The organism is uncultured Campylobacter sp., assembly GCF_947255105.1.
GTDB lineage: Bacteria > Campylobacterota > Campylobacteria > Campylobacterales > Campylobacteraceae > Campylobacter_B.
Map to the genome: position 1 here is coordinate 1 of NZ_CAMYFP010000010.1, position 54,777 is coordinate 54,777.

The window sequence follows — 54,777 nt, forward strand, 5'->3', positions numbered from 1 at the left end:
GTATAAGAGACAGGGGAGAGCGCTTGAATGGCATTCAAGAGGTCGGCGGTTCGATCCCGCTTGGCTCCACCATCAAAAATTCTCATAAATCCAAATTTAAACCGCAAATAGCCTTAAATAAGATATAGATAAGATGATTTAGGATATAATCAGCGCTTAATATTAACAAAAGGTTACTAAATGGCTAAAAATGAATATTTAAAAGATGATGAGATTGATTTATTAGAGCTTGTTAAAATTCTTTTTCTCATAAAAACATCATATTTTAGCAATACTTTTGCAATCTTAGGTAGAGCTGATGAACTATTTGAGAGATAAACTTAACATAAAAAATTTCATAAAGCCAAATAATTTTGAAGCAAGTAAAATAGAGCCAGAAAATATCCAAAAAATATATATTTTATCCAATATAGTAACTTATGAAAACCCTGTAAAGCCTAAAAAAGCTTTAATTTTACTTATATCTTGTTTTGTTGGGTTTTTGCTTAGTATTTTTGGTGTACTTATTTGGGATGTTGCAAAAAATAGAAATTAATACTGAAGTCTAAATTTTGAGTGATTTAAAAAGATTTGTAAAATCAAGCGGAATATATTTTCTAGGAAGCATATTAAGCAAACTTATAGCATTTTTTATGCTTCCAATTTATACAAGATATTTAAGTGCGGCTGAATTTGGAGAGTATGACTTAAGCTTGGCTTATATTGCCTTTTTTACCTATTTATTTTACCCAGACATTTGGGTTGGTGTGATGAAATATATCTTATATAAAAAAGATATAGCAAACATAAAAAAAGAAGATAAAAATTTAAAAATCATTTCAACAGGCTTTTTTTTATTTTTTATCTGCACTATCTTTTATCTATTATTTTTCTTCATATTTCTCTTTTATAAAAATATAAATTTCCCAAATTTATTAATTTTTTTAGGGTTTTTAATCTCCTTGCAATCTATGTATGCATATATATTAAGGGCATTGGATAAAAATTTTTATTTTGTTGTTTCTGGAATAGTTGAAACAATTATTTATTCTATTATAACTTTTGTTTTACTTTATTTTTTTGAATTTAAATATGAAGCTTTGTTGATCGGAATAATTGTTGGAAAAATTATTGCCATTGGTTTAATGGAAAAATATAATCCTATTGCGAAATATATACGATTTAATAACTTTGATTTTTTGTTTTTCAAAACACTTTTTAAATTTTCTTTTCCTTTAATCTTTAATTCTTTAGCTTGGTGGTTTGCAGCAATTTATGGAAGGATATTGATTGCAAGCGAGTTAAGCTTGGATGAAAATGGATATTATGCCATAGCTTTGAAATTTTCATTAGTTTTGGGTCTGATTACTTTCTGTTTTAAAATGGCTTGGCAAGAGATTAGTTTTTCTAAAAATTTGGATAAAAAAGGTAATTCTATTTTTTATTCTAATGCCTGCTATCAATATTTAAAATTTATGATTATTGGTGTTATTTTAATACTTCCTATAATAAAGTTGTTATTCCCATTTTTTATCAATTCTAAATTTATCGAGTCACTAAACTATATTCCAGGTGCATTATTTGGTGCAATAATATGTGGTTTTAATGATTTTTTAACTAGCATAATAAACACAATCAATAAAAATAAATATCTATCCATATGCACAATAATCGGAGCTATCATAAATATAATTTTATTAAATATTTTTATATCTAAATTTGGCGTTATGGCAGTTATTTATTCGTATATAATTTGTTATACGGTAATTTGTTTTTTAATCATAGCTGTTATTAATCGCTCTTTTAAAATAGAGTTAAATTTTTTAAAAATTGCCGCTTTAGTTTGCTGCTTTTATGTGCAAAATAGCATCTTCATTAATATGAATCTTAGTGTTAATATATTATCATTTTTGATATTTTTATTTTTAACTTTATTTTTATATAGATGCGAGCTTAAAATTGTCATGCAAAAATATATAAATTTTCTAAAAAGGAAGAAAAATGAACTTTGAAGATGTCAAACAAAAGTTTGAGAAGGTGCTTAACAAAAGTGCTAATGATATAAAATTTATCGGCGGCATGACTAATAAAAACTATCTTGTTGTTTGCGACAATGATAAATTTGTTTTTAGGCTTCCTAGAAAAAATGCAAATAGCATAATAAATAGAGTAAATGAAAAAAACAATCAAATTTTAAGTTTTGAGAGTGGGTTCAATGTCCAAACAGTTTATTTTAATGAAAAAACAGGAATAAAAATAACTAAATTTTTAGAAGAAGCAAAAACTTTAAATCCACAAACCGCAAGAGAGTATATAAAAGAAATTGGTAAAGATATTAAAAACATCCATAGCTCAAACATGCCATTTACAAATCATTTTGATGCATTTAAAGAGATGGATAAATATCTATCTTTGCTTTCTAGTGAGTATAAAAATCATAAATTTTTAAAAGATGGACTTATTTTATTTGAAAAGTTAAAAAATAGATTAATTGAAATAAATATGGATCTATACAATAAAAGCTTTATTTATACTCCAACTCATGGAGATATAGTTCCTGAAAATATTTTAGCTATAAAAAATCCTGACAATAGTATAAAAAAACTCTATTTTATAGACTGGGAATACTCAGGTTTAAATGATCCTATTTGGGATGTTGCTTTTATATCAGTTGAGAGTAATTTTAACAAACAAGAAGATGAAAAGCTTATAAAAAGCTATGGCTTAAAAAATGATGAAGTTATTAAGATTGATATTTTTAAAAGCATTCAAGATATTTTGTGGTCTGTATGGGGACTTGCAAAAATGAGTGCAGGAGAAGATTTAACATCGTATATTGATAATAGGTTTAAACAAGCCTTTGATAGGAAGATATTTTGAGTGGATTTTTATTAGGTCTTTTTAGTGGTATATTTTGGAGTATAGATACAGTACTCTTATCTTATTCAACTTTAATTATATTACTTACAGCTTTTATACATGATGGTTTTGGATTTTTATTATTATCCATAAAATCATCTTTTTCAAAAACTTCAAATTTTAAAAACATAATTAAAAGTGATAGTTTTAAGATAGTGATTTTTGCTGGTCTTATTGGTGGACCTATTGGAATGGGTTCATATATTATTTCTATATCTTTGATAGGACCAGCTTTAGCTACTTGCATTAGTATAACTTATCCAGTAATTGCAGCGCTATTAGCAAGGTTTTTGCTAAAAGAAAAGTTAAATTTAATAGGCAAGATTGGTCTTTTTATAGCTATTATTTCTACAATTTTACTCTATTCTTTAAATATTAAATTTAATATTAGTATATTAGGATTTGTTTTTGCACTCATAACAGCTCTTTCTTGGGGAAGTGAATGTGTTATTATAAAAAAAGCTTTTATTAAAGATAGCTCGCTTAATGAATTTTCTGCACTTTGCATAAGGCAAGGTATTAGTTTTACTACATATTGTCTTATAGCCTTTATCTATTTTTTATATACAGATTTTAGCACTAACTTTGAAGTTAAAGATTTTAATATAGTTTTTTTAGCTTCTATTTTTGGAACTATCTCATACCTGTTTTATTATGCCGCAATAAAAAGAATAGGTGTGCTTAAAGCTATGGGATTAAATATATCATACTCTGCTTGGACTGTTTTAATAATGTTTTTTATAAATGGTGAGTTTATGCTAACAACTTTTATACTTGCTTTATTTATAATAACAGGAAGTATGCTTACAAATATAAACAATAAAGGATAACTAGTGAGTAATGCAATAATAATGGCAGCTGGTCTTGGATCAAGATTAAAAGAGTATACAAAAACTACACATAAATCTCTTTTTTTAGTTGATAATGTACCAAACTTAGAAAGAACTATAAGATATTTAAATGAAATAGACATAGATGAAATACATATAGTTATAGGTTATTTAAGCGAGCAGTTTTTATATTTAAAAGACAGATATAAAAATATAAATTTAATCTTTAATCCAGATTTTGCAACTAAAAATAATGCTTATTCTTTTAAGTTAGCAATGGATTATTTTTCAGATAGTTTTATTATAGATGCTGATGTTGTATTGTTAAAAAATATATTTAGTTTAGAAACTAGATCTACATACTACACAACATTAAGAAGAAAAACACAAAAAGCTGAATGGATTGTTTGTGCAGATGAAAAAGATAGAGTTTTTGATATAAAAATATGTACAGATGAAAAGCCAAGCTTACTTGGGATTAGTTATTTTACAAATAAAGACTCAAAGATAATAAAAAATGAAATATATAATTTAGATGATAATTATTTTTTAGATTCTAAGCTATATTATGATAATGTTATTGCTAAATTAATAGATAAAATATCTATATACTCTAAGTTTATAGATCCAAGCTATGTATGCGAACTAGATGATATAAAAGATATAGATGAATTAAAGGAAAAGCTAAATGGAAAATTTAGTAGAAATTAGCCTTGATGAGGCAAAAGAAAAAATGCTTGAAATGATGTGTTATATAGATAAAGTTTGTAGAGAAAATAATATAAAGTATTCTTTAGCTTATGGCACATTAATAGGAGCTATTAGACATAAAGGATTTATCCCATGGGATGATGACATGGATATAATGCTAACAAGAGACAACTACGATAAACTTATAGAAATAATTAAAAAAGATGATAAGTATGATTTGTTGGATCTGAAAAATGGTGGCTATTTCAATTTTTCAGATATCTGCTATAAGAATACTATTGGGATTCCATTTAAAAAATATGCAAGAATGAATGCTTACGCAGATTTAGGTCTTTATATTGATATTTTTCCTCTGGATAATTTACCAGATGTTGGATACAAAAAACATATGGAAAAGATACTTTTTTATATGCGGTTGTTACAAACAAATAGTTTTAAAAGATATTTTGCTTCAGCATCATTAATAAAGGCTATTATAAAATCAATCGTTTTTTTACCATTTTGCATAATTAGTAAAATTTATACAAAAAAAAGAGTTATCGAAAAAATTGATTATTTACAGAAAAAATTTAACAATATTAAAACTGATTATATCGGTATAGCATCTTTTGGTTACTTTGAACGCTATAAAAAGAGCTGGTTTGATGAGTATATTGATGGTAAATTTGAAGATTACAGATTTATGTTAGTAAAAGAGTATGATAAGGTTATTCGAGTTTGTTATGATGACTATATGACCATCCCAGATGAAAAAGATAGAAAAATTCATCTAACTTATTATAAATGGTATAAAAAAGTTTAATCTATTATTTTTGGAGTTCATATGAATATTTTAATTATTTTTGGTACCCGTCCAGAAGCCATAAAAATGGCACCATTGGTAAAAGAGTTTAAAAAAGATAATAAATTTGATACAAAAATTTGTGTCACAGCCCAACATAGAGAGATGTTAGATCAAGTTTTAGAAATTTTTGATTTAAAGCCGGATTATGATCTAAATATAATGAAGCAAAATCAAGACTTATATGATATAACATCCAATATTTTGCTTCAAATAAAAAAAGTTTTTGATGATTTTAAACCAGACTTTGTCTTTGTTCATGGCGATACTACAACGACATTTGCCTCTAGTTTGGCTGCATTTTATAAGCAGATTAAGATTTGCCATGTTGAAGCAGGACTTAGGACATATGATATCTACAATCCTTTTCCAGAAGAGGCAAATAGAGTTCTAACAAGCAAACTTACCAAATTTCATTTTGCCCCTACAAACAAAGCGATGCAAAATTTACTAAAAGAAAATGTTGATAAAAATAGCATTTTAGTAACAGGCAATACAGTCATAGATGCACTTTTTTGGGTGCTTGATAAAATAAAAAGTGATTTAATTTTAGAAAAAGAGATTTATGAGAAAATAAAGCATTTCTTAGATGATAAAATAGATATTAAAAAAGATAAATTTGTCCTAGTAACTGCCCATAGAAGAGAGAATTTTGGAAGCGGTATAGAAAAAATATGCCACGCCATCAAAACTTTGGCACAAAACAATCAAAATATTAAATTTATCTATCCTGTGCATCTAAATCCCAATATCCAAGAACCTGTCTTTAAAACACTGAGCAAAATTTCAAATATCTATCTCATAAAACCTTTGGACTATTTGGAATTTTCATATTTGATGAGCCTTTCTTATTTGGTGCTAACTGACAGCGGTGGAGTGCAGGAGGAGGCGCCAAGTTTAGGAAAGCCTGTTTTGGTTTTGCGAAATACAACTGAAAGACCAGAAGCAGTAGATGCAGGAACTGTAAGGCTAGTGGGAACATGCATAAAAGAAATTGTAAAAACTACGCAATTGTTGATTGATGATAAAAATGAGTATGGGAAAATGAGTAAAGCCTCTAACCCTTATGGCGATGGCAAGGCTTGTGAAAAGATAGTTAATTTTATAGGGGATATAAAATGATACCTAAAAAAATTCATTATATTTGGTTTGGTAGAAATCCATTGCCAGAGCTTGCACTAAAGTGCATTGAGAGTTGGAAAAAATACTGTCCTGATTATGAAATTATAGAGTGGAATGAAGATAATTTTGATATAAGTAAAAATTTATATGCCAAGCAAGCTTACGATGCTAAAAAATGGGCCTTTGTGAGTGACTATGCTAGACTCAAAATTTTATATGAATATGGTGGAATATACATGGATACCGATGTTGAAGTCCTTAAAAATTTAGATATATTTTTAAAACATGATGCATTTTCTGGTTTTGAAAGCAATAATTCAATTCCAACTGGAATAATGGCAAGTGTAAAAAATAATCAAATTATAAATGAATTTTTAAGATATTATGATAATAAGAGCTTCATATTGGAAAATGGAAATTTTGATACCACTACAAATGTAACTATTATGACAAACATTCTTTTAAAAAAAGGACTTGTTCCAAATAATTCTTTACAGACAATTTGTGATTTTACGCTTTATCCAAGTGAATATTTTTGTCCTAAAGATCTTGAAACTGGAGATATTAATTTGACAGAAAATTCCTATACAATTCATCATTTTAATGGAAGCTGGCTAAGTGATACAGAAAAAGCTATAGTATCAAAAAAAAGTTATTTCATAAAACGTTATGGTCACAAACTAGGAAAAATAGTCTATTATTTATATTTCATATTTAAAAATTATCAAATTTATGGTCTAAAGCATACAGTTAGAATTTTTATACACAAATACAAAACTAGCTCTAAAAGATTTTTTTGATGATTTATTTTTCAATTTTTTGTCTCTTATCTCTTTTTAGTTTTTTCTCACTAAAACCAAGTAAAGTATCGCATTTTATCTTTTTAGCTTTTATATTATTTCTGACATTTTTTGTCGGCTTTAGATATGAGACAGGTTGTAATTTGGACAATTGTTTTATATAATTGCCACATTTTATAGATACTTGTTGGAAACCTTATCAAAATTACCTACAGGAAATGTTATGAAAATTTTTATAATTGGCAATGTTGCTTCAATGATGATAAATTTTAGAAAAGAGCTTATTGCAGAGCTCTCAAAAAATCATGAAGTTTTTTGTCTAGTAAGTGACTATACTCAAAAGGACAAAGATATTATTGATAGTTTTGGTGCAATTCCACTTGATTATAGCCTAAACTCAAAAGGCTTAAATCCACTTAAAGATATTATTGCAACCATCGAACTTTATAAAATCATTAAAAAACACAATCCTGATATTGTCTTTTCATTTTTTGTTAAGCCTGTGATCTTTTCATCTATTGTGGCTAAATTTGCAAAGACAAAAAGAGTTGTTGGTATGATAGAAGGACTTGGTAACGCCTTTACTATCAATCCAAAAGGAAGCGGTTTAAAGACTAAAATTATTAAATTTATTCAAATTTTACTTTACAAAATTTCACTTCCATTGCTAGACAATCTTATTTTTTTACAAAATGATGATAAAAAAGATTTGGTTGATAAGTATAAAATAAAAGTTAAAAATATAGATATTTTGGGCGGCATAGGTGTTGATTTGGATAAATTTAACTATAGCATTCCAAATACAAAACCAATAAAATTTATTTTTATAGCTAGGCTTTTAGCACAAAAAGGCATCTTTGAATACCTTGAAGCTGCAAAAACTATAAAAGAAAAATATAAAGAAAATGTGGAGTTTATTGTTTTAGGCTCTTTTGATGAAAATAATCCTTTTGGCTTGAGTAAAAAAGTTTTGGACGATTATATAAAAAGTGGCATCATCACATATCCAGGTTTTGTCAATAACCCAAACGAATGGATCAAAAATAGTTCAGTTTTCGTTCTTCCGTCCTATAGAGAGGGAGTTCCAAGAAGCACTCAAGAGGCTATGGCTATCGGCAGAGCCATAATAACAACCAATAGCGTTGGCTGCAAAGAAACAGTTGTTGATGGCATAAATGGCTATCTAGTTCCAATTTGCGATTCTAAAGCCTTGATAAGCAAAATGGAGCTGCTTATAAACAATCCAAATTTAATAGATAAAATGGGCAAAGAAAGTAGGAAAATAGCCGAGCAAAAATATAATGTAGCAGATGTAAATAAAAGGCTTATAAGCTTTATTTTTAAGTCATCTATAAACTCTTAAGAAGGTAGTTTGCTAAATTTAGCTTCAAATTTAACCATTTTGATACCTTAAAACTTAAAACAATATTAAATAACTTTCTTATTGATGTTTTTGTCAATTTATAACTAAATGTATGTTATAATCATGATATTTTTTAATGTAAAGGATAGTTGCAATGTCACGACCAATACCGATTGATGAAGAGATAGTTCTTGACCCAAAAGAGTATATCTACTCTACTACCGATACAAAGGGCATTATAAGATATGGTAACAAATACTTTACCTTGATTAGTGGTTATGATTTTAGAGAGCTCATAAACCAACCTCACAATATCTTAAGACATCCAGATATGCCTCGCGTTGCCTTTAAATTGATGTGGGAAACGATACAAAAAGGCGGGACTTTTGTAGGTCTTGTAAAAAACTTAGCAAAAAGTGGTAAATATTACTGGGTTTTAGCGGAGATAGCACCCATCAAAGATAAAGATAGCGGCGAGATTGTTGGTTATGCTGCCTATAGAAGGGCTGCTCCAAAAGAAGCTGTAGCAAAGATAATTCCTATTTATAAAGAGCTAGTTAGGATCGAAAAAGAGAACAATAACAGAATGGTAGAGAGTGAGAAATATCTACAAGATACCTTAGCAAGCTTGGGCATGACCTATGATGAGTTTATCAAAAGTATCACAAAGTTAAGAGGCATTACAGCTCTATTTTTTGAGCTTATGAAGAAATTTTTTGAACATAAAAAAGAGGGAGAGAAGATTAACAATGAGTCAAGATAGACCAACTCCAGTTGATGAAGAGATAATTTTAGACGATAAAAGATATATAGTTTCAAAAACAGATGCCAAAGGTATCATCACTTATGGTAATCCTTACTTTGTGCAAATTAGTGGCTATAGTTTAGATGAGATGCTTGGCAAACCGCACAATATCATAAGACACCCAGATATGCCACGTGTTATATTTAGGATGATGTGGGATAGGATAAGCAAGGGCGAAAATATAGTAGCAATTGTAAAAAATATGGCAAAAAGTGGCAAATATTACTGGGTTATGACAGAATTTGAGCCAAAAAGAGATGAACATGGCGATATCATAGAGCACACAGCCTACAGAAAAGCAGCTCCTAAAAAGGCAGTTGAGGCGATGATTCCACTCTATAGCAAGCTTCTTGAGATAGAAAAACTAACAGGTAGTATGGATGCTAGTTTTGACTGCTTGAAAGACTTTTTAGGGAGTAAAAAACTAACTTATGATGAGTATATAAGTAGTTTAGTTGATGATAAACAGTTTAAAAACTTTTTTGTATCTATAAAGAAAATATTTAGATCAAAAAACCCTAGAGAGGAAATTTAGCCTCTCTAGTTACTTTTTGCTACCTACGACTTTAATTATCATTAAATTTATTTGTAACATTTAAATTTTACCTTTTACAAAGTCTAAATTTTATACCATTTATCAAAACTACAAGGAGAGGCTATGAAAGCGAGCGATCTTTTTGTAAAGGCTCTTGAAAATGAAGATGTAGAGTATATTTTTGGGCTTCCAGGAGAGGAAAATTTAGATTTTTTAGACTCACTTAGAAAATCTTCCAAAATCAAACTTATCATAACAAGGCATGAGCAAGCAGCGGGATTTATGGCGGCTACTTATGGCAGACTTACAGGCAAAGTTGGAGTTTGTTTTTCTACTTTAGGGCCTGGTGCTACCAACCTTGTTACAGCAGCAGCTTATGCCCAACTTGGTGGCATGCCAATGCTTATGATAACAGGCCAAAAACCTATCAAAAAGTCAAAGCAGGGACGATTTCAGATAATTGACACTGTTAGCATGCTAAGACCACTTACAAAATATGCTAAGCAGATTGTAAATAGCAACAATATAGCAGCCACCATCAGAGAGGCTTTTAAGATAGCAACGACAGAGCGTCAAGGCGCTGTTCATATAGAGCTTCCAGAAGATATAGCAACAGAAGAGATTGACCATCCGCTCTATCCAGTTCATAAGATAGTCTATCCAAAGGCTACAAAAAGCACTATTTGTCAAGCTATAGAGATGATAGAGAGTGCAAAACATCCGCTTCTTATGATAGGTGCTGGAGCTAACCGCACAAATATGGGTGACGAGCTTTTAAATTTTGTAGAAAAGACTGGAATTCCATTTTTTACTACTCAGATGGGCAAGGGAGTTATAGATGAGGATCATGAGCTTTGCCTAAGAACAGCGGCACTTTCTAAAGATGATTTTATACATTGTGCGATAGAAAGAGCAGATCTCATCATCAACATAGGATATGACGCCACTGAAAAACCACCATTTTTTATGCAAAATAGAGCCGACGCAACCAAAGTAATACATCTAAATTTCTATCCATCAGAGGTTGATGATACCTATTTTCCGCAACTTGACGTGCTTGGGGATTTGTGTATAAATTTAAAACGTATCTCTAAAAATATAAAAGTGCAAGCTCATTGGGATTTTGACTACTTTAAAAAGATGTCAGTTGAGATAAAGACACGCCTTAACAAATACTTTGGCGATGATAGATTCCCAATCCTGCCACAACGTGTTGTTAGGATCATAAGAGAGGCTATGAAGGCAAGTGATATTGTGGCTTTGGATAATGGTATGTATAAAATTTGGTTTGCTAGAAACTATAGTTGCAAAGCTCCAAATACACTTCTTTTGGATAATGCACTTGCTACGATGGGTGCAGGGTTGCCATCGGCAATTGCAGCAAAGATTGTCTATCCTAACAAAAAAGTCATTGCAGTTTGTGGAGATGGTGGATTTATGATGAACTCACAAGAGATAGAGACTGCAATAAGGCTAAATTTAGACCTAGTTATCGTCATATTAAACGACAATGCTTACGGCATGATTAAATGGAAGCAAAAAGGCATGGGACTTGCAGACTTTGGACTAGACTATAACAATCCAGACTTTGTGATGTATGCCAACAGCTATGGCGCAAAGGGATATAGACCAAAAAGTTGTAGTGAATTTAAGAGTATTTTAGAAGATGTGCTAGAGAAAAAGGGAGTTCATCTTATAGACTTGGCAGTTGATTACTCTTTAAATCACAAGATATTAAATGAAATTTTAGCAAACAAAACTTGCTTAGTTTAAAGGAGAGAAGATGAAGCAGTTAGAGGTATTTTCGCCATTTGACGGACATAAGATTTCAGAGGTTAAATTATCGAGCAAAGATGAGGTGCTAGCCGCTTTAGACAGAGCTTATGAGATTTTTAACGACTATGATAAAAGGCTAAAGAAATTTGAGATTATTGAGATTTTAAATAGAGCCATAGAGATTATCCAAAGGGATAAAGAGGAGATTATTGAGATTGCAACTAGCGAGGGCGGCAAGCCATATATAGATAGTAAAATAGAGGTTGAAAGAGGGATAGATGGTATAAAAGTAGCGATCTCTTATCTTGAGCAAATGGGCGGCAAAGAGATTGCTATGGGACATACTAGAAGTTCAGCCAACCGCTTGGCTTATACATTCAAAGAGCCACTTGGAGTTGTAGTTTCTATCAGTGCATTTAACCATCCATTTAATCTTGCCATTCATCAAGTTATCCCTGCCATTGCTGTTGGTTGCCCAGTTATCATTAGACCAGCTTCAAAAACACCACTTAGCGCATTTAAACTAATAGAAATTCTCAAAGAAGCAGGACTTCCAGATGGCTATGCAACAGCTATTGCTTGCGATAAAGAAAGTGCTGCAGCGCTAGTTAGTAGCCCAAAAGTTGCATTTTTTAGCTTTATTGGTTCGGCAAAAGTTGGTTGGGAGCTAAAAAGAAAGCTTCACGATGGCGTAAGATCTGCTTTAGAGCATGGAGGAGTTGCACCTGTTATAGTAGAAAAAGATGCAAATTTAGATGAAGTTTTACCACTGCTATTAAAAGGTGGTTTTTATCACGCCGGACAGGTTTGTGTCTCTGTTCAAAGAGTCTATGCTCATAAAGATATTGCAAAAGAGTTGGCAAAAAGACTTGCACAGATGGCTTCCAAACTAAAGGTTGGCGATCCTATGTTAAAAGAGACTGAAGTTGGTCCACTTATTAGCGACAAGGAGATTCAAAGAGTTAGTTCGTGGGTTGATGAGTCCATCAAAAATGGCGCAGAGCTTCTTTGTGGCGGAGAGCGACTTGGAGAGAGTTGCTATAAACCAACTGTCCTTTTCAATCCAAAAGATAGCGACACCATCTCACAAAAAGAGGTTTTTGGTCCTGTGGTTTGCGTCTATTCTTACAATGATATTGATGAGGCGATAAAAAGAGCCAATAGTCTAGATGTTAGTTTTCAATCAGCTGTCTTTAGCAACAACATAAATAGTTGCCTAAGAGCTGTAAAAAGACTCAACGCAACAGCAGTTATGGTAAATGATCACACAGCATTTAGGGTTGATTGGATGCCATTTGGTGGCGCAAAGAGCTCAGGTATTGGAGTCGGCGGTATCAACTACTCAATGGATGAGATGAGCAACACCAAGCTAATGGTTATAAAGTCAAAAGAGCTTTAAATTCAAAGGAGAGTTTATGCCGCTACTTGAGAGTTTTACTATCGATCACACTAAAATGCCAGCGCCATCTCTTAGGCTTGCCAAAACTCTTTCTACACCAAAGGGCGATAAGATTTCGGTTTATGATATGAGATTTTGCAAGCCAAATTTCAAGATGATGCCATCAAAAGGGCTTCATACGTTAGAACATCTCTTTGCTGGATTTATGAGAGAGTTTTTAAACAATGTTATCATTATAGATATCTCGCCGATGGGTTGTAGGACGGGTTTTTATATGAGTGTGATAGGCAGGCCAAATTTAGAAGAGATAAAAAGTGCTTGGATGAAAAGTATGCAAAGTGTTTTGGCTACTACCACAATCCCAGAGGCAAACAAATTTCAGTGTGGAAGTTGCAAAATGCATTCACTAAAAGAGGCAAAGCAGATAGCAAATGAGCTACTTCAAAGTGAGATTGTTTTGTTGGATAGTGATACTTTGCGACTTGATGGGCTGAGGGGCTAGGAGAGTTATTTGTTCTCTCCTCCAACCTCTCTCATAAGTTTTTCCTGTCTATTTTCACCAGGCTTTAAATTTCTTGTTTTGACGGTGTCTTTTAGGCTATCATATGCCTCGCCCCAAACACCCTCTTCTTTTTGTGTTTGATGTTCTGGGATTGGGTTTTGGGCTCTGATAGCCTCTTTTTGTGCATGCGAATTATAAAAAAACATAATGGCAGCAGCAACAATTATTATAAAAATTATCTTATCGAAACTCATTTTTTCTCCTAAATTTTCTGATTATTATATCAAAAAAGCAATATAAACCAATATCGTACTATCTACTTTTTAAAGTATAAAAAGATTTATTGTTGTTTTGGTTGCTAAAACTAGGTTTTGTAAAACAAATTGGTTTATTTGACATATTTTTATATAATTTTACAAACACTGAAGGAGATGTTATGGAATACAGAGTAGAAAAAGACACAATGGGTGAAGTTAAAGTTCCAAAAGATCGCTATTGGGGCGCTCAAACAGAAAGGAGCTTTGAGAATTTTAAAATCGGCGTTGAAAAAATGCCACCAGAGCTTATAAAAGCCTTTGCTATGCTTAAAAGATCGGTCGCAAAAGTAAATAATAGTCTAAAAAAACTTGACGATGAGAAGACGAAAGCCATTGTAAAGGCTTGCGATGAGATCATAAATGGAGATTTGAAAGATGAGTTTCCACTAGCCATTTGGCAAACTGGAAGTGGAACGCAGACAAATATGAATTTAAATGAGGTTATAGCAAATAGGGCAAGTGAGATTTTGGGCGCTGATTTTAGAGTTGAAAAGAAAATTCATCCAAATGACCATGTCAATATGAGTCAAAGCTCAAACGACACCTTCCCAACTGCAATGCATATCGTTTCTGTTTTGGAGATAGAAAATAACCTTTTGCCATCTTTAAATGAGCTTAAAGAGTCGTTTTTGAAAAAGGAAAATGAGTTTAAAGATATTGTAAAAATCGGCAGAACTCATCTTCAAGATGCTACACCTTTAACTTTGGGACAGGAATTTAGCGGATATAGATCAATGCTTGAACACTCTTTTTCACAGATTAAAAGAAGCTTAGATGACTTAAGAGAGTTAGCAATTGGCGGCACTGCTGTTGGAACTGGAATAAATGCCCACCCAAAACTTGGCGAGCTTGTAAGCAAGGAGCTTAGCGAGTTTAGCGGACATAAATTTATAAGCAGTCCAAATAAATTTCACGCACTAACTAGTTATGATGGAGTTGTTTTTGCAAGCGGTGCGTTAAATGCCTTGGCTGCAAATCTGATGAAGATAGCAAACGATATTAGGCTTTTGGGAAGTGGTCCGAGATGTGGCATTGGCGAGATAAGTTTGCCAGCAAATGAACCAGGAAGTTCGATTATGCCAGGAAAGGTCAATCCTACTCAGTGTGAAGCTCTTACTATGGTTGCGGTGCAAGTTCATGGCAATCACTCATCAATCGCATTTGCCGCAAGTCAGGGCAATTTTGAGCTAAATGTTTATAAGCCAGTTATCATATATAACTTTTTACAATCAATCAGACTTTTAAGTGATGCGATGAAGAGCTTTAAGATTCACTGCGTTGATGGAATAACTCCAAATTTAGAGAAGATTAACTCAAATTTAAACAACTCTTTAATGCTAGTAACTGCTCTAAATCCTTATATAGGATATGAAAAGGCAGCTCTTGTTGCAAAAACAGCTTTCAATGAAAATTTAAGCTTAAAAGAGGCAGTAGTTAAACTTGGATTTTTAACAGCTGATGAGTTTGATAGATATGTCATCCCAAAAGAGATGGTTCATCCAAAAAAATAGATAAATTTAGACTCAAGTGATTACACTTTTAATTTTTACTAGTTAAAAGTGTAATTTCATTTTTAGTAATTACTTCTGCTTCTAATATCTTTGAGTAACTAGTTTCTCTTTTTATCGTTATATTATAGTTATAAATAACTTGCTTATTTTTCTTAAAAATCCCATCAGCAAACTAAAATAAAATGCGAAACAGATTAAAACAGGCTAAATTTTTATATGCTATATTTAAAAATATTTTGATTGAAATTTAAAGTAGAATTAGTTGGGAAAAAATCCCAACTAATTCTAAAGTAGAACTGGTGCTAAGATAAAGCCAAAAGCTACTGAGAAGGCAATTGCCAAAACACCAGGCAAGAAGAATGGGTGGTTAAATACATATTTTCCAATTCTTGTTGTTCCTGTATCGTCCATTTGAACTGCACCTAGAAGTGTAGGATATGTTGGTAGAACAAATAGTGCTGAAACAGCAGCAAATGAAGCAACCAAGATATAAGCATCACCATTGTTTGTTGCACTTAGTCCAAGAGCAACTATAACAGTAGGAATCAATGCTTTTGCAGTTGCTGCTTGTGAGTAAAGAAGCATACTTGCAAGAAAGAGTGCAACTGACAATAAAACAGGATACTCTTTTACCAAGTTTCCTGCCAAGCCCTTAATCTCTTCAGTGTGATTTGATACAAATGTATCTCCAAGCCAAGCGACACCCAAAACGCATATGCACGCTGTCATACCACTTCTAAATGTGCTTTGAACAGGAATTTTATTAACATCAATTTTACAAATCATAACTATCAACGCGCCAATAATTAGCATAAAACTCATAATAGCGCCATCTCTTGCTAGGGTAAGAGATTTTACAGGTTTGCTTTTATCTTCTACATATTTTACGCCTGTATTTTTATCTGTTGATATTTTTATGCTAGGATTTGCCGCTACTATTTCATCAAATTTAGCTGTATCTTTGCTTTGATACACCTTTTCATATCCTGTTACATAGCTTGGTTTTATTATTGCTACATTTTTGCTTATAGCTGTTGCATAAAATACTACCGCTATAATTCCGATGAAAAATATCAAAACTGAAGTTTTAGCACCTTTTGGAAGCTCTTTATAGTTACCCTCTTTTTGTGGAGCTGCAACTAGACCTTCTTTAAGTCTCTCTTGATAAACAGGATCTTTATCTAGATCTTGTTTCCATAGAAAGTTCATTAGAAGGGCTGTTACCATACAACCTGCAAATGTTGTTGGAATCCAGATAGCTAGAAGTATTGGATAAGAAATTCCAAGTCCGCCAAGTGCCATGTTACCAGCCATAAAGATAACCGCAGCTGATACAGGGCTTGCTGTAATTGCTATTTGTGAAGAAACAACAGCGATTGATAATGGAACTGAAGGCTTGATGTTTTGTCCCTTTGCAACCTCTGAAATAACAGGAATCATTGAAAACGCTGTGTGACCTGTTCCTGCAAAGATAGTCAAAAGATATGTTACTGTTGGGGCTAAAAAGTTGATATATTTTGGATTTTTGCGAAGAATTTTCTCGGCAATTTGAACTAAATAGTCAAGCCCGCCTGCAACTTGCATCGCACCTATTGCTGAAATAACAGATGCAATAATTAAAATAACATCCCAAGGAATGCTTCCAGCTTTTAAACCAAGCATTGTCAAAATTACAACACCAAGACCACCTGCGTAGCCTATACCGATGCCGCCTAATTTGACACCTATAAAAATCGCTCCAAGAAGAACGATTATTTCTAAAATAAGCATGAAGTCCATAAAAACCCCTTTTTTAAATTTTGCTTTTAAAAAGTGTAAGGAAGATTTCCTTACACCAACTATTTACCTATTTATTTGTCTTTACCAGTGTGTGACATATGAGGATTTAACATACTCTTTGGATCTAGAAGTTTTTTAACTTCTTCTTTTGTTAAAAGTCCTCTCTCTATCGCGATATCACCAACTGATTTACCTGTTTGTAAAGCCTCTTTTGCAATTGAAGCTGAGTTCTCGTAACCAATTACTGGGTTAAATGCAGTTACTATACCAACTGAGTTAAGAACTGAATTTAGGCAATTTTCAGGTTTTGCTTGCAAATGTTTAATAGCTTTTTCTGCCAAAGTTATATAAGCGTTTTCTAAGATTACAAGTGAGTTAAATAGTGCATAAGCAATTCCTGGCTCAAATGCATTAAGCTCAAACTCGCCTCTTTCTGAGCAAAGCATGATAGTTACATCGTTTCCTATAACTTCATAGCAAGCCTCGCCTACAACTTCAGCAATAACAGGATTTACCTTTCCTGGCATAATTGAACTTCCTGGTTGCATCTTAGGTAGGTCGATTTCAGCCAAACCGCATCTTGGACCTGAGTTCATAAGTCTTAAGTCGTTTGCAATTTTGCTTAGTCTAACTGCAGCTGTTTTTAGGCATCCGCTAACTTGAACAAAGTCTGCTGTATCTTGAGTTGCAGCTATAAAGTCTTCAGCTGGTTTAAACTCTGCACCTGTAATTTTGCTAAGGTGTTTATGAACTGCACATTTGTAGTCTGGGTGGCAGTTAATTCCTGTTCCGATAGCTGTTGCTCCCATATTTAAAAAGCTCATTAACTCTCTTGCTTTTTTAATGTTTGCAATGTCAGCTTTGATGTAGCTTGCAAAGGCGTTGAAAGTGTTGCCAAGTGTTGTAGGAACAGCATCTTCAAGCTCTGTTCTTCCCATTTTGATGACATCTTTATACTCTTTAGCTTTTTTGTCAAGCTCTTTTTTAAGAAGCTCCATAGCCTTTAGCAAATCATCTAGTTTTGCATGAGCTGCAACTTTGATAGAGCTTGGGTAAGTATCGTTTGTGCTTTGGCCAAGGTTTGTATGGTCGTTTGGATGAAGGTATCTATACTCTCCCTTTTTATGTCCCAAAATCTCAAGTGCAACGTTTGTAATAACTTCGTTTGTGTTCATATTTGTTGAAGTTCCTGCACCACCTTGGATCATATCTACAACAAATTGATCTATGAACTCACCAGCGATAATCTTATCGCAAGCTTTTGCGATAGCATCAGCTCTTTCTGGGCATAAAACGCCAACCTCTTTGTTTGCTAGGGCTGCTGCTTTTTTAATTTGAGCAAAAGCCTTTACAAAGAATGGATAGTCTTTTATCTGTCTGCCAGTCATTTTAAAGTTTTCAACAGCTCTAAATGTCTGGACGCCATAATAAAGATCATTTGAGATCTCCAACTCACCGATAAAATCGTGTTCTTTTCTTGTTTTCATGAATAAATCCTTTCATATGAAATTTATTACTTTAGATTCTAACTCTACTTTTATATAAATAAGCTTAAATTAGAATATTTTTTAAGATGTAATTTTTAAGATAAAGCTAACTTGAAAGAATAGGCATAAAGGCAGATGAAAAGATAATAATTTTATTATAAAAATTTATTTTGCTATTTTTAAATTTATCTCTTAAATTTCAGCAGATGCATTTATGTAAAAGCCATAAATTTAGCCATTTTGAAAGGATAAATTTCTAAATTTGGGCTTAAATTTATAACTATTTTATAATTTTATATTCTTAAAATGTAATAAACTCGACTCATTAGCCACTGATAGTCAATTTGCTAACTATTTTTCATAAAGAACAAAATTAGAGAGTTTTTACCATTTTGATGTAAATTTCTCCATAAAAATCAGACCTCTCTTTCTCTTCAAAACCAAAAGGATGGTAGAGCGATGGTGTTTTTGTAATAAGACTTGCCTTTTTGTATCCACTCTCTTTTGCAATTTTTAGTGCAGTTTTGAAAAGCTCTTTAAAAATCCCTCTACCTCGGTATTTAGGTGCAACAGCAACGCTATCTATATAATACTCATCGTCTAAACACTCTTTTAAAAGTGGCTCTTTTCCCTCTTTTAATAGTGCTTTGTTAAAAACCTCATCTAACTTGGTGCTAAGCTCACCTTTGTAGAAACAGATTGCCCCAGCTATATGCTTTTCTAACTCATAAACAACTACATTTTTATAAGACACTCTGTTGTTTTCTTTTTTAAAAAACTCTTCAAAGAGACTAAATTTATCGCTCTCATCTTTGGTGTTAAAAATAGCGCTGCTAAACTCGTCCATAGCAAGATCAAGCACCCTAACGCACTCCTTTGCATCCTCTTTTTTTGCAACTCTTATCACTGTAAATCCTTTATTTTAAAACTTTTTCTGTGAATGTTACTATAACCATACTTTTTAATAGCTTCAACATGCTCTTTTGTCCCATATCCTTTGTGTTTGGCAAAGCCATATTGTGGATAAATTTGATCATATTTTAAAATCTCTCTATCTCTTGTCACCTTTGCCAAAATGCTTGCAGCACTTACTGCTTGATAGCTGCTATCTGCCTTGATAACTGTAGTTATCCCATCTATGCCAAAGCTTGTGTTGCCATCAAAGATAAGTTCAAATCCCAAAAATTCCTTTGCTATCTTGCTTAAAGCCTCTTTAAAACAGCTGCTAAGTCCGATTTCATCAATCTTTTGGCTTGTAAAAGAAACTATTAGATATTTTGAGTTTTTAACTATCTCTTCATATAAAAGCTCCCTTTTTTTAAAAGAGAGTTTTTTGCTATCTTTTAGCCCAACTATCTCTTTTTTAAGCACGCAAGCAGCTATGCAAAGATCGCCAGCCACGCAGCCTCTTCCAGCCTCATCAATGCCACAAATTTGACTCATCTTTCACCTCTAAATTTACAATCCAAGAACAAATTGATAAAATGGAACTATCTCGCATCTTAAGCCCTCATAGTCCAATATATCGCTATTTGCCATGCTTATTACATTGAGTTTTGAAATTTTTAGCTCTTTTAGCCTTGGTGCGAGTTTTTTAAATTTCAAAAAGACAAACTCATTTGCACTAAAAGGCGCTAGTAAGATAGCCAAGCCTCTTTTTGGCAGATAAAAATCAAGCTCTTTTGTGTAGCAAATTTCTTCGTCCAAATTTAGAAGCTCGCAAAAAAGAGCATTGGCAAATTTTTTATGAAAATCTTTTTTAAAATCAAAGCTATCTCTTAGACCAAAGTGCGAAAAATAGAGCTTCTTCATCGCTCTTTTGTCTTCGTAGTTTGGGATTAAATTTAAAAGCAGCTCATTTTCAAACTTAGCAATAGCGCCATATACGCTATCTTTAGAGATTTTATTATTCTCTTTAAGCTCCAAATAAACTCTATTTACACTAAAAATCTCATCTACATATTGCAGGCTATTTCGAAGTACCAAAAGCTCATTATAAGTCAAATTTGCACGGAAAAGCAGCTGTTCAAACTCCGCTATTTTGGCAACTTGTATGAAAGGGTTTTTAGCTCCATTTCCATGTCTTAAAAAAGCCGCCAATATCGCCTGTGTATCGCTTCTTTTTTTATCAAAAAGCATAAACTCTTCAAAATCCAGCGGATAAATAGCTAGTCTTTCAAAACCATCAATAACTAGCCCTTTTTGCCTAGTTGAGATGATGATGGAGTAGCTATTTTTTTTCTCTACAAATTTGCCTATTTCCTCCAAATTTAAGTCATTGAAGTTGTCGATACCTATTGCTTTTATCTCTTTGTTTTTTAATAAAATCTCATCAAGTTTTGCAAACAGCCCATCTTTTTTGACTCGCAAATCAGACCAATCTACATAGAGCACACTCTCTTTTTGAAATTTAGATAGATAGTCTAGCAACAGATAGCTTTTGCCGCTGTTGCTAGAGCCAAAAAGTATAGTTTTTGGAGAAACAATCCGCTTTTTGCGCTCAATATAGTCAATTTTTTCAATTTTTTCTTCGTAGAGATCTTTTAAATTTAACATAGCGCGATTATATAGCAGCGGCTATAAAAAAAAGATAAAGAGCTATTTTAAATTTAGATTTAGTTTTATTAACTGTCGAATTTAATAATATATTCCTTAAAATAAGGAAAGAAAAAGCTCAAATTTGAGAAAAAATGGCAAATAGATTGACATCAACAGTTACTTTTTATATAATCCAAGTCTTTTATTTTAAAAATAAGAGGTTACGCGTTGTAACAAGTTCTTTAAGTAAGGAAAAAATATGGAAAGAATCAGGTTAAAGCTCAAAGCTTACGACCACAGAGTTCTAGACCGAACAGTTGCAGCAATTGTAGAAGCTGTCAAAAGAACAGGCGCAGATGTCAGAGGACCAGTGCCTATGCCTACCAAAGTCAAACGCTACACAGTCTTAAAATCTCCACACGTAAATAAAGACTCAAGAGAGCAGTTTGAGATGAGAATACACGCCAGAATGCTAGATATTGTAGCAGCTACACCTGATACAGTTGACTCACTTACCAAACTTGATTTGGCTCCAGAAGTTAACGTTGAAGTGCGAGCAATGGGCAAATAAGGGGAAGTTATGGAATATATAGTTGAAAAAATTGGCATGAGTAGAACTATTGGCATCACAAGTACCCCTGTTACACTACTTAAAGTTGTAGATGCAAAAGTATGTGAAACAAAAGAAAGTGGTAGTGCTATAGTGGCTTATGCGCAGGGAAAGAGAACAAACAGGGCAATTTTAGGTCAACAAAAAAAGTATAACCTAACTGCTGAGTTTAATAAATTTGTAACACTTAAAGTTGAAAATGCCGAAGTTGGAGATCAAAACAAAGCTCCATTAAAAGAGGCAAAAGAGGTTAAATCAAGCTTTACTTCAAAAGGTAAAGGTTTTCAAGGCGTTATGAAAAGACACGGTTTTGCCGGCGGTCCAAAATCTCACGGAAGTAGATTTCACAGAAGATCTGGATCAATTGGTAACTGTGAGTGGCCAGGTAGAGTTCAACCAGGTAGAAGAATGCCAGGACAGACAGGAAATGTCAAAGTTACAGTTAAAAATGAAGTAATTAGCTTTGATGAGAAAAGTAATATTTTGGTAGTTAAAGGTTGCGTTGCAGGCTTTAACGGTTCAATGGGTAGAGTAAGGATAGTTAAATGAGCAAAATAGCTGTATTAAATGAAAAATTAGAAGAGTCAAAGTCAATAGATCTTCCAAAAGAGTATGCCAGTATCAATCCGCACAATCTATACCTATATGTAAAATCATATCAAGCATCACTTCGTGCAAATACTGCTAGCGCAAAAGATAGATCACAAGTTAGCGGAAGTGGCAAAAAACCTTGGAGACAAAAGGGAACAGGCTCTGCAAGAGTAGGCTCTAAAAGAAATCCTGTCTGGACAGGCGGTGGAGTAGTTTTTGGTCCATCAACCAACAGAAATTACTATCAAAAAGTCAATAAAAAACAAAAAAGACTTGCTTTAGAGTATGCACTTTTTAGAAAAGCAGAGCAGGATAAACTTTTTGCTATAGATAGCTTGACAATAGATTCAGGTAAGACTAAAGATGCCGCAAATTTTGTTAAGAATTTAGGTGTTAGAGATCTTTTAGTGGTAAAAGATGAGCTTGATGCACAGACACTTTTAGCATATAGAAATTTAGCAAATTGCTATGTTATTGATAAAAATGAGATCAATGCATATTTAGTTGCTATATATAGTGCAGTAATCATAGAAAAATCAGCACTAAATCAGATTATAAAAGAGGGCTAAAATGGCAGATATTACAGATATAAAAACAATTCTTTATACAGAAAAGACTCTTGGCCTTCAAGAAGGTGGTGTTGTTGTTATACAGACATCGCCAAAAATGACAAAAAATAGGCTAAAAGAGGTGCTAAAAGAGTATTTTGGAGTCACTCCGCTTAAGGTTAATTCTTTAAGAATGAGTGGAAAAGTGAAGCGCTTTAGAGGTAGAGTTGGTAGCAGAATTAACTATAAAAAATTCTACGTTACACTACCTGAAGGTGCTAGTTTAGAGAATATAGGAGCGTAAAATGTCAATAAAGACTTATAAACCATACACTCCAAGCAGAAGGTTTATGACAGGAATTTCTAGCGATGATATAACTTCAAAACCAACTGTTAGAGCACTACTTAAAAAACTTCCAGCAGCCATAGGAAGGAATAACAAAGGTAGAATCACTAGTCGTCATAAAGAGGCAGGTGCTAAAAAACTCTATAGAGTTATTGATTTTAAAAGAAGAAAATATGGCATCCCTGCAAAGGTTGAGTCTATTCAATACGACCCATATAGAAATTGCAGAATTGCACTTTTAAATTATGTAGATGGAGAGAAGAGATATATCATTCATCCAAGCGGACTCAATGTTGGCGATACAGTTATCTCAGATGAGACAGGACTAGATATTAAAGTAGGCAATGCTATGAAACTAAAGGCAATGCCAGCTGGAACAATAGTTCACAACATAGAGTTAAAGCCAGGAAAAGGTGCTCAGATTGCAAGAAGTGCTGGCGGATATGCTCAAGTTGCTGGAAAAGAGGGCAAATATGTCATACTTAGACTACCAAGCGGTGAGATGAGAAAAGTCTTAGCAGAGTGTATGGCAACTATCGGACATGTTGGCAATGAAGAGTGGGCTAATATTTCTATTGGAAAAGCAGGTAGAAATCGCTACAGAGGAGTACGCCCACAAACTAGAGGAAGTGCGATGAACCCAGTTGATCACCCACACGGTGGTGGAGAGGGTAAGAAAAACTCAGGTCGCCATCCAGTTACTCCATGGGGCAAGCCAACTAAGGGTGCAAAAACTCGCTCTAAAAAAGCAAGTGATAGACTTATAATATCAAGAAAGAAAGGTAGATAATGGCTAGATCGCTAAAAAAAGGACCTTTTGTTGATGAGTATTTAATGAAAAAAACTTTGGCTGCAAAAAAAGCCAATGACAATAAGCCAATTAAAACATGGTCAAGAAGAAGCACTATAACTCCTGAGATGATTGGGCTAACATTTAATGTTCATAATGGCAAAAGTTTCATACCTGTTTATATAACAGAAAACCATGTAGGATATAAGCTTGGTGAGTTTGCACCAACACGTACATTTAGAGGCCATAAAGGCACAGTACAGAAAAAAGTAGGAAATTAGGAGTAGATAATGAGTAGAGCAACTATTAAATTTATTAGACTTTCTCCTACAAAAACTAGACTTATAGCAAGAGAAGTGGTAGGACTCAATGCTGAGTATGCACTTGCAAGTCTTAGTTTTATGCCAAATCGCGGTGCAAAATATATAGCGGATGCTATAAATAGTGCTGTAGCAAATGGTGGCTTTGAGCCTGAAGAGGTTGTTGTATCAAGTTGTAGAGTTGATGCAGGTCCTGTGTTGAAGAGATTTAGACCACGTGCTAGAGGAACAGCTGGACGTATCAGAAAACCTACAGCTCATATCACAGTTGAAGTATCTAAACCAGAAAAGAAGGAAGCATAATATGGGACAAAAAGTCAATCCAATAGGTCTTAGACTAGGAATAAATAGAAACTGGGAATCACGATGGTTTCCATCAAAAGAGGTGCTTTCTGAGAATATAGGTGAAGACCACAAGGTAAGAAAATTCTTAAAATCTAAACTTTACTATGCTGGAATTTCTCAAATAGTTATCGAAAGAACTGCAAAGAAGATTCGTGTAACAGTTGTAGCAGCACGCCCTGGGGTTATCATAGGTAAAAAGGGTGGCGAGATAGAAAATGTTAGAACCGAACTAGTTAAACTAGTTGGTAAAGATGTTGCTATCAACATAAAAGAGGAGAGAAAGCCAGGCGCTTCAGCTCAGCTTGCAGCAGAAAATGTCGCAATGCAACTTGAAAGAAGAGTTGCCTTTAGAAGAGCAATGAAAAAGGTCATTCAAACAGCTCAAAAAGCTGGTGCAAAAGGTATAAAGATATGCGTTGCTGGTAGACTTGGTGGAGCTGAGATGGCAAGAACTGAGTGGTATTTAGAGGGAAGAGTTCCGCTACATACCTTAAGAGCAAAGATAGATTATGGTTTTGCAGAGGCACACACTACATATGGAAATATAGGTGTGAAAGTTTGGATATTTAAGGGTGAGGTCTTACACAAAGGAATTCAGCCTGAAAAGCAAGAAGAGGCTCCAAAGCGCACTCGCAGAACAAGAAGGGGTAGATAGTCATGTTAATGCCAAAAAGAACTAAATATAGAAAAATGATGAAAGGTAGAAATCGTGGTTATGCAAGCCGCGGTACAAAACTTACATTTGGTGATTATGGACTAAAAGCTGTTGAGGCAGGTCGTATCAATTCAAGACAGATAGAGGCGGCTCGTATTGCAATGACTAGATATGCTCAACGTCAAGCCAAAGTTTGGATCACAGTATTTCCTGATAAGCCACTTACTAAAAAACCTCTTGAAACTCGTATGGGTAAAGGTAAAGGTGGAGTTGAAGAGTGGGTTATGAACATTAAACCAGGAAGAATGATATTTGAAATGGCAGGCGCTAGTAAAGAGATTGCTATAACTGCGCTAACTCTATCTATGCATAAGTTACCATTCAAAACAAAAATAGTATCAAGGGAAAGTGAAAATGAAATATACTGATTTGATAAACAAAGAATTAGCTGAGCTAGATTCACTGTTAAAGGAAAAAAAGATGCTTTTGTTTTCACAAAGACAGAAGTTAAGGACCATGCAACTTACGAACCCTAAAGAGATTGGTGAAGTTAGAAAAGACATTGCAAGGATAATGACAGCAATCAATGCAAAAAGGAGTGCAAAATGACACTTAAAAGAGTAATTCAAGGCGTTGTATTGCAAAAAGCGGGTGATAAAACAGCTACTGTATTGGTAGAGAGAAGAATTATGCACCCAAAATATAGAAAATTTGTAAAACGCTTTAAAAAATATCTTGTTCATGATGAGAACAATAGTGCAAATATAGGTGATACAATCTTAGCTATTGAGTGCAGACCACTTAGTAAAAGAAAGAATTTCCGCCTAAAGTCAGTGCTAAAAAGAGGAGTTGAATAATGATACAAAGTTTTTCAAGATTGGCAGTAGCTGACAATAGCGGTGCAAAAGAGCTTATGTGTATTAAAGTGCTTGGTGGCAGCAAAAGAAGATATGCTTCAATTGGAGATATTATAGTTTGCTCTGTTAAAAAAGCGCTTCCAAATGGCAAGATTAAAAGAGGTCAAGTAGTAAAAGCTGTTGTAGTTAGAACCAAAAAAGAGCTTCATAGAGAAAATGGCTCTCTTATAAGATTTGACGAAAATGCAGCAGTTATACTTGATAACAAAAAAGAGCCAGTAGGAACTAGAATCTTTGGACCAGTTGGTAGAGAGGTAAGATATGCCAACTTCATGAAGATCGTTTCATTGGCACCGGAGGTTTTATAATGGCTGTTAAATTTAAGATAAAAAAAGGCGATGAGGTAAAGATTATTGCAGGCGACGATAAAGGCAGAGTGGCTAAGGTCCTAAAGGTCCTTCCTAAGAAAAGAGCAGTTATTGTTGAGGGTTGTAAGATTGCCAAAAAAGCTATCAAGCCAAGCGAAGAAAATCCAAAAGGTGGATTTATTAATAAAGAGATGCCAATAGATATCTCAAATGTTGCAAAGGTTGAGGAATGAGTAAAAATAGACTTGATGTTAAATACAAAGAAGAGGTTAAGCCAGCTCTTTTAAAGGAATTTGAGTTTAAAAATCCTATGCTTATCCCTGCAATAGAAAAGATAGTTATAAGCGTTGGCGCAGGTGAAGATGGAAGAGATCAAAAGGTATTGCAAAATATGACCGACACCATCTCTCTTATTGCTGGTCAAAAGGCTGTAGTTGTAAATGCTAAAAAATCAGTTGCTAGCTTTAAAGTAAGAGAAGGACACCCTGTTGGTATAAAGGTTACTTTGAGAAAAGAGAATATGTATGTCTTCTTAGACAAGCTTATCTCAGTAGCTCTTCCAAGAGTTAAGGATTTTAGAGGTCTTCCAAGAAAAGGATTTGACGGAAGAGGCAACTACAATTTTGGTTTACAAGAGCAGTTGATGTTTCCAGAGGTAGAGTACGATAAGATCTTAAGACCTCATGGTATGAATATTACAGTTGTCACAACAACAAATAGTGATAAAGAGGCATTTAAGCTACTAGAGCTTATGGGTATGCCTTTTGCAAAAGGAAAGTAAGATGGCAAAAAAATCAATGATAGCTAAGGCAAGTCGCCCTGCAAAATTTAGCTCCCGTAAATATACAAGATGTCAAATTTGCGGACGTCCAAAATCTGTCTATAGAGATTTTAATCTTTGCAGAGTCTGCCTTAGAAAAATGGCTAACGAGGGACTAATCCCTGGTCTAAAAAAGTCAAGCTGGTAAGGAGAGATTATGTTAAATGATATAGTATCAGATAGTATCACACGCATAAGAAATGCAGCATTAAGAAGACTTGAGACAACAAAGCTTCTTCACTCTAAAGTTGTTGAGGCAATTGTTGAGATTTTCGTAGATAAAGGTTATTTAGATAGCTTTAATATCATCGAAGAGGGCAACAAGAAATTTATAAATGTTGTTTTAAAGTATGATGAAAAAGGCAAAAGTCCAATTCACGAGATAACTAGAGTTTCAAAGCCAGGTAGAAGAATCTATCAAGGAAAAGATGATATCAAGAGATTTAAAAACGGCTATGGAACAGTTGTTGTTTCTACTAGTAAGGGCGTGATGAGCGGTATTGAGGCTAGTAAAGCAGGTATTGGTGGTGAGGTTCTTTGTACCATTTGGTAAAAAGAGGCTTTTTATGGCATTGTGGTATCCATTCGCAAATGCGTAGAAATACCCTAGACAAATAAAAAGGAAATAGATGTCACGTATAGGTAAACAGCCAATATCTATCCCTAGCGGCATAGATGTTAGCATTGAAAATAGTGTTTTGAAATTTAAAAAAGGCAATCAAGTTACTGAGTTGGAGCTTAAAAATCACGTAAATGTTGCAATAGAAAACAAAAAGATCTCCTTTAGCCCAATAGATGAGAGCAGACAAAGCAATGCTTATTGGGGAACTTATAGATCTTTAGCACATAATGTTATTGTTGGTCTAACAGATGGTTTTTCAAAACAGCTTGAGGTAAATGGAGTTGGCTATAGAGCAGCTGTTAAAGGTAAAATTTTGGAGCTTATTTTAGGATTTTCACATCCTATCAACTTCGCAATTCCTGAAGGCATAGAGATAACAGTTGATAAAAACGTTATCACAGTAAAAGGCTCAAACAAACAACAAGTTGGTCAAGTAGCTGCTAAAATTAGAGAGTTTAGACCACCTGAGCCATATAAAGGTAAAGGTGTTAAATATGTTGATGAGCATATTAATAGAAAAGCCGGTAAAACAGCTAAGAAGGGGTAGAGTATGAAAGCAAGTATCAATAGAAAAAAATTAGCCCTAAGAGCTAAAAGAAAGATAAAAATAAGAGGTAAAATCTCAGGTTGCTCTACATGCCCAAGAGTTACAATTTTTAAATCAAACAGAACTCTTTATGTCCAAGCTATAGAGGATATTAATGGCACAACACTTTGTGCAAGTAGTGGATTGGCTCTTAAGATCAAAGCAAACAAGGATGGAGCTATAACTTTGGCAAATGATTTTGCAGCCAAACTCAAAGACAAAGGGATAAAAGAGGCTATTTTTGATAGAAATGGCTATTTGTACCATGGTGTTATCGCAGCTTTTGCACAAGCTCTAAGAGATAACGACATAAAAATATAACCCAAAGGAAATGATGATGGAAAGATATAATAGAGAAGAATTTGAAGAGGTAATCGTCAATATCGGCAGGGTTACAAAGGTCGTTAAGGGCGGTAGAAGATTTAGATTTACAGCACTTGTTGTAATAGGCAACAAAAAAGGACTTGTAGGATATGGCTTTGGAAAGTCAAAAGAGGTTCCAGATGCTATTAAAAAAGCTGTTGATGATGCCTTCAAAAATATCATAGAGGTCAAGATGAATGGCGATACTATAACTCACGACATTGAGGTTAAGTATAATGCAAGTAAAATTCTACTAAAACCAGCAAGTGAAGGTACAGGAGTTATCGCAGGTGGTTCAACTAGACCTGTTTTGGAGCTTGCAGGAATTAAAGACATTCTTACAAAATCTCTTGGTTCAAACAACCCAGCAAACGTGGTAAGAGCAACTATGAAAGCTCTTAGTATGCTAAAAGGCTAAAGGAGTAGAATATGGGATTGGAAAATTTAATAAAGTCTCCTGGCTCAACTAAAGATAGAAAAAGAGTAGGAAGAGGTAGCGGTAGCGGTTGGGGCAAGACTTCAACAAAGGGACAAAAAGGTCAAAAAGCTAGAAAAGGTTACAATGAAAAAAGAGGTTTTGAGGGTGGTCAACAACCACTTCAAAGAAGACTTCCAAAGGTTGGATTTGTAAGTAAAATAGAGAAGCCTTATGTCATAAATTTAGCTAAATTTCCTACTATTAAAGAGCTTGATGAGATTAACTTAGACAGCTTAAAAACTGTTCATAAGTTTTCAAACAATATCAAAAAAGTCAAAATTATTGGAGCTGGTGCAGCAGAATTAGCTTCCAAAATTAAAGATGAGAATATAACAACTAGTGGATCAAAATAATGGATAAGTCACTACGCAACAAAATCTTTATTACTTTAGGGTTTTTGCTTGCCTACAGGTTGCTGGCATATGTGCCAGTGCCTGGTGTAAATGCTGAGATAATAAAAGAATTTTTTACAGCCAACAAAGACAACGCTCTTGGAATGTTCAATATGTTTGGAGGGCGCGCAGCAGAGAGATTTAGTATCATCTCTTTGGGAATTATGCCATACATTACAGCGTCAATTGTAATGGAGTTGATGGCAGCAACTTTTCCAAATTTGGGAAAACTTAAAAAAGAGCGCGATGGCATGCAAAAATATATGCAAATCATTCGTTATGCAACTATAGGTATAACTATGATTCAAGCAATTGGAGTAAGCATTGGACTACAAAATGTAAATTCAGAAGCAGTTATGATAAACTCAAATTTATTCATTGCTATTTCATGTTTTTCAATGCTTACAGGAACAATGTTGCTTATGTGGATAGGAGAGCAAATTACCCAAAGAGGTATTGGTAATGGTATTAGCCTTATTATCTTTGCTGGTATAGTTAGCTCTATTCCACGGGCTATTAGCGAAACTGTAATGCTTATAAATACGAACGAGATGAATGTTTTCTCACTTATTTTTATTGTTGTTATCATCTTGGCTACTATTGGATTTGTTATCTTTATGGAGCTTGGAGAGAGAAGAATTTCAGTTGCATACTCAAGAAAAGTTATTATGCAAAATCAGCACAAAAGAATTATGAACTACATACCTATTAAGGTAAATTTGAGTGGAGTAATTCCGCCAATTTTTGCAAGTGCTATCTTGATGTTTCCAGGAACGATATTCCAAACTAGCACAAATCCTATTCTTCAAAAGTTAAATGACTTTATGAGTCCGCATGGATATTATTTTCATATATTTATGTTTATCTTTGTTGTCTTTTTTGCATATTTTTATGCATCAATTGCATTTAACTCAAAAGATATCAGTGAAAATCTAAAAAAGCAGGGTGGATTTATCCCAGGAGTTAGACCTGGCGAAAATACAGCAACATTCTTAAATGATGTAGCAAGCAGACTTACCTTTTATGGAGCTCTATATTTAGGACTTATCTCAACTATTCCTTGGGTTCTTGCTAAATTTATGGGAGTCCCTTTTGCTTTTGGAGGAACTTCAGTTCTAATTGTAGTCTCTGTTGCGCTTGATACTATGAGAAAGATTGAGGCGCAGCGTTATATGAGTAAGTATGAAACATTAAGTGCGGTTGGACTATAAATGGCAATTTCACTAAAAAATCAAAAAGATATCGAGGGCTTAAGAGCAGCTAATAAAATAGTCGCCAAAGCCCTTGACTATCTAAATAATTTTATAACTCCAGGTGTAAATGTTTTAGAGATTGATAAAATTTGTGAGCAAATCATCTTAGATCATGGTGCAAAACCTGCATTTAAAGGGCTTTATGGCTTTCCAAATACAGCTTGCATAAGTGTAAATGAAGTTGTCATACATGGAATCCCAAAAGATAGAATTTTGCTAGAGGGCGATATCGTAAGTGTTGATCTTGGAAGTAATCTACATGGCTACTTTGGAGATAGCGCAAGAACCTATCCAGTTGGCAAAATATCCAAAAAAGATGAAGAGCTTATTGCTTGCAGCAAAGATTCACTCTATCATGCTATCGACTTTATCAAGGTTGGAATGCACTTTAAAGAGCTAAGTTATGAGATAGAGAAATTTATCTTATCGCGTGGCTTTGTTCCTTTGAGAGGTTTTTGTGGTCATGGCATTGGCAAGAGACCGCATGAAGAGCCTGAAATTCCAAATTACTTAGAGGGCAGCAATCCAAAATCAGGTCCAAAGATAAGAAATAATATGGTTTTTTGTATTGAGCCGATGATTTGTCAAAAAGATGGCAATCCAATCATTGCCAAAGACAAATGGGCTGTAACAAGTGCCGATGGTCTTCGCACAAGCCACTACGAGCATTGCTTAGCTGTGGTTGATGGTGCTGTTGAGATATTAAGCATTGATGAGTAGTTAAATTTCAAATTTAAAGTTAGATTGATACAAATTTACAGAAAGGAGAGTGGATGGCAAAAGATGATGTCATAGAGATTGATGGTGATGTTATAGAGGCACTTCCAAATGCTACATTTAAAGTTGAGCTTGATAACAAGCATACAATACTTTGTCATATAGCAGGAAAGATGAGAATGCACTATATAAAGATCATGCCAGGAGATCGTGTAAAGGTTGAGCTTACACCATATAGCTTAGATAAAGGTCGAATTACTTACAGATATAAGTAAATTTAAAGCTAAATCTAGTTAAAATTACAGCTTTGCAACTAAACTGTTTGAAGAAGTGTTTTTAAAATTACCACTATTTTAAAAACAGTTGGTTTGAATTCGTCAAAACCTAAAGTAGCAGTTGATTAAGTGGAAATAAATTTTTTAGGAGAGAGTGATGAAAGTTCGTCCTTCTGTTAAGAAGATGTGTGACAATTGCAAGATTGTTAAACGTAAAGGCATAGTTCATGTCATATGTCAAAATCCAAAACATAAACAAAGACAAGGATAAAGTATGGCTCGTATAGCAGGTGTTGATTTACCAAAGAAAAAAAGAATAGAGTATGGTCTTACCTACATTTATGGTATAGGGCTTTTTACTTCAAGAAAAATTCTTGATGCAGTTGGAATTTCTTATGACAAGAGAGTTCATGAGCTTAGTGAAGAAGAGGCAGCAGCCATCAGAAAAGAGATTCAAGAACACTACATGGTTGAGGGTGATCTTAGAAAAAGTGTTGCTATGGATATCAAGTCTTTAATGGATTTGGGCAATTATAGAGGCTTAAGACATAGAAGAGGGCTTCCAGTTAGAGGTCAAAAAACCAAAACAAACGCAAGAACCAGAAAAGGTAAGCGTAAAACTGTTGGCGCAGCTTCAGCTAAGTAAGGGATAAGAGATGGCAAAAAGAAAAATTGTAAGAAAAAGAGTTGTTAAGAAAAATATCGCAAGAGGTATAGTTTATATCTGCGCAACATTTAACAACACAATGGTAACAGTTACTGATGAGATGGGAAATGTTATTTCATGGAGTAGTGCCGGTGGTCTTGGTTTTAAAGGTAGCAAAAAATCAACTCCTTATGCGGCTCAACAAGCTGTTGAGGATGCGCTAAATAAAGCAAAAGAGCATGGTATTAAAGAGGTGGGCATTAAAGTTCAAGGTCCTGGAAGTGGTAGAGAGACTGCTGTTAAGAGTGTTGGATCTGTTGAGGGAATTAAAGTTCTTTATTTTAAAGACATTACACCGCTTCCTCACAATGGTTGTAGACCACCAAAACGCCGCCGTGTATAAGTAAAGGAGAAGAGTTATGGCAAGATATATAGGACCGGTTGAAAAGATAGAAAGACGTCTTGGCGTATCACTTGCAATGAAAGGTGAGAGAAGATTGGCAGGCAAAAGTGCCGTCGATAAAAGACCTTTCGCACCAGGACAACATGGTCAAAGAAGAGCAAAAATAAGTGAATATGGACTTCAGCTTCGTGAAAAACAAAAAGCTAAATTTATGTATGGTGTCAATGAAAGACAATTTAGACGCCTATTCCAAGAAGCTGCAAGAAGAGATGGCAACACAGGATCTATTCTTATACAACTTTTAGAGCAAAGACTTGATAATGTTGTTTATAGAATGGGCTTTGCAACAACTCGTCGTTTTGCAAGACAACTTGTTAGCCACGGACATGTTTTGGTAGATGGCAAAAAGGTTGATATTCCATCTTACTCAGTTCAACCAGGACAAAAAATAGAGATAAGAGAGAGAAGTAAACAAAACCCACAGATAGCTAGAGCAGTTGAGCTTACAGCACAAACTGGCATCGTTACTTGGGTAGATGTTGAAAAAGATAAAAGATATGGTATCTTTACTAGAACTCCTGAAAGAGAAGAGGTTGTCATACCTGTTGAGGAGAGATTTATAGTAGAGCTCTACTCTAAATAATTAGGAGGATAAAGATGAGAAAGATTACAACATCAGCCTATATACCGACTAAGATCGAAGTGGAAAATGTGAGTGAAAACAAAGCAAAGATTATCGCATATCCATTTGAAACAGGCTATGGAGTTACTGTTGCTCATCCTTTAAGAAGACTTCTTTATACAAGCACAGTTGGTTATGCACCAACTGGCATAAAAATAGATGGTGTTACCCACGAGTTTGATAGTATGAGAGGGATGCTTGAAGATGTAGCAGTCTTTATCATAAATTTAAAAAATTTAAGATTTAAAATAAAAAATAACTCAAAAAGAGAGATAGTCCAATATCATTTTAAGGGACCAAAAGAGATTAGAGGTGCTGATTTAAATAACGATCTCATAGAGATAGTAAATCCAAACGCCTACCTTGCAACCATCAATGAAGATGCAGATTTGAGCTTTAAACTTATCGTTGAAAAAGGCATAGGATATGTTCCAAGCGAAGAATTAAGAGAGTATATTGATAGCGATTTTATCGTTCTTGATGCATTTTTTACACCGGTAAAAAGAGCGGTATATGAGATAGATAATGTCTTAGTTGAAGACAATCCAGACTACGAAAGAGTAACTTTTACTATCACTACAGATGGACAGATCACTCCAAGTGATGCTTTTAAAAATGCGCTAGAGTCACTTTATCAACAGCTTTCAGTCTTTTCAGGCTTGGCAAATATAGACACAAGTGCGATAGTTCCTAGTATCCAATCAACTGCACAAAATGAGAAGTTGTTTGAAAACATTACAAGTCTAAATTTGAGCGCTAGAAGCTTTAACTGCCTTGATAGAGCTGGCATTGTCTATATTGGTGAGCTTTTGGTTATGGATGAAGGTCAAATCAAAGAGATTAAAAATTTGGGCAAAAAGTCAATGGAGGAGATCAAGACCGTTATGGAGGAGATTGGTTATCCTATAGGCTCTGAAGATGTTGTTAAAAACAAAGAGCAACTAGCCAAAAAACTTAATGAGTTAAAATTAGAAAATAAGGAAGATCAATGAGACACAACCACGGATATAGAAAATTAAATAGAACCTCTTCTCATCGTGCTGCACTATTGAAAAATTTAACTATAGCAATGATAAATGCAGAAAAAATAGAGACTACACTTGCAAAAGCTATGGAGCTTAGAGGCTTTGTAGAAAAGCTTATCACAAGAGCAAGAGCTGGTGATGCCAACGCACATAGAGCTGTTTTTGCAGCACTTAGCGATAAAGAGGCTACCAAAAAACTACTGAATGAGATAGCACCACGATATGAGAGTAGAAATGGCGGCTATACAAGAGTTGTAAAAACTCGCCAAAGAAAGGGTGATGCCGCTATTATGGCATTTATAGAGTTTGTAAAATAACTCAAGTTTCGGGGCTTTCCCGAAACTTAATGAAATTTAAACTAAAAACACTTTTAAATTTCAAGTTTATCTCTTAGATTTACAGAGATTTTAATCTTCAATATATAAACTAAAATAGCCAAAACTAGCCAATATTTTTCTTTTTATTTACAAAATAGTGGTTAAAATATAGCAATAATGATTGTATAATGTTGAAAAAGGAGATTTGATGATACCATTTAGCGACGAAGAGCTACAAGAGCCAGTAGCAACAGTCATTGAAAGAATTAGACCGATGCTTTTAAACGATGGTGGCGATATCGATATTTTAGGCATCAAAGAGGGTGTTGTATATGTCCGTCTTCTTGGGGCATGTCATGGTTGCTCTGCTAGTACACAAACTCTTAAATATGGCATAGAGCGTCAATTAAAGATAGAAATTCACCCAGAACTTAGTGTTGTAAATATTCCAGCTGGCGAGGACTTTGCTCTTTGAGTTTTAAAAAATTGGCAATCAGTGCCTTCAAATCCCAAAATTACGAGCTAGCAAAAAGCTATCTCTCTTTGGCAAAAGATGAGATGAGCGTTGATGAACTTGACTTCTTGCTCTCTCTTTGTCTGTTGGCAAATGAGCAAAAAACAAGAGCAAACGAACTTTTTCTAGACTACATTAGTAGTGCTCATCCGGATTTTGACTATCTTTTAAATTGCATTAAAATAGTTGATTTTGATGATACAAAAAATAGTATCAATGAACTACTTTTAAATGATGCGACTATTGATTATAGTGAGTTTAGGGAGCTTTTGAAAAACAGCAAAGATAAAGATATAGATCGCTATCTTTTAAGTATCATGACTAGCACAAAACTCATCATCAAAAACAAGTTTGACCTACTTGATTTTATCGATTTGCTTGTTAAAAACGGCAAATTTGACTTAGCCATTAAATATATCGTTATGATGGCAGAGCTTTATTCGTGGGACGAAAAAATAGACGAACTTATAAATAAGATAAAAGAGAATGAAACTAGAAATTACAGATAATTTTATTACAGACAACTCCAAAGAGGTTGTAAAGGGCTGCTACTTTTTAAAAAGCAACAATAACCAAATTTATGCAGATGAGGCAGTGCAAAATGGCGCCAAGTTGCTAAGTGCCAAAGAGGCAATTGCGCTTTTGGGAATTAATGAAAAGATTAAGATAGTTGGCATTACAGGCACCAATGGCAAGACCACAACAGCAGCAGCGATCTATTCTACACTTTTGGATTTGGGTTATAAGGCAGCACTTGCTGGTACTAGAGGATTTTTCATCAATGACAAAGAGGTTGATAAAAAGGCTCTTACAACAGCTATGCCACTTAAAAATTTAAGCTATTTGTTGGAAGCCACAAAGGCAAAGTGCGACTACTTTGTTATGGAGGTAAGCTCTCACGCTATTGCTCAAAACAGGATTGATGGGCTTTTTTTCTCACTCAAAATCTTTACAAATTTAACTCAAGATCACCTAGATTATCACAAGACTTTTGAAGAGTATGTCCGTGTTAAAAGTAGCTTTTTTCAAGATAGCACTCTTAAACTTATCAATATTGATGATGGCAAACTCTCATTCAACCACCAAAACGCCGCTACTTACGCTATCAAGTCGCCAGCTACATTTTGTATAAAGGCCTATAGCTTAAAAGAGGGGATAGATGCAGTTATTAAAAGTCCGCAAAAAGAGAGTTTGCTCTCAAGCCCTTTAGTAGGGGAGTTCAATCTCTACAACCTACTTGCAGCTTTTGGCGCGATAGCGCTTCTAACAAAAAAAGATGATGATGAGATTGTAAAAGCACTTGCCAATTTTGCAGGAGTTAAGGGCAGAGTTGAGGTTGTTTGGCAAGATCCTTTAGTTATAGTGGATTTTGCGCACACTCCAGATGGCATGGAAAATATCCTCTCATCTCTAAAAAGCAAAAACATCATCACAGTTTTTGGTGCAGGTGGCGATAGAGATAGGCTTAAACGTCCAATAATGGGCAGAGTTGCACAAAGATATTCTAAGATAACAATAGTCACAAGTGACAATCCAAGAAGTGAGAAAAAAGAGGCTATTATAGAGGATATTGTTAGCGGAATGCAGATGCGAGACTCTGTTTTGATAGAACCTGATCGCAAAAAGGCAATCACAAAGGCCATTAGTTTGGCAAAAAAGGGCGATATTGTTGCAATTTTGGGAAAAGGCGATGAAGATTATCAAGAGATAGATGGAGTTAAACACCATTTTAGTGACAAAGAGTGTGTAGAAGAGATTATGGAGGCGAAAAATGACAATAGAGATGCTTCAAAGTAAGATTCACAGAGCAAGAGTTACAGATGCAAATTTAAACTATGTAGGCTCAATCACAATTGACAAAGAGCTTATAAAGGCTGCAAATTTGATAGAGTTTCAAAAGGTTGAGATTCTAAATGTCAATAACGGCGAGCGTTTTGCAACCTATATCATAAGTGGCGACAAAAGGGGCGAGATTTGCCTAAATGGCGCCGCAGCCAGGAAAGTTTGCATAGGAGATGTTGTTATAATTGTAAGTTATGTAAATTTAACCAAAGAAGAGGCGCTGAAATTTAAGCCAACAGTTGTGCATGTAAATGATAAAAATGAGATTATAAACTAAGTTTTATAAAAGGAGTGTAGATGTTTGAGGGAATTGATTTTTCAAAGATGGGCTCAATGTTAGATGAGATGCAAAAGAGAGCAAAAGAGCTTGAAGAGGAGAGCAAAAAAAGAGAGTTTGGCGTCAAATGTGGCGGCGGACTTGTTGAGATAAGAGTAAATGGCAACGGCGAAGTACTTGACCTAAATATCGATGACTCTTTGCTAACAGATAAGGAGAGTTTGCAAATTTTGCTAATTTCAGCTATGAATGACGCAATAAAACTTATAGAAAATGAAAAAAAAGAGTCACTAGCCAAAACACTTGGCAACCTCTCATCTCTTGGAGGACTTTAAGTGTTAGATAAATTTAACAGCTATCTAAAAGAGAACAAAATCTTTGTAGAGAGCTTTCATCCCTTTTTTAATGAGGCGCTAAACTATACAGTATCGCTTGGCGGCAAACATTTTCGCGCTCAACTACTGCTTGGAATGGTAGAGTCTTTGGACGAAAAAAGAGTGGAGGACTCATTAAGAGTAGCCCTTGCTGTAGAACTTTTTCATACCTATTCGCTAATTCACGATGATCTCCCAGCGATGGACAATGCAGACTTAAGAAGAGGCGCCAAAACTCTTCATCTACTCTATGATGAAACAACAGCGATATTAGCAGGCGATGGGCTAAATACAGAGGCTTTTTATCTCATTGCAACCTCAAATTTAGACAAAGACAAAGCACTCTCTTGTATAGAGATTCTCTCTAAAAATGGTGGCATAAGAGGGATGGTGCTTGGACAGGCGATTGATTGTTACTTTGAAAACAAAAAGCTAAATTTGCAAGAGGTTTCATTTATGCACCTTAAGAAAACAGGCGCACTTATTGCTGCAAGCTTGCAAATGGGTGCAATAATTGGCGGAATGAGCCAAGAAAAATCAGAACAAATTTATAAAATAGGGCTAGATTTGGGACTTGCTTTTCAGATTAATGATGATATTATCGACGCTACAAAGAGCGTTAAAGAGGCTGGCAAGACAACCAACAACGACATCAACAAAAACTCATTTGTAAATTTAGCAGGACTAGAGGGAGCAAAAGCCAAAAGAGCAGAGCTTATAGAAAAGATTGAGCTAGAGGTAAAGGGCTTTGATAAAAAGATTCAAACTCTTATAGATGGATTGATAAAACGATATTTAAAGGATTGAAATGTTAGAAAAAATCTCAAACACTATTAAATTTTTAAGTGCCGACATGATACAAAAGGCAAACTCAGGACACCCTGGCGCACCGATGGGACTTTCAGATGTGATGGCTGTCTTTATGAACTATGTAAAACACAATCCAAAAAACCCGCATTGGCTAAACAGAGATAGAGTTGTCTTTTCAGGCGGACATGCAAGCGCTCTTATCTATAGCTATCTCTACCTTAGTGGATATGAGCTAACAATGGACGATATCAAGCAGTTTAGGCAACTTGGTTCCAAAACTCCAGGTCATCCAGAAGTTACAACGCCAGGAATTGAGGTCGCAACAGGACCTTTAGGGCAAGGAGTTGCCAACGCCGTAGGCTTTGCGATGGCTAGCAAATACGCTTCAAACTTACTAAACGAAAAAAATAGCAAAATAATAGATCATAAAATTTACTGTTTTTGTGGCGATGGCGACTTGCAAGAGGGCATTAGTTATGAGGCCTGCACACTTGCAGGACGACACAAGCTTGACAATTTAGTTTTGATATATGACTCCAACAACATCACCATCGAAGGCGATACGAGTATTGCTTGGAATGAAGATGTAAAGACTAGATTTGAGGCGCAAGGATTTGACGTGGTTCGCATCGATGGGCACAACTTCAACCAGATTCAAGCAGCTTTTGATGAGGTCAAGAACAAAACTAAGCCATTTTTAATAATTGTAAATACAAAGATTGGCAAAGGAGCGTGTGAGCTAGAGGGGAGTAACAAAACTCACGGCGCACCACTTGGCGAAGAGCTTTTAAAAAGAGCCAAAAAGCAGGCTAAATTTGACGAAAATGCAACTTTTGTGGTAGATGATGATGTTTTGTTTGAGACTAGAGCTGCCGTTGAAAAGGGTGATTTGGAAGAGAAAATTTGGAAAGAGAAGTTGCTTGGAATGAGTGATGAGAAAAAAGAGCTTTTAGAAAAGTTGCTAAATCCAGACTTTTCAAAGATAGATTTTCCAGATTTTAGTGGCAAAAAGGTGGCAACTAGAGAGAGCAATGGCGAGATTTTAAATGCAATATCCAAAGCCCTTGTTGGTTTTGTGGGCGGAAGTGCCGATCTTGCGCCATCTAATAAGACAGATCTAAAAGATAGTGGCGATTTTCCAAATGGCAAAAATTTAAGATTTGGCATAAGAGAGCACGCAATGGCAGCCATTTGTAACGGCTTTGCAAGATATGGACTTTTTATTCCATTTTGTGCTACATTTTTTATCTTTAGCGACTATCTCAAGCCATCAGCTAGGATAGCAGCACTTATGAGAACTAAAAATTTCTTTGTCTTTACTCACGATAGTATCGGCGTTGGCGAAGATGGCCCAACTCATCAGCCAATAGAACAGCTCTCAACCTTTAGAGCTATGCCAAATTTCTATACCTTTAGGCCAGCCGATGGAAATGAAAATGTAGAGTCATGGAAAGTTGCTCTAAAACTAAACGCCCCATCAGCATTTGTCTGCTCAAGACAGGGCTTAGAGCCTTTGCCAAAGGGTGTTTTTGGTGAAGCTAGCAATGGAGCCTATCTTTTAAAAGAGACAAAAAATCCACTCATTACACTAGTTGCAAGTGGAAGTGAAGTCTCTCTTTGTTTAAAAGCAGCTGCCATTTTGCAAAATGAAGATATCGCTACAAATGTTGTAAGCGCGCCATGCTTTGACCTTTTATGCGAACAAGATGAGAGCTACTTAGATAGGATATTTAACAAAAATAGCAAAATTTTAGCCGTCGAGGCAAGCTCAGCTTTGGAGTGGTATAAATTTGCCGATGATATAGTGGCTATGAGTAGCTTTGGCGATAGTGGCAAGGCAGCAGACCTTTTCAAACACTTTGGCTTTAGCGATATCAACATTGCAAAAAGAGCCAAAAAACTACTAAATAAATAGGCTCAAACCTCCAAATTTAGCCACTTAAATTTGGAGGATTTTGTTTAAATTTCAAATACTAAATTTACAAGCGGCACAATTTTCTCATATATTTTAATTTCTAAATAATTTTTAAGCTTGATAAGTGTAAAATCTCCTCTATAGAAAGATTATGATATTTGATTTCATAACAAAATAATAACTTTAAGGCGAATTAATGCGAAAATTATTTTTGATCTTCTTATTTATCTTTGGAGCGGTAACTTTACAAGCTACCGATTACGATAAAGAGGCAGATGCGATAAAAGATCTTTTTTCACAGGCTATTAGTAGCTATGAAGCACAAGATACTGATAACGCAAGAAAGCTAACACAAGAGGCATATTTTGGACATTTTGAATTCCTAGAGGGTGGCATCCGTATAAATTTGGGTCAAAAAAAGGCCTATGCTATGGAAAAGCAGTTTGGCGAGATTAGAAAGGCGATACGGGACAACAAGCCGCAAGATTTAGTTGAAGCGATGATAAACAATCTTTTAGAAGAGATTGATGAAATTCTTCCTCTCATAAAAGAGGGCAAAAAGCTAGTCGCACAAAAAAGCCACGATGCAGGACTTGAGGCAAGCGGACATATAAGCGATGTGTCAAATCCATGGTTTAAACTATACGACGAGATGGATATTGGTCTAAAAAAGGCGCTTGATGGCTATGAAAAGGGCGATAAAGAGGCTGTTATAGCAGGTCTAAATCATGCTAAATTTGACATTTATAGAAACAAAAATTTAGAGATAGCTATAAGACAATATATCGGTCTTACAATGGATAAGATGATACAACAAATCATTGGCAACGCACTTAGCAAAAATTTAGAGCTTCAAAAAGAGGCATTTGAACAGCACATAAAAGATGTGAGGGACCTAACAGCGACTGCCATTAGCAAATTGCCAAAAGAGTCCTACGCACTAGCTCCAAAAGATGCAAATGATGGCTCTACAAAGGTTGATTATAGTATAGTTGTAGAAAATATCAACTCAAAAATGGGCGAAGTATTAGCGCTTTATGTTGATGGCAAGGTTGATCAAGCTATCTCAATGGCTCAAGATATCTACTTTGATGAATATGAAGATAGCGGTATGGAGGCAAAAGTTGGCACCATCGATAGTGCGATGAAACTTAGCACTGAGGCAAGTTTTAGCAAGATTGCAGCTCTTATGAAAACTGGTGCTTCCAAAGATCAAATTTTAGCTGAGCAAGAGAGCCTTGCTGATAAACTTGCCGCTAGTGTTCAAAATATCTCAAACTCAGGCTCACCTTTAATGCTCTTTATCTACTCGCTTACTATCATACTAAGAGAGGGTTTTGAAGCACTTTTAATTGTTGCAGCTGTAGTGGCATATCTGGTAAAAACTGGCAACGAAAAAAGACTCAATATCGTCTATAGTTCACTTGGTATTGCCGTAATACTTAGTTTTGCAACAGCCTATTTGGTAAATCTGCTCTTCTCAAATGCAGGTCAAAGTAGGGAGATTTTAGAGGGTGCTACTATGCTCGTTGCAGTTGGACTGCTATTTTATGTTGGCTTTTGGTTGTTAAGCAACGCAGGAGCCAAAAAATGGAGCAACTATATAAAAGGAGAGGTTGCAGAAAGTCTTGGTAGAGGCGATACACTTGCACTTTGGTGGACTGTATTTTTAGCAGTCTATAGAGAGGGCGCAGAGACGGTGTTGTTTTATCAAGTACTTATATTTGACGCACATGATGCCTACTCTTTGGGTATGGTAGGAGTTGGCTTTATAGTTGGTATTATAGTTTTGATTTTGGCATTTTTTATCTTTAAATACTTCTCTATAAAGATACCAATAAAACCATTTTTTATGTTTACTTCGGCAATCATATTCTACATGTCAATTGTATTTGTAGGAAAGGGCGTTATGGAGCTAGTTGAAGGCAAAGTCTTTGTTCCAACCATCTTGCACGGATTCCCTACAATAACATGGCTAGGAATTTATCCATACAAAGAGAGCTTGATACCGCAAGTTATCTTAGTGACACTACTTATAGTAGGAATTATAATAATGAAAAGAAAGAAATTAAACCACAATAAAGGAGAATAAATGAACAAATTTTTAAGTGGCGCTCTAATGTTGAGCGTATTTTCGCTTTTTGCAGTTGCAGGAGAGGTTCCTATTGGCGAGCCAATAGAGAAAAATGGTATGGAGATAGCAGCAGTTTATCTTCAACCAATAGATATGGAGCCTAAAGGTATTGATCTTCCACCAAGTTTGGCAGATATCCACCTAGAGGCAGATATACATGCTATCGAAGGCAATGAAAACGGCTTTGCGGCTGGTGAGTGGATTCCATATTTGGAAGTCTCTTACGTTCTTAAAAACCTTGACAATGGCAAGGTCAAAAAAGGAACATTTATGCCTATGGTAGCAAGTGATGGACCTCACTATGGTTCAAATATCAAGATGGATGGTGGCGTTGGTAACTATGAGCTTACATTCCGCATTAAAAATCCATCAACTCAAGGTTTTGGTCGCCATGCTGACAAAGCAACAGGTGTTGGTAAGTGGTGGGCACCATTTGAAGTTTCATACAAATTCCAATACACAGGAACTCCTGCTGTAGAGGATTAAAACAAAAGATGTCCGCAAGGGCATCTTTAAATTTATAAGAGCTTTCTTTGGTTTGTAGAGCTTTCATAAATTTAAAGGATTTATATGAGTATCTATTTTTACCATGTAGTTTTAGCTTTTTTAGCTGTCGTTTTTTGTATCTCACTTCTAACCTCAAAAAGAGCCATTAAATTTGGATTATTGCCGTTCTTTGTCGGAGTTTGTGGAGGGCTGCTTATTTTCTCAATTACAAAAAAAGCCCTTTTGGATAGTGAGTTTAAAGCGGTATTTGATATTTTTATAGTAGTTGTTGTAGCACTTTTGCCACTGCTTCTCATCTATAAAAATGCCCTTTTAAAAAGCTTGCTATTTTTCCCTTTAGGTGTTGGCTATGGCTTTGAGTATGGAGTCCTAAACTCTAACTTTCCGCTTTTTGTGGGAGAGCTTTTAGATAGCGTAGGCTTTATCAACCTCTTTCTTACAATTTTTGCATTTGTGGTAGTTATCTTTTATTTTCTCATACTTCAAAGAGCAAAAGAGATTTTAAACCGCGCCTCTAGAGCCATTTTGGTGATTTTTGTCTGTGCTGTTTTGATTGTCGATAGAGTTGGCTTTTTTACTCTCTATCTCATGCACAAAGGACTCATCAAAAAAGATCCTGAGCTTCTCTCTATAGTTGCAAAGATAGTCTATGCAAATGGCTTTTTTCCATATATCTTTGCCCTGCTTGGCCTTATAGTTGTCGCTATCTATCTCTTTTCTATGCCTAAAAAGGTCTCAAAAGAGGATATTGTTAGCTACCGCACAAATTTAGCAGCAAGAGAGCAGAGGATTATAAACTCAACTATCTTTGGGCTTTGTGCAGCTCTTGTCATCTCATTTAGCGCCTACTTCAAAATCATCGCCCAAGCGCCACCTCGCATAAGCACTCCAATCATAGTAGAGCCTGTAGATGGAGTCTTTAAATTTGACGCAAAAATTGTGCTAGATGGAAAGCTTCATAGGTTTGCCTATATTACAGACCAGGGAAGAGAGATAAGATTTTTCCTTATCAACCGCTTTAATGATAGACTTTCTCCAACTGCTGTCTTTGATGCGTGCAGTATTTGTGGCGATATGGGATATATAAAAAGAGGTGATGATCTTATTTGTATCAGTTGTAATGTCAGGATATTTTTGCCAACTGTAGGTAAATTTGGAGGTTGCAATCCAATTCCTTTGGAGTTTAAATTTGACGGTGAAAATATAACAATCACTTTAGAGGAGATAGAAAATGGTGCATCATTTTTCTCAAAAGATGTTGAAAAGATGGTGACAGATCCAGTTAGCCTTAAAAAGATTAAAAACAACTCCAAATTTAACTATCTCTACTACAACAGAACTTACTTCTTTGAAAATGAAGAGAACCAAGAGAAATTTGAGGCCAATCCGGAAAAATATGTGACTACAAAGGGTGAGATTTTGGGAGGAAAAAGAGATGATTAGAATGTTTTTTTTGATGGTAAAAAACTCAATCCTAAGGTCAAGCAGCCAAAAATTTCTAACCTTTTTGACTATCTTTTTGTCTGTTATGCTTATAGCTTGCATGCTAAATATCACCATCAACATAGGCAACAAGGTAGCAGACGAGCTTAGAGGATATGGCGCAAACATAGTAGTTATGCCAAAAAGTGGAGAGCTTACTATGCAAATAGGCGACAAAGATATCTCGCCTCTTAAAGATGAAGAGTATCTAAAAGAGGGAGATCTTCACACCATAAAAGAGATTTTTTGGCGAAACAACATAGTTGCTTTTGCACCATTTTTAACAACTTCTATAAACTTAAACAACAAAAAAATAGAGCTAGTTGGAACCTATTTTCATAGAGATATCGGAGTAAAAGATGAGCCAGACTTCAAAACGGGCGTTGCTGATCTCTATAGATATTGGCAAGTTGATGGGGAGTTTCCAAAAGATGATAGCCTTGATGAGATTTTGGTTGGAAAGAGAGTTTTAGAAGAACTTGGCTTAAAGGTTGGCGATAGAGTTGTGATAGGTAAATTTAACCCAACAATAGTAGGCAGTCTAACTGCTGGCAAAGAGGAAGATAGTCAAATTTACGCCTCTTTAAAACTAGTCCAAGAGCTAACCGGCAAAGAGGGACTCATCCAAAGAGCCCAAGTTAGCGCTATGACAATTCCTGAAAACGACCTTTCAATGAGAGCTAGAAGAGATGCTGATAGCCTAAATAGCATAGAGTATGATACTTGGTATTGCTCAGCTTATGCAAGTTCAATAGCCTATCAAATCACACAAGAATACCCACTAGCAGTTGCTAAGGCAGTTTTGAGTGTAAGCTTGGCACAAAGTGGCATAACTAAAAAAATTCAAGATTTAATGGGCGTTGTGAGTTTGCTAGTGCTAACCATCTCAGCTATTGGCATAACTAGCTTAATGAGTAGTGAAATTTACAAAAGAAAGCGAGAGATAGGGTTATTTAAAGCACTTGGTGCAAGTAGTTTTGCCATCTACCTGCAATTTATCATAGAGACATTAAGCGTAGGACTTGTGGCCTCTATAGTGGGAACTATTTTTGGCTATTTACTTTCATTTGCCATTGGATACAAAATCTTTGGTAGTTTTATGGGAGTTAGCATTATGGTCTTTTTCTTAAGTGTGGCTTTTGGGCTGCTTATTTGCATAGCTGGCTCTATCGTCCCACTCAAAAATGTAATCAAACTACTTCCAGCTGAGGTGCTTTATGATAGAAAATAACGATAGTTTTTTAAGAAGAATCATTTTAAAAAGTATAGTAAATGGCGGCGTGCAAAGTCTTATAATCTTCATCTCAGTTCTCATTGGAGCGATGGTTTGTTGCGCCTTTGTCAATGTCTATGCAGATATCGATGCAAAAGTCTCAAAAGAGCTAAATAGCTATGGTGCAAATACCATCATAACTCCTAGTGCAAACAAAGAGTATATAGAGATTAAAGATCTTGAAAAGCTCTCTTTGGAGATTCCAAATCTCATAGCCATCAATCCATATCTTTTTGCCACTGTAAGTATCGGTGTGACAGATAGTGTTATGATGGGTCTAAATTTCTCCCAGCTTCACGAAACAATGCCCTATCTAGATCTTAGCAAAGGCGAGTTTATCAATGTAGATTTTGATGATAGAAATGGACTAATAGGAGTTGATTTAGCAAAGATTGCAGGTGTAAAAGTTGGCGATGAGATAGAAGTAAGCATAAAAGGCCATCAAGAGGTCCATAAAATCAAGATAAAAGGGATAGTTTATGATGGCGATAAAGAGGATAATATGCTTATAGTATCCCTAGAGCTTGCAGAAAAAATTCTCAAAAAAGAGGGTCTTGCAAATTACGCACAAGCAGTCATTAATGACAACTACGACAACATTGTAAAACTTTCAAAAAGGCTAAATAACAGCAACTACGAGCTTTCACCGATAAGCAAAGTATCAAAACAACAAGGCGTCATTCTTGATAAGATAAAACTTTTGATGGCTCTTATAAGCATTATTGTGCTTATAATTACTTCAGTTTGTGTAAATACAAGCCTTAGCTCCATCTTGCTATCTCGCATAAAGCAACTAGCGCTTCTTAGAGCAATTGGCGCCTCCAAAAAAGAGATAGTTGCCATGCTTTTAAAAGAGATAACACTTCTCTCTTTGCTTGGGGCGATGGGCGGTATTGTATTTGGTTTTTTGTTGGCGCAACTTTTAGGAAGAGTTATCTTTGACTCATCTATTGATTTTAGAGTGATAAGTGCCATTGTTGCGACTATTGTGGCGCTCATTTGTGCCTTTTTAGCAAGTTATCTGCCTATCAAAAAGGCATTAAAACAAAATTTAGCCAATCTTTTAAGGGGTGAGTAGATGAATATTTTAGAGGTTAAAGGGATATCAAAATACTTTCAAGATGTAGCAGCACTTGACAATATAAATTTTGATGTCAAAGAGGGACAGTGGGTAAGCATAATGGGTCCAAGTGGAAGTGGCAAATCAACTTTGGTCAATATCCTAAGTCTTATGGATGAGCCAACAAAGGGAAGTTACACAGTTGGCGGCAAAGATGCATCAAAACTTGATGAAGAGGGTATTTTAAATTTCAGAAGACAAAAGATAGGTTTGGTCTTTCAACAATTCCACCTCATACCATATCTAAGTGCTTTAGAAAATGTTATGGTTGCGCAGTATTATCACAGCACAGTAGATAGACAAAGCGCATTAAAGGCATTAGAAAGTGTCCAACTATCTCACAGAGTAGATCATAGACCAAGTCAGTTAAGTGGTGGCGAACAACAAAGAGTCTGCATAGCAAGAGCACTTATAAATAACCCAGATATCGTAATTGCCGATGAGCCAACAGGCAACCTTGATGAAGAGAACGAAAAAATAGTTTTGGAGCTTTTTAAAAAGCTAGTCAAAGAGGGCAAAACGCTTCTACTCATCACTCACAACATAGAGCTTGGCAAATATGCCGATAAGATTATCTGGCTAAAGCACGGCAAAATAGACAAGATCGAACAGCTAAAATGAGAGCTATTTTTGCCATAATGGCTCTTTTTTTGTTGAGCGGTTGTTTTGATAGTCATGAAAGACACCATATCGCTCTAAATAGCAGCGATGGCATAACTACCACCTACTTTCCACGCACCAAAGAGCTTCAAACTTCCAAAAAACAGCCACTAATTCTCTTTTTTTTCACCAAAGAGTGCAAGGCTTGCAGAGTTGAGTTAAAAAGTCTTAATGAACTTGCACTTAAATTTGGCAAAGAGGCAGAGTTTGTTGGCATTATCAACAGTAAAATAGGCTCAATAGAGGAACTTGAAGAAGAAGAGGGCGAAAAGATAGAGTTTATGGTTATTGCTGATTATAGTAGTGTGGATTATTTTTCAAAGGCTGTTGGTGGAGTTTTTGGTGTGCCAACGCTTTTTATCTTTGATAGTAATGGCAAGTTTTATAAAAAATTCCTAGGACTTACTCCAAAAGAGATATTGGAAAAAGAACTTAAATTTCTAATATAAAAGCCCGTTACCATATATTAACAATTAGTTTAATCATAGTTATTTTTTGATAGATATTATTAAGTTGTCCAACAAGATAAACCTCCTTTTTGTAACAACTTGGGATGCCGCCACTTGGTATCCCTTTAGTTGGACCTCCCATTTGACATTTTTAAACTCTAATTATCTATACTTTGATATAATTGTCAAAAATCAAAAGGAGAACAATGCTTACTCACTTAGATGAAAAAAACAGACCAAAAATGGTAGATGTTAGCGACAAGGAAATTACCAGCAGAGAGGCTACGGCAAGTGGTTTCATAAAGATGAGCGAGGAAGCTTTTAGAGCCATTAAAGACAACAGCGTAAAAAAAGGTCCTGTCTTGCAAACTGCTGTTATAGCCGCCATACAGGGAGCCAAAAAAACTTCATCTCTCATACCGATGTGCCACCCTCTAAATTTAACCTCTATAAAAACAGATATTGTTGAGCATGAAAATGCCTTTGAACTCATTGTAACAGTAAAGGTAGATGGCAAAACAGGAGTTGAGATGGAAGCACTTAGTGGCGTTAGTATTGGACTTCTTACCATATATGACATGGTAAAAGCGATAGACAAAAGTATGATCATCTACGACATAGCGCTACTTAAAAAAAGCGGAGGAAAGAGCGGTGAGTATCTGCGAAAACAAACCAGCCATTGAGTATCCGACATTTTGGGAATATAGAGTGATAGTAGATAGAGATTTTGATTTGAAAGGTAGAGTAGAAGAGCTTTTAAAAGGGATGAAATTTAAGCTAAATTTCTCCAACATTAGCAAAAATGGCAACTACAAAAGCTACTCTCTATCAGTCTTTGTAAAGTCTCAAGATGAGCGACTTGGGCTTTTTAGCTCATTAAAAAAGATAGCCAAATTTGTATTATAGGTGTGATTATGGAGAAATTTAAACTACCACAAGAGATAAAAAATAAAGAAGAGTTGCAAGATATCTGTTATAGGATTGCCAATGATGAGTTTAAGGCCGCTACAAAAAAAGAGAAGATTCAAAGAGCCAAAAAGCTCTACAAAGCACTTTTTGAAAAGACAAAAGAGAGCCATTTTGGCGAAAAAGAGCGACTAGAAGCTATTCTTTTTGGGATAAAAAATGCCCTTATAAAAGAGGACGAGGAGCGACTAATAACTCTTATAGATGAGAGATATCAAGTCATCAATCAGATAGATAGGTTGAAAAATGAGATGCGTGAAGTCATTTATGAGAGCTTTAAAGCTGTTGAAGAGGAGATAAAGCACTCAGACCAAAACAGCCCAGCACTCAATCTTTTAAACGAGTTTTTGCTTGACGCTTCAGAGTTAAAAGAGGTCTTTAAAGAGGTTGTGCAGGTTGCTTTGATTGCAGTTATTGAAAGTGGAGAAGATATCAAAGACTCACTTAAAGAGCTTTGCAAAAACCTACTTTTTTATGCTGTCAATGAGACTGAGTTTAGCAAAGAGAGAGTTCTAAAGGCCTCTAAAATTATCTTAAGCGAGGCAGTAACCATCGCGCATGAGAGCAAAATTTATGCAAATGATATAGTAGAGGGCGCCATTGTTGGGACAAATGATGGTATTTTAAAGGCGATTGAGAGTTTTAAAGACAAAATTAGATTTGCACCAAAAGAGATAAGTTTGGAGTTTAGCGCCCCGCAAGAGGAGCTTTCCACGCTTGAAGATGACTTTATAGAGCTTATTAAAAATATTGCACAAAATACGCCCGAGCCTACCAAAACTATGGTAGATGATATTGTAAAAAAAGAGTATGACAACTATCTTTCACGCATAAAAAGGCTTTCAAGCGACTTGGCCGACCAACTTAGGTGGAAGTTAGAAGAGATCAATATCAATCAAACCTACAAAGAAATTAGGACGATGGCAAACACCAAGTTAGATGAGATAAAGAGCGATTTAAAGCAAAAAAGCGCCAATGTCATGGAAAACTTGGAGCTAGAGGAGCGCCTCTCTAAGATGAAAAAAGATTTTGAAGAGTTTGAAAAGAGTGTATCGGCTAAATTTGGCGAGTTAAAACAGAGAGCCTTTAAAAAAGAAGATCCAAAAGAGATAGCAAAAAGAACCGTAGAGATGACAAAAGAAAACCTAGAACAAAAAAAACAAGAGAGCGATGAAAATGATAGTAAAAGCAGTTAGGATTGTAGTTTTGGCTCTAGCTCTACTCTGTTTCAATGCCTGCTCAAATGGCAGATTTCAGCCATCAGTTACAATGACACAAGAGGAGCTTGAAGAGCTAAAAAGACAAAAAGACACAAAAGCTAGAGAGCTTTTAGAGTCTTTACTAGACAACAAAGAGGGACAAAGAGCTGCCAAAGAGGCGATAGCATTTTGTGATGAGGGATTGCCATCAGGTTGCTATGTCATCGGAAGCTTGAGATTAAGAGGGCTTTATGGGGTGGAAAAAGATCTAGATGAAGCGATGTCTTATCTAAAAAAAGGCTGCGACGACAACTACGCAAGAGCCTGCCATGCACTAGGTGATGGCTATGCTATGCAAGAAGATGAGCAAAAAGCACTTTATTACTACAAAAGAGCCGCTAGTATGGGCGATCTTTTAGGCAACTTTGCAGTTGGGCAGCACTATCTAAAGAGCGATCCAAGCCTTTCTATGGGCTATTTTGAGATAGCTTGTGATGGCTATTTTGCAAGAGCTTGTGTATCGCTTGCAGCGATATATAGAGAGCGCGGCGGTATGCTTCAAGCCTACGCTTATGAAGATATGGCTTGCGATTTGGGCGATTCGCTTGGTTGTTACAACTCAGCCACTAGAAACTATTTTGACAAAAGATATGATGACGCACTAGATAAATTTACCAAAAGTTGCAAGCTTGGTAGATATCCATCATGCGAGCGAGCAATTGATCTTATAGAAAAAGATCAAACTAGATTTACCAAAAGACAAAAAGAGCAGCTCTTAGAAAATATAACTAAGATCATAGAATACAACGCTCAAAACAATAAATTTTTATAAAGGCAAAAGATGAGAAAGTTTGCAATAGTCCTAAATTTACTACTTCTAACACTTTTTTTATCAAGTTGCGTAAGCACAACAGCACCAGGAGCTGTAGGTATCAATAGAAAGCAGTTTTTTATCGTAAGTAGCGCCGAGATGGAGCAGGGTGCAAAGATGTATTATGCCAAAACATTAACCGACGCCAAAAACAAAGGCGAGTTAAATGTCAATGCCAAAGAGTACAGACGCATCCAAGAGATAGCAAACAGGCTTATAGCTCAGTCCCATATCTTTAAAAAAGAGGCGCTAAATTGGGATTGGGAGATAAATGTCATAGATGAAGATATCCTAAATGCATGGTGCATGCCAGGTGGCAAGATTGCTATCTATACAGGCATTATTAGAAGGCTAAATTTAAGCGATGCTGAGATAGCTGCCATTATAGGTCATGAGATGGCACACGCACTAAGAGAGCATGGACGAGAAAGAGCTAGTAGCCAACAGCTAAAAGAAGTTGGGCTCTATGCTATCAGTATGGCAACTGGCGATGATCTCATCACTGGACTTAGCAACATGGCAGCAGAATATACAATAATGTTGCCATTTTCAAGAAGTCATGAAACCGAAGCCGACATCATAGGAACAGAGCTTATGGCAAGAGCAGGTTACAACCCAAATGCCGCTATAAATGTGTGGAAAAAGATGCAAAAGATTGGCTCTAGCTCAACTATTGAGTTTCTATCTACCCACCCATCGCACGAAAGTCGCATAAAAACATTGGAGGAAATCTCTCAAAAAGTTATGCCAATCTATATTCAAACAACCCAAAAATAGGAGTCAAATTTGCTATTTCTAATCCTTGCAATCTCATTTAACGTCTTAGTTTCAGTTCTTTTAAAAGTAGCGCAGAGCAAAAATATAGCCCTTGAGCAAGCAGTGGCTTTCAACTACATATCAGCCATTGTTTTGTGCTTTGTCCTTTTAAAACCAGCCGCCATCTCTTTGGAGTTTGGCTCTATCTATCTCTTTTTGATACTTGGATTTTTATTGCCAGCGGGCTTTATCGTCATGTCAAAAAGTATCTTACACGCAGGTATTGCAAGATCTGACGCCGCCTCTAGACTCTCGCTTTTTTTGCCAATCATAGCCTCATTTACTATCTTTGGTGAAGAGCTTATCGCAAGTAGAGCAGTGGCTATACTTTTTGCCTTTGGAGCGCTTTTTTGTCTTTGTAAAAAGGCAGGTAGCAAAAGCGACAAAAGCTCGATGTTGTGGCTAATACTAGTCTTTTTTGTCTATGGGCTAGCAGATATTACCTTTAAGCAGATAGCCAAACAGGGCAATCTCTTCTCTAGCACGCTTTTTATCTCATTTATCTTGGCAGCTATCATTATTTTTGTAACACTCTTTATCAAAAAGACTCTTTGGGACAAAAAAAGCATGGCAGCAGGGCTACTTTTGGGAGTTTTAAATTTCTTCAACATTCTTTTTTATATAAAAGCACATCAAGTCTTTAAAACCAACCCATCGCTAGTCTTTACAGCTATGAATATCGGCGTTATTTGTGTTGGGACTTTGGTAGGCGTGTTTATCTTTAGAGAAAAAATTAGCAAGACCAACCAGCTAGGGCTTCTTTTTGGTATCATTTCGATACTCTTTTTAACATATTTTTAGATGAGAGTATTTAGTTTGCACTTTTTTGCTATAATGAAGCCATTCTATTTTATTTTATAAGGATTATAAATTGGACACGGGTAGTTCCGTCTTTATGATTGTATTTGCATTTGTTTTTGTATTTTTAAACGCCTTTTTTGTTTTATCAGAATTTGCCATTGTCAAGATTAGAAAAAGTCGCCTTGAAGAGCTTATAAAAGATAAAGTTCCCAACGCAAAACTAGCCTTTGAGATGACAAATTCTCTTGATACCTATCTTAGCGCAACACAACTTGGCATAACTCTTAGCTCACTAGCACTTGGTTGGATAGGCGAGCCGGCAGTTTCAAGACTTATAGAGGTGCCTTTAAAAGAGGTTTTTCATCTTAGCGATATCTTGGTTCAAACTGTTGGTTTTGCCATCGCTTTTACTCTTATCACGCTTCTGCATGTAGTTTTGGGCGAGTTGGTGCCAAAGTCTGTTGCCATAGCAAAAGCTGAAAAAGCCGTTCTTTTAGTAGCCAAGCCTCTACACATATTTTGGGTTGTATTTTCGCCATTTATCAAAACTTTTGACTTTTTAGCACGGTTTGTGCTTAAGAGATTTGGTATCAATCCCGCCAAAGAGACAGAGTTAGCGCACTCTGAAGAGGAGATTAAGATTATTGTTGGCGAGAGTTTAAAGGGCGGAGTGCTTGACTCATTTGAAACAGAGCTTATAAAAAACGCTGTTGATTTTGGCGAGATTGAGGCAAAAGATGTTATGACGCCTAGAAAAGATATGATCTGCCTCAACAAACAAAAAAGCTATGATGAAAACTACACTACAGTTTTGGAGTCCAAATTTACACGCTTTCCATATATAGATGGCAGTAAAGACAATGTATTGGGCATGGTTCACATACGAGATATTTTGCAAAGCAATGAAAAGGACTTCAATAAGATAGTAAGAAAATTTATCATCGTGCCAGAGAGCCTATCTGTTGCCAAAATCCTTCCTATGATGAACAAAGACCGCATTTCAGCCGCTCTTGTTGTCGATGAGTATGGCGGCACGGCGGGACTTTTGACTATGGAAGATATCATCGAAGAGATTTTTGGCGATATCAACGACGAGCATGATGAAAATAGCCAAGAGTTTAAAAAGATAGATGATAGAAACTACGAGTTTAAGGGACGTTGCTACATCGAAAGTGTTGAAGATATACTTGGCATTACATTTGATGAAAACACCGAGCAAAACACCATTGGTGGCTATGTTTTCAACCTACTTGGGCGACTTCCTGTAGTTGGCGACAAGATACAAGATGAAAACTGCACCTATGAAGTGCTTAAGATGAATGGCGCAACTATCGAGCTTTTAAAGGTTTCTAAAAAAGAGTTGCCATCATCAAATGATGAAGAAGAGCAGGAGTAGTTGGAGCTTAAATTGGCTCCAACTCTACTGAAATTTAGATCACTTTTGCCTAACTGAAATTTAACCTCTCAAATTTAATCACTTAAACAGCTTCTCTTTTAAATTTACTCTTTTAATATCCAAATTTAACTTTAAATTTCATAGCACA

The 54,777-nt window shown here is 35.2% G+C and carries 72 protein-coding genes; 66 read left to right on the forward strand and 6 right to left on the reverse strand.

The annotated features are described in order from the left end of the window. Positions 1-180: 180 nt before the first annotated feature. The 15 genes from Q0X52_RS05940 to luxS all read left to right on the forward strand — a co-directional run bounded on the left by Q0X52_RS05940 (position 181) and on the right by luxS (position 13,582). A complete protein-coding gene (locus tag Q0X52_RS05940; protein ID WP_297576032.1) occupies positions 181-318 on the forward strand; it encodes a hypothetical protein in 138 nt (45 codons plus the stop codon). Then, entirely contained in the window at positions 299-535 is a 237-nt protein-coding gene (locus Q0X52_RS07915; protein ID WP_367173578.1) for a GNVR domain-containing protein, read from the forward strand. Before Q0X52_RS05940 ends, Q0X52_RS07915 begins: the two co-directional genes overlap by 20 nt. A gap of 16 nt (positions 536-551) precedes the next feature. Further along, positions 552-1,991: an oligosaccharide flippase family protein gene (locus Q0X52_RS05945; protein WP_297576034.1), complete on the forward strand. Its 1,440-nt coding sequence runs from the start codon at positions 552-554 to the stop codon at positions 1,989-1,991. Continuing rightward, positions 1,981-2,859 (forward strand): choline/ethanolamine kinase family protein, encoded by an 879-nt coding sequence (locus Q0X52_RS05950; RefSeq protein WP_297576036.1) that lies wholly within the window; start codon positions 1,981-1,983, stop codon positions 2,857-2,859. Before Q0X52_RS05945 ends, Q0X52_RS05950 begins: the two co-directional genes overlap by 11 nt. Then, complete coding sequence (locus tag Q0X52_RS05955; RefSeq protein WP_297576038.1) at positions 2,856-3,728, forward strand: DMT family transporter; 873 nt, start codon at positions 2,856-2,858, stop codon at positions 3,726-3,728. The genes Q0X52_RS05950 and Q0X52_RS05955 overlap by 4 nt, the downstream gene beginning before the upstream one ends. 3 nt (positions 3,729-3,731) lie before the next feature. Then, positions 3,732-4,439 (forward strand): NTP transferase domain-containing protein, encoded by a 708-nt coding sequence (locus Q0X52_RS05960; protein WP_297576040.1) that lies wholly within the window; start codon positions 3,732-3,734, stop codon positions 4,437-4,439. Further along, positions 4,417-5,241, forward strand: a complete 825-nt coding sequence (locus Q0X52_RS05965) for a LicD family protein (RefSeq protein ID WP_297576042.1) — start codon at positions 4,417-4,419, stop codon at positions 5,239-5,241. The genes Q0X52_RS05960 and Q0X52_RS05965 overlap by 23 nt, the downstream gene beginning before the upstream one ends. Positions 5,242-5,262: 21 nt before the next feature. Continuing rightward, a complete protein-coding gene (wecB, locus tag Q0X52_RS05970; protein ID WP_297576044.1) occupies positions 5,263-6,402 on the forward strand; it encodes a non-hydrolyzing UDP-N-acetylglucosamine 2-epimerase in 1,140 nt (379 codons plus the stop codon). Continuing rightward, positions 6,399-7,202 carry a glycosyltransferase family 32 protein gene (locus Q0X52_RS05975; protein ID WP_297576046.1) on the forward strand — a complete coding sequence of 268 codons (804 nt, stop codon included), beginning with the start codon at positions 6,399-6,401 and terminating at the stop codon, positions 7,200-7,202. The genes wecB and Q0X52_RS05975 overlap by 4 nt, the downstream gene beginning before the upstream one ends. A gap of 223 nt (positions 7,203-7,425) precedes the next feature. Beyond that, positions 7,426-8,565 (forward strand): glycosyltransferase family 4 protein, encoded by a 1,140-nt coding sequence (locus Q0X52_RS05980; RefSeq protein ID WP_297576048.1) that lies wholly within the window; start codon positions 7,426-7,428, stop codon positions 8,563-8,565. Positions 8,566-8,719: 154 nt separating this feature from the next. Continuing rightward, positions 8,720-9,328, forward strand: a complete 609-nt coding sequence (locus tag Q0X52_RS05985; protein WP_297576050.1) for a PAS domain-containing protein — start codon at positions 8,720-8,722, stop codon at positions 9,326-9,328. Beyond that, positions 9,315-9,905, forward strand: a complete 591-nt coding sequence (locus tag Q0X52_RS05990; protein WP_297576052.1) for a PAS domain-containing protein — start codon at positions 9,315-9,317, stop codon at positions 9,903-9,905. Before Q0X52_RS05985 ends, Q0X52_RS05990 begins: the two co-directional genes overlap by 14 nt. A 123-nt stretch (positions 9,906-10,028) precedes the next feature. Further along, positions 10,029-11,678, forward strand: a complete 1,650-nt coding sequence (locus tag Q0X52_RS05995) for an acetolactate synthase large subunit (protein WP_297576055.1) — start codon at positions 10,029-10,031, stop codon at positions 11,676-11,678. A gap of 10 nt (positions 11,679-11,688) precedes the next feature. Next, the gene (locus Q0X52_RS06000; protein ID WP_297576057.1) at positions 11,689-13,080 is read left to right on the forward strand and encodes an aldehyde dehydrogenase family protein; all 1,392 of its coding nucleotides are present in this window, start codon (positions 11,689-11,691) and stop codon (positions 13,078-13,080) included. Positions 13,081-13,096: 16 nt separating this feature from the next. Further along, entirely contained in the window at positions 13,097-13,582 is a 486-nt protein-coding gene (gene luxS / locus Q0X52_RS06005; RefSeq protein ID WP_297576059.1) for an S-ribosylhomocysteine lyase, read from the forward strand. A gap of 5 nt (positions 13,583-13,587) precedes the next feature. On the opposite strand, the gene Q0X52_RS06010 is transcribed toward luxS, so the two are convergent. Then, positions 13,588-13,836: a hypothetical protein gene (locus Q0X52_RS06010; protein ID WP_297576061.1), complete on the reverse strand. Its 249-nt coding sequence runs from the start codon at positions 13,834-13,836 to the stop codon at positions 13,588-13,590. A gap of 182 nt (positions 13,837-14,018) precedes the next feature. Between Q0X52_RS06010 and fumC the strand changes: the two genes are divergently transcribed. After that, complete coding sequence (gene fumC, locus Q0X52_RS06015) at positions 14,019-15,410, forward strand: class II fumarate hydratase (protein WP_297576063.1); 1,392 nt, start codon at positions 14,019-14,021, stop codon at positions 15,408-15,410. Between the two features lie 285 nt (positions 15,411-15,695). Here fumC and Q0X52_RS06020 read toward each other — a convergent pair whose 3' ends face one another. The 5 genes from Q0X52_RS06020 to Q0X52_RS06040 all read right to left on the reverse strand — a co-directional run bounded on the left by Q0X52_RS06020 (position 15,696) and on the right by Q0X52_RS06040 (position 21,232). After that, complete coding sequence (locus Q0X52_RS06020; protein WP_297576065.1) at positions 15,696-17,189, reverse strand: anaerobic C4-dicarboxylate transporter; 1,494 nt, start codon at positions 17,187-17,189, stop codon at positions 15,696-15,698. 71 nt (positions 17,190-17,260) lie between these two features. Continuing rightward, complete coding sequence (locus tag Q0X52_RS06025; RefSeq protein WP_297576067.1) at positions 17,261-18,676, reverse strand: aspartate ammonia-lyase; 1,416 nt, start codon at positions 18,674-18,676, stop codon at positions 17,261-17,263. Between the two features lie 373 nt (positions 18,677-19,049). After that, positions 19,050-19,583 carry a GNAT family N-acetyltransferase gene (locus Q0X52_RS06030; protein ID WP_297576069.1) on the reverse strand — a complete coding sequence of 178 codons (534 nt, stop codon included), beginning with the start codon at positions 19,581-19,583 and terminating at the stop codon, positions 19,050-19,052. Beyond that, on the reverse strand, positions 19,580-20,119 hold the full coding sequence (locus Q0X52_RS06035; RefSeq protein WP_297576071.1) for a ribonuclease HII: 540 nt from the start codon (positions 20,117-20,119) through the stop codon (positions 19,580-19,582). Before Q0X52_RS06035 ends, Q0X52_RS06030 begins: the two co-directional genes overlap by 4 nt. A 15-nt stretch (positions 20,120-20,134) precedes the next feature. Next, positions 20,135-21,232, reverse strand: coding sequence for an ATP-binding protein (locus Q0X52_RS06040; protein WP_297576073.1), 1,098 nt, complete (start codon positions 21,230-21,232; stop codon positions 20,135-20,137). 241 nt (positions 21,233-21,473) lie between these two features. Between Q0X52_RS06040 and rpsJ the strand changes: the two genes are divergently transcribed. The 50 genes from rpsJ to Q0X52_RS06290 all read left to right on the forward strand — a co-directional run bounded on the left by rpsJ (position 21,474) and on the right by Q0X52_RS06290 (position 54,629). Then, complete coding sequence (gene rpsJ / locus Q0X52_RS06045; protein WP_297576074.1) at positions 21,474-21,785, forward strand: 30S ribosomal protein S10; 312 nt, start codon at positions 21,474-21,476, stop codon at positions 21,783-21,785. A 9-nt stretch (positions 21,786-21,794) separates the two neighbouring features. Continuing rightward, positions 21,795-22,373, forward strand: coding sequence for a 50S ribosomal protein L3 (gene rplC, locus Q0X52_RS06050; RefSeq protein ID WP_297576076.1), 579 nt, complete (start codon positions 21,795-21,797; stop codon positions 22,371-22,373). Next, positions 22,370-22,984 (forward strand): 50S ribosomal protein L4, encoded by a 615-nt coding sequence (gene rplD / locus Q0X52_RS06055; RefSeq protein WP_297576079.1) that lies wholly within the window; start codon positions 22,370-22,372, stop codon positions 22,982-22,984. Before rplC ends, rplD begins: the two co-directional genes overlap by 4 nt. Before the next feature lies 1 nt (position 22,985). Beyond that, positions 22,986-23,267 carry a 50S ribosomal protein L23 gene (locus Q0X52_RS06060; RefSeq protein ID WP_297576081.1) on the forward strand — a complete coding sequence of 94 codons (282 nt, stop codon included), beginning with the start codon at positions 22,986-22,988 and terminating at the stop codon, positions 23,265-23,267. A 1-nt stretch (position 23,268) separates the two neighbouring features. Beyond that, on the forward strand, positions 23,269-24,099 hold the full coding sequence (gene rplB / locus Q0X52_RS06065; RefSeq protein WP_297576083.1) for a 50S ribosomal protein L2: 831 nt from the start codon (positions 23,269-23,271) through the stop codon (positions 24,097-24,099). After that, positions 24,099-24,380, forward strand: coding sequence for a 30S ribosomal protein S19 (gene rpsS, locus Q0X52_RS06070; RefSeq protein ID WP_297576085.1), 282 nt, complete (start codon positions 24,099-24,101; stop codon positions 24,378-24,380). The genes rplB and rpsS overlap by 1 nt, the downstream gene beginning before the upstream one ends. 9 nt (positions 24,381-24,389) lie before the next feature. Then, entirely contained in the window at positions 24,390-24,722 is a 333-nt protein-coding gene (gene rplV, locus Q0X52_RS06075) for a 50S ribosomal protein L22 (RefSeq protein WP_297576087.1), read from the forward strand. A gap of 1 nt (position 24,723) precedes the next feature. Beyond that, a complete protein-coding gene (gene rpsC, locus Q0X52_RS06080; protein ID WP_297576088.1) occupies positions 24,724-25,419 on the forward strand; it encodes a 30S ribosomal protein S3 in 696 nt (231 codons plus the stop codon). A gap of 2 nt (positions 25,420-25,421) precedes the next feature. Continuing rightward, positions 25,422-25,847 carry a 50S ribosomal protein L16 gene (gene rplP / locus Q0X52_RS06085; RefSeq protein ID WP_297576090.1) on the forward strand — a complete coding sequence of 142 codons (426 nt, stop codon included), beginning with the start codon at positions 25,422-25,424 and terminating at the stop codon, positions 25,845-25,847. Beyond that, positions 25,834-26,028, forward strand: a complete 195-nt coding sequence (rpmC, locus tag Q0X52_RS06090; protein WP_297576092.1) for a 50S ribosomal protein L29 — start codon at positions 25,834-25,836, stop codon at positions 26,026-26,028. The genes rplP and rpmC overlap by 14 nt, the downstream gene beginning before the upstream one ends. After that, entirely contained in the window at positions 26,025-26,276 is a 252-nt protein-coding gene (rpsQ, locus tag Q0X52_RS06095; RefSeq protein ID WP_297576094.1) for a 30S ribosomal protein S17, read from the forward strand. Before rpmC ends, rpsQ begins: the two co-directional genes overlap by 4 nt. Further along, the gene (rplN, locus tag Q0X52_RS06100; protein ID WP_297576096.1) at positions 26,276-26,644 is read left to right on the forward strand and encodes a 50S ribosomal protein L14; all 369 of its coding nucleotides are present in this window, start codon (positions 26,276-26,278) and stop codon (positions 26,642-26,644) included. Before rpsQ ends, rplN begins: the two co-directional genes overlap by 1 nt. Further along, positions 26,644-26,877 (forward strand): 50S ribosomal protein L24, encoded by a 234-nt coding sequence (gene rplX, locus Q0X52_RS06105; protein WP_297576098.1) that lies wholly within the window; start codon positions 26,644-26,646, stop codon positions 26,875-26,877. The genes rplN and rplX overlap by 1 nt, the downstream gene beginning before the upstream one ends. After that, the gene (gene rplE / locus Q0X52_RS06110) at positions 26,874-27,425 is read left to right on the forward strand and encodes a 50S ribosomal protein L5 (RefSeq protein ID WP_297576100.1); all 552 of its coding nucleotides are present in this window, start codon (positions 26,874-26,876) and stop codon (positions 27,423-27,425) included. The genes rplX and rplE overlap by 4 nt, the downstream gene beginning before the upstream one ends. 1 nt (position 27,426) lies before the next feature. Next, on the forward strand, positions 27,427-27,612 hold the full coding sequence (locus tag Q0X52_RS06115; protein ID WP_297576102.1) for a type Z 30S ribosomal protein S14: 186 nt from the start codon (positions 27,427-27,429) through the stop codon (positions 27,610-27,612). Between the two features lie 9 nt (positions 27,613-27,621). Further along, the gene (gene rpsH / locus Q0X52_RS06120) at positions 27,622-28,017 is read left to right on the forward strand and encodes a 30S ribosomal protein S8 (protein WP_297576104.1); all 396 of its coding nucleotides are present in this window, start codon (positions 27,622-27,624) and stop codon (positions 28,015-28,017) included. A 76-nt stretch (positions 28,018-28,093) separates the two neighbouring features. Beyond that, positions 28,094-28,633: a 50S ribosomal protein L6 gene (gene rplF / locus Q0X52_RS06125; RefSeq protein ID WP_297576106.1), complete on the forward strand. Its 540-nt coding sequence runs from the start codon at positions 28,094-28,096 to the stop codon at positions 28,631-28,633. A gap of 3 nt (positions 28,634-28,636) precedes the next feature. Next, positions 28,637-28,993, forward strand: a complete 357-nt coding sequence (gene rplR / locus Q0X52_RS06130) for a 50S ribosomal protein L18 (protein WP_297576112.1) — start codon at positions 28,637-28,639, stop codon at positions 28,991-28,993. A 16-nt stretch (positions 28,994-29,009) separates the two neighbouring features. Continuing rightward, on the forward strand, positions 29,010-29,453 hold the full coding sequence (rpsE, locus tag Q0X52_RS06135; protein WP_297576114.1) for a 30S ribosomal protein S5: 444 nt from the start codon (positions 29,010-29,012) through the stop codon (positions 29,451-29,453). 11 nt (positions 29,454-29,464) lie between these two features. Continuing rightward, entirely contained in the window at positions 29,465-29,866 is a 402-nt protein-coding gene (gene rplO / locus Q0X52_RS06140; protein ID WP_297576117.1) for a 50S ribosomal protein L15, read from the forward strand. Continuing rightward, positions 29,866-31,116 (forward strand): preprotein translocase subunit SecY, encoded by a 1,251-nt coding sequence (secY, locus tag Q0X52_RS06145; protein WP_297576119.1) that lies wholly within the window; start codon positions 29,866-29,868, stop codon positions 31,114-31,116. Before rplO ends, secY begins: the two co-directional genes overlap by 1 nt. Continuing rightward, a complete protein-coding gene (map, locus tag Q0X52_RS06150) occupies positions 31,117-31,878 on the forward strand; it encodes a type I methionyl aminopeptidase (RefSeq protein ID WP_297576121.1) in 762 nt (253 codons plus the stop codon). It begins immediately after the preceding gene. 53 nt (positions 31,879-31,931) lie between these two features. Further along, on the forward strand, positions 31,932-32,150 hold the full coding sequence (gene infA, locus Q0X52_RS06155; RefSeq protein ID WP_297576124.1) for a translation initiation factor IF-1: 219 nt from the start codon (positions 31,932-31,934) through the stop codon (positions 32,148-32,150). A gap of 157 nt (positions 32,151-32,307) precedes the next feature. Then, a complete protein-coding gene (gene rpmJ, locus Q0X52_RS06160) occupies positions 32,308-32,421 on the forward strand; it encodes a 50S ribosomal protein L36 (RefSeq protein ID WP_297576125.1) in 114 nt (37 codons plus the stop codon). Between the two features lie 3 nt (positions 32,422-32,424). After that, entirely contained in the window at positions 32,425-32,796 is a 372-nt protein-coding gene (gene rpsM / locus Q0X52_RS06165; RefSeq protein WP_297576127.1) for a 30S ribosomal protein S13, read from the forward strand. A 10-nt stretch (positions 32,797-32,806) separates the two neighbouring features. Next, positions 32,807-33,199, forward strand: a complete 393-nt coding sequence (gene rpsK / locus Q0X52_RS06170) for a 30S ribosomal protein S11 (RefSeq protein WP_297576130.1) — start codon at positions 32,807-32,809, stop codon at positions 33,197-33,199. 16 nt (positions 33,200-33,215) lie between these two features. Next, positions 33,216-33,842, forward strand: coding sequence for a 30S ribosomal protein S4 (gene rpsD / locus Q0X52_RS06175; RefSeq protein ID WP_297576132.1), 627 nt, complete (start codon positions 33,216-33,218; stop codon positions 33,840-33,842). 14 nt (positions 33,843-33,856) lie between these two features. Beyond that, positions 33,857-34,873, forward strand: a complete 1,017-nt coding sequence (locus Q0X52_RS06180; RefSeq protein ID WP_297576135.1) for a DNA-directed RNA polymerase subunit alpha — start codon at positions 33,857-33,859, stop codon at positions 34,871-34,873. Next, the gene (gene rplQ / locus Q0X52_RS06185) at positions 34,870-35,223 is read left to right on the forward strand and encodes a 50S ribosomal protein L17 (protein WP_297576137.1); all 354 of its coding nucleotides are present in this window, start codon (positions 34,870-34,872) and stop codon (positions 35,221-35,223) included. The genes Q0X52_RS06180 and rplQ overlap by 4 nt, the downstream gene beginning before the upstream one ends. A gap of 208 nt (positions 35,224-35,431) precedes the next feature. Next, positions 35,432-35,698 (forward strand): NifU family protein, encoded by a 267-nt coding sequence (locus Q0X52_RS06190; protein WP_297576139.1) that lies wholly within the window; start codon positions 35,432-35,434, stop codon positions 35,696-35,698. Next, positions 35,695-36,246 carry a hypothetical protein gene (locus Q0X52_RS06195; RefSeq protein WP_297576141.1) on the forward strand — a complete coding sequence of 184 codons (552 nt, stop codon included), beginning with the start codon at positions 35,695-35,697 and terminating at the stop codon, positions 36,244-36,246. Before Q0X52_RS06190 ends, Q0X52_RS06195 begins: the two co-directional genes overlap by 4 nt. Next, positions 36,224-37,534, forward strand: coding sequence for a UDP-N-acetylmuramoyl-L-alanyl-D-glutamate--2,6-diaminopimelate ligase (locus Q0X52_RS06200; protein WP_297576143.1), 1,311 nt, complete (start codon positions 36,224-36,226; stop codon positions 37,532-37,534). Before Q0X52_RS06195 ends, Q0X52_RS06200 begins: the two co-directional genes overlap by 23 nt. Next, complete coding sequence (gene panD, locus Q0X52_RS06205; RefSeq protein WP_297576145.1) at positions 37,509-37,856, forward strand: aspartate 1-decarboxylase; 348 nt, start codon at positions 37,509-37,511, stop codon at positions 37,854-37,856. Before Q0X52_RS06200 ends, panD begins: the two co-directional genes overlap by 26 nt. A gap of 20 nt (positions 37,857-37,876) precedes the next feature. After that, positions 37,877-38,191, forward strand: a complete 315-nt coding sequence (locus tag Q0X52_RS06210; protein ID WP_297576152.1) for a YbaB/EbfC family nucleoid-associated protein — start codon at positions 37,877-37,879, stop codon at positions 38,189-38,191. After that, positions 38,192-39,037: a polyprenyl synthetase family protein gene (locus Q0X52_RS06215; protein ID WP_297576158.1), complete on the forward strand. Its 846-nt coding sequence runs from the start codon at positions 38,192-38,194 to the stop codon at positions 39,035-39,037. Between the two features lies 1 nt (position 39,038). Then, positions 39,039-40,955, forward strand: coding sequence for a transketolase (gene tkt / locus Q0X52_RS06220; RefSeq protein ID WP_297576160.1), 1,917 nt, complete (start codon positions 39,039-39,041; stop codon positions 40,953-40,955). Positions 40,956-41,151: 196 nt separating this feature from the next. After that, positions 41,152-43,047 (forward strand): FTR1 family protein, encoded by a 1,896-nt coding sequence (locus tag Q0X52_RS06225; protein WP_297576162.1) that lies wholly within the window; start codon positions 41,152-41,154, stop codon positions 43,045-43,047. Then, positions 43,048-43,575 carry an iron transporter gene (locus Q0X52_RS06230; RefSeq protein WP_297576164.1) on the forward strand — a complete coding sequence of 176 codons (528 nt, stop codon included), beginning with the start codon at positions 43,048-43,050 and terminating at the stop codon, positions 43,573-43,575. Positions 43,576-43,659: 84 nt separating this feature from the next. After that, the gene (locus Q0X52_RS06235) at positions 43,660-45,039 is read left to right on the forward strand and encodes a Fe-S-containing protein (protein WP_297576166.1); all 1,380 of its coding nucleotides are present in this window, start codon (positions 43,660-43,662) and stop codon (positions 45,037-45,039) included. Position 45,040: 1 nt separating this feature from the next. Then, a complete protein-coding gene (locus tag Q0X52_RS06240; RefSeq protein ID WP_297576184.1) occupies positions 45,041-46,309 on the forward strand; it encodes an FtsX-like permease family protein in 1,269 nt (422 codons plus the stop codon). Continuing rightward, on the forward strand, positions 46,296-47,429 hold the full coding sequence (locus tag Q0X52_RS06245) for an FtsX-like permease family protein (RefSeq protein ID WP_297576168.1): 1,134 nt from the start codon (positions 46,296-46,298) through the stop codon (positions 47,427-47,429). Before Q0X52_RS06240 ends, Q0X52_RS06245 begins: the two co-directional genes overlap by 14 nt. Next, on the forward strand, positions 47,430-48,092 hold the full coding sequence (locus tag Q0X52_RS06250) for an ABC transporter ATP-binding protein (RefSeq protein WP_297576170.1): 663 nt from the start codon (positions 47,430-47,432) through the stop codon (positions 48,090-48,092). Beyond that, positions 48,089-48,580 carry a redoxin domain-containing protein gene (locus tag Q0X52_RS06255; RefSeq protein ID WP_297576172.1) on the forward strand — a complete coding sequence of 164 codons (492 nt, stop codon included), beginning with the start codon at positions 48,089-48,091 and terminating at the stop codon, positions 48,578-48,580. The genes Q0X52_RS06250 and Q0X52_RS06255 overlap by 4 nt, the downstream gene beginning before the upstream one ends. A 206-nt stretch (positions 48,581-48,786) precedes the next feature. Then, a complete protein-coding gene (gene moaC, locus Q0X52_RS06260) occupies positions 48,787-49,263 on the forward strand; it encodes a cyclic pyranopterin monophosphate synthase MoaC (RefSeq protein ID WP_297576174.1) in 477 nt (158 codons plus the stop codon). Then, the gene (locus Q0X52_RS06265) at positions 49,232-49,486 is read left to right on the forward strand and encodes a DUF493 domain-containing protein (protein ID WP_297576176.1); all 255 of its coding nucleotides are present in this window, start codon (positions 49,232-49,234) and stop codon (positions 49,484-49,486) included. Before moaC ends, Q0X52_RS06265 begins: the two co-directional genes overlap by 32 nt. An 8-nt stretch (positions 49,487-49,494) precedes the next feature. Further along, positions 49,495-50,742, forward strand: a complete 1,248-nt coding sequence (locus Q0X52_RS06270; protein ID WP_297576178.1) for a hypothetical protein — start codon at positions 49,495-49,497, stop codon at positions 50,740-50,742. Beyond that, positions 50,717-51,577, forward strand: a complete 861-nt coding sequence (locus Q0X52_RS06275) for a tetratricopeptide repeat protein (protein ID WP_297576180.1) — start codon at positions 50,717-50,719, stop codon at positions 51,575-51,577. The genes Q0X52_RS06270 and Q0X52_RS06275 overlap by 26 nt, the downstream gene beginning before the upstream one ends. A gap of 9 nt (positions 51,578-51,586) precedes the next feature. Further along, on the forward strand, positions 51,587-52,393 hold the full coding sequence (locus tag Q0X52_RS06280) for a M48 family metallopeptidase (protein WP_297576181.1): 807 nt from the start codon (positions 51,587-51,589) through the stop codon (positions 52,391-52,393). Positions 52,394-52,402: 9 nt separating this feature from the next. After that, positions 52,403-53,233, forward strand: coding sequence for an EamA family transporter (locus Q0X52_RS06285; RefSeq protein ID WP_297576182.1), 831 nt, complete (start codon positions 52,403-52,405; stop codon positions 53,231-53,233). A gap of 94 nt (positions 53,234-53,327) precedes the next feature. Next, positions 53,328-54,629, forward strand: a complete 1,302-nt coding sequence (locus Q0X52_RS06290) for a hemolysin family protein (RefSeq protein ID WP_297576185.1) — start codon at positions 53,328-53,330, stop codon at positions 54,627-54,629. Positions 54,630-54,777: the final 148 nt, after the last annotated feature.

What these genes read in the sequence shown, in the direction of transcription:
- Q0X52_RS05940 (WP_297576032.1), top strand. Translation starts at nt 181, where the DNA reads ATGGCTAAAAATGAATATTTAAAAGATGATGAGATTGATTTATTAGAG.
- Q0X52_RS07915 (WP_367173578.1), top strand. Translation starts at nt 299, where the DNA reads ATGAACTATTTGAGAGATAAACTTAACATAAAAAATTTCATAAAGCCA.
- Q0X52_RS05950 (WP_297576036.1), top strand. Translation starts at nt 1,981, where the DNA reads ATGAACTTTGAAGATGTCAAACAAAAGTTTGAGAAGGTGCTTAACAAA.
- Q0X52_RS05965 (WP_297576042.1), top strand. Translation starts at nt 4,417, where the DNA reads ATGGAAAATTTAGTAGAAATTAGCCTTGATGAGGCAAAAGAAAAAATG.
- wecB (WP_297576044.1), top strand. Translation starts at nt 5,263, where the DNA reads ATGAATATTTTAATTATTTTTGGTACCCGTCCAGAAGCCATAAAAATG.
- Q0X52_RS05975 (WP_297576046.1), top strand. Translation starts at nt 6,399, where the DNA reads ATGATACCTAAAAAAATTCATTATATTTGGTTTGGTAGAAATCCATTG.
- Q0X52_RS05980 (WP_297576048.1), top strand. Translation starts at nt 7,426, where the DNA reads ATGAAAATTTTTATAATTGGCAATGTTGCTTCAATGATGATAAATTTT.
- Q0X52_RS05985 (WP_297576050.1), top strand. Translation starts at nt 8,720, where the DNA reads ATGTCACGACCAATACCGATTGATGAAGAGATAGTTCTTGACCCAAAA.
- Q0X52_RS05990 (WP_297576052.1), top strand. Translation starts at nt 9,315, where the DNA reads ATGAGTCAAGATAGACCAACTCCAGTTGATGAAGAGATAATTTTAGAC.
- Q0X52_RS05995 (WP_297576055.1), top strand. Translation starts at nt 10,029, where the DNA reads ATGAAAGCGAGCGATCTTTTTGTAAAGGCTCTTGAAAATGAAGATGTA.
- Q0X52_RS06000 (WP_297576057.1), top strand. Translation starts at nt 11,689, where the DNA reads ATGAAGCAGTTAGAGGTATTTTCGCCATTTGACGGACATAAGATTTCA.
- luxS (WP_297576059.1), top strand. Translation starts at nt 13,097, where the DNA reads ATGCCGCTACTTGAGAGTTTTACTATCGATCACACTAAAATGCCAGCG.
- Q0X52_RS06010 (WP_297576061.1), bottom strand. Translation starts at nt 13,836, where the DNA reads ATGAGTTTCGATAAGATAATTTTTATAATAATTGTTGCTGCTGCCATT.
- fumC (WP_297576063.1), top strand. Translation starts at nt 14,019, where the DNA reads ATGGAATACAGAGTAGAAAAAGACACAATGGGTGAAGTTAAAGTTCCA.
- Q0X52_RS06020 (WP_297576065.1), bottom strand. Translation starts at nt 17,189, where the DNA reads ATGGACTTCATGCTTATTTTAGAAATAATCGTTCTTCTTGGAGCGATT.
- Q0X52_RS06025 (WP_297576067.1), bottom strand. Translation starts at nt 18,676, where the DNA reads ATGAAAACAAGAAAAGAACACGATTTTATCGGTGAGTTGGAGATCTCA.
- Q0X52_RS06035 (WP_297576071.1), bottom strand. Translation starts at nt 20,119, where the DNA reads ATGAGTCAAATTTGTGGCATTGATGAGGCTGGAAGAGGCTGCGTGGCT.
- Q0X52_RS06040 (WP_297576073.1), bottom strand. Translation starts at nt 21,232, where the DNA reads ATGTTAAATTTAAAAGATCTCTACGAAGAAAAAATTGAAAAAATTGAC.
- rpsJ (WP_297576074.1), top strand. Translation starts at nt 21,474, where the DNA reads ATGGAAAGAATCAGGTTAAAGCTCAAAGCTTACGACCACAGAGTTCTA.
- rplC (WP_297576076.1), top strand. Translation starts at nt 21,795, where the DNA reads ATGGAATATATAGTTGAAAAAATTGGCATGAGTAGAACTATTGGCATC.
- rplD (WP_297576079.1), top strand. Translation starts at nt 22,370, where the DNA reads ATGAGCAAAATAGCTGTATTAAATGAAAAATTAGAAGAGTCAAAGTCA.
- Q0X52_RS06060 (WP_297576081.1), top strand. Translation starts at nt 22,986, where the DNA reads ATGGCAGATATTACAGATATAAAAACAATTCTTTATACAGAAAAGACT.
- rplB (WP_297576083.1), top strand. Translation starts at nt 23,269, where the DNA reads ATGTCAATAAAGACTTATAAACCATACACTCCAAGCAGAAGGTTTATG.
- rpsS (WP_297576085.1), top strand. Translation starts at nt 24,099, where the DNA reads ATGGCTAGATCGCTAAAAAAAGGACCTTTTGTTGATGAGTATTTAATG.
- rplV (WP_297576087.1), top strand. Translation starts at nt 24,390, where the DNA reads ATGAGTAGAGCAACTATTAAATTTATTAGACTTTCTCCTACAAAAACT.
- rpsC (WP_297576088.1), top strand. Translation starts at nt 24,724, where the DNA reads ATGGGACAAAAAGTCAATCCAATAGGTCTTAGACTAGGAATAAATAGA.
- rplP (WP_297576090.1), top strand. Translation starts at nt 25,422, where the DNA reads ATGTTAATGCCAAAAAGAACTAAATATAGAAAAATGATGAAAGGTAGA.
- rpmC (WP_297576092.1), top strand. Translation starts at nt 25,834, where the DNA reads ATGAAATATACTGATTTGATAAACAAAGAATTAGCTGAGCTAGATTCA.
- rpsQ (WP_297576094.1), top strand. Translation starts at nt 26,025, where the DNA reads ATGACACTTAAAAGAGTAATTCAAGGCGTTGTATTGCAAAAAGCGGGT.
- rplN (WP_297576096.1), top strand. Translation starts at nt 26,276, where the DNA reads ATGATACAAAGTTTTTCAAGATTGGCAGTAGCTGACAATAGCGGTGCA.
- rplX (WP_297576098.1), top strand. Translation starts at nt 26,644, where the DNA reads ATGGCTGTTAAATTTAAGATAAAAAAAGGCGATGAGGTAAAGATTATT.
- rplE (WP_297576100.1), top strand. Translation starts at nt 26,874, where the DNA reads ATGAGTAAAAATAGACTTGATGTTAAATACAAAGAAGAGGTTAAGCCA.
- Q0X52_RS06115 (WP_297576102.1), top strand. Translation starts at nt 27,427, where the DNA reads ATGGCAAAAAAATCAATGATAGCTAAGGCAAGTCGCCCTGCAAAATTT.
- rpsH (WP_297576104.1), top strand. Translation starts at nt 27,622, where the DNA reads ATGTTAAATGATATAGTATCAGATAGTATCACACGCATAAGAAATGCA.
- rplF (WP_297576106.1), top strand. Translation starts at nt 28,094, where the DNA reads ATGTCACGTATAGGTAAACAGCCAATATCTATCCCTAGCGGCATAGAT.
- rplR (WP_297576112.1), top strand. Translation starts at nt 28,637, where the DNA reads ATGAAAGCAAGTATCAATAGAAAAAAATTAGCCCTAAGAGCTAAAAGA.
- rpsE (WP_297576114.1), top strand. Translation starts at nt 29,010, where the DNA reads ATGGAAAGATATAATAGAGAAGAATTTGAAGAGGTAATCGTCAATATC.
- rplO (WP_297576117.1), top strand. Translation starts at nt 29,465, where the DNA reads ATGGGATTGGAAAATTTAATAAAGTCTCCTGGCTCAACTAAAGATAGA.
- secY (WP_297576119.1), top strand. Translation starts at nt 29,866, where the DNA reads ATGGATAAGTCACTACGCAACAAAATCTTTATTACTTTAGGGTTTTTG.
- map (WP_297576121.1), top strand. Translation starts at nt 31,117, where the DNA reads ATGGCAATTTCACTAAAAAATCAAAAAGATATCGAGGGCTTAAGAGCA.
- infA (WP_297576124.1), top strand. Translation starts at nt 31,932, where the DNA reads ATGGCAAAAGATGATGTCATAGAGATTGATGGTGATGTTATAGAGGCA.
- rpmJ (WP_297576125.1), top strand. Translation starts at nt 32,308, where the DNA reads ATGAAAGTTCGTCCTTCTGTTAAGAAGATGTGTGACAATTGCAAGATT.
- rpsM (WP_297576127.1), top strand. Translation starts at nt 32,425, where the DNA reads ATGGCTCGTATAGCAGGTGTTGATTTACCAAAGAAAAAAAGAATAGAG.
- rpsK (WP_297576130.1), top strand. Translation starts at nt 32,807, where the DNA reads ATGGCAAAAAGAAAAATTGTAAGAAAAAGAGTTGTTAAGAAAAATATC.
- rpsD (WP_297576132.1), top strand. Translation starts at nt 33,216, where the DNA reads ATGGCAAGATATATAGGACCGGTTGAAAAGATAGAAAGACGTCTTGGC.
- Q0X52_RS06180 (WP_297576135.1), top strand. Translation starts at nt 33,857, where the DNA reads ATGAGAAAGATTACAACATCAGCCTATATACCGACTAAGATCGAAGTG.
- rplQ (WP_297576137.1), top strand. Translation starts at nt 34,870, where the DNA reads ATGAGACACAACCACGGATATAGAAAATTAAATAGAACCTCTTCTCAT.
- Q0X52_RS06190 (WP_297576139.1), top strand. Translation starts at nt 35,432, where the DNA reads ATGATACCATTTAGCGACGAAGAGCTACAAGAGCCAGTAGCAACAGTC.
- Q0X52_RS06200 (WP_297576143.1), top strand. Translation starts at nt 36,224, where the DNA reads ATGAAACTAGAAATTACAGATAATTTTATTACAGACAACTCCAAAGAG.
- panD (WP_297576145.1), top strand. Translation starts at nt 37,509, where the DNA reads ATGACAATAGAGATGCTTCAAAGTAAGATTCACAGAGCAAGAGTTACA.
- Q0X52_RS06210 (WP_297576152.1), top strand. Translation starts at nt 37,877, where the DNA reads ATGTTTGAGGGAATTGATTTTTCAAAGATGGGCTCAATGTTAGATGAG.
- tkt (WP_297576160.1), top strand. Translation starts at nt 39,039, where the DNA reads ATGTTAGAAAAAATCTCAAACACTATTAAATTTTTAAGTGCCGACATG.
- Q0X52_RS06225 (WP_297576162.1), top strand. Translation starts at nt 41,152, where the DNA reads ATGCGAAAATTATTTTTGATCTTCTTATTTATCTTTGGAGCGGTAACT.
- Q0X52_RS06230 (WP_297576164.1), top strand. Translation starts at nt 43,048, where the DNA reads ATGAACAAATTTTTAAGTGGCGCTCTAATGTTGAGCGTATTTTCGCTT.
- Q0X52_RS06235 (WP_297576166.1), top strand. Translation starts at nt 43,660, where the DNA reads ATGAGTATCTATTTTTACCATGTAGTTTTAGCTTTTTTAGCTGTCGTT.
- Q0X52_RS06240 (WP_297576184.1), top strand. Translation starts at nt 45,041, where the DNA reads ATGTTTTTTTTGATGGTAAAAAACTCAATCCTAAGGTCAAGCAGCCAA.
- Q0X52_RS06245 (WP_297576168.1), top strand. Translation starts at nt 46,296, where the DNA reads ATGATAGAAAATAACGATAGTTTTTTAAGAAGAATCATTTTAAAAAGT.
- Q0X52_RS06250 (WP_297576170.1), top strand. Translation starts at nt 47,430, where the DNA reads ATGAATATTTTAGAGGTTAAAGGGATATCAAAATACTTTCAAGATGTA.
- Q0X52_RS06255 (WP_297576172.1), top strand. Translation starts at nt 48,089, where the DNA reads ATGAGAGCTATTTTTGCCATAATGGCTCTTTTTTTGTTGAGCGGTTGT.
- moaC (WP_297576174.1), top strand. Translation starts at nt 48,787, where the DNA reads ATGCTTACTCACTTAGATGAAAAAAACAGACCAAAAATGGTAGATGTT.
- Q0X52_RS06270 (WP_297576178.1), top strand. Translation starts at nt 49,495, where the DNA reads ATGGAGAAATTTAAACTACCACAAGAGATAAAAAATAAAGAAGAGTTG.
- Q0X52_RS06275 (WP_297576180.1), top strand. Translation starts at nt 50,717, where the DNA reads ATGAAAATGATAGTAAAAGCAGTTAGGATTGTAGTTTTGGCTCTAGCT.
- Q0X52_RS06280 (WP_297576181.1), top strand. Translation starts at nt 51,587, where the DNA reads ATGAGAAAGTTTGCAATAGTCCTAAATTTACTACTTCTAACACTTTTT.
- Q0X52_RS06290 (WP_297576185.1), top strand. Translation starts at nt 53,328, where the DNA reads ATGATTGTATTTGCATTTGTTTTTGTATTTTTAAACGCCTTTTTTGTT.